The 57500-nt window shown below is 76.1% G+C and carries 57 protein-coding genes, 3 pseudogenes and 1 riboswitch (2 of these 61 cut by a window edge); of the genes and pseudogenes, 50 read left to right on the top strand and 10 right to left on the bottom strand.

What is annotated here, in order from left to right; translation table 11 throughout:
• From ACYQBY_RS02455 to ACYQBY_RS02440, 4 genes are all read left to right on the top strand, one after another.
• Positions 1–252 carry the end of a hypothetical protein gene (locus tag ACYQBY_RS02455; protein ID WP_459642206.1) on the top strand. The gene continues 651 nt to the left of window position 1, outside the view, so 252 of the gene's 903 nt are visible here — the last part of the coding sequence; the start codon falls outside the window, past its left edge; the stop codon is at positions 250–252.
• On the top strand, positions 249–863 hold the full coding sequence (locus tag ACYQBY_RS02450) for a hypothetical protein (RefSeq protein WP_459642205.1): 615 nt from the start codon (positions 249–251) through the stop codon (positions 861–863). The genes ACYQBY_RS02455 and ACYQBY_RS02450 overlap by 4 nt, the downstream gene beginning before the upstream one ends.
• Positions 860–2308, top strand: a complete 1449-nt coding sequence (locus ACYQBY_RS02445) for a hypothetical protein (RefSeq protein ID WP_459642204.1) — start codon at positions 860–862, stop codon at positions 2306–2308. The genes ACYQBY_RS02450 and ACYQBY_RS02445 overlap by 4 nt, the downstream gene beginning before the upstream one ends.
• A 69-nt stretch (positions 2309–2377) precedes the next feature.
• Complete coding sequence (locus ACYQBY_RS02440; RefSeq protein ID WP_459642203.1) at positions 2378–2920, top strand: pyridoxamine 5'-phosphate oxidase family protein; 543 nt, start codon at positions 2378–2380, stop codon at positions 2918–2920.
• Positions 2921–2961: 41 nt separating this feature from the next.
• Here the strand turns inward: ACYQBY_RS02440 and ACYQBY_RS02435 are convergent, their stop codons facing one another.
• Together ACYQBY_RS02435 and ACYQBY_RS02430 are read right to left on the bottom strand one after the other, a co-directional pair.
• Positions 2962–3609, bottom strand: a complete 648-nt coding sequence (locus ACYQBY_RS02435; RefSeq protein WP_459642202.1) for a 3-oxoacid CoA-transferase subunit B — start codon at positions 3607–3609, stop codon at positions 2962–2964.
• Complete coding sequence (locus ACYQBY_RS02430; RefSeq protein WP_459642201.1) at positions 3609–4379, bottom strand: CoA transferase subunit A; 771 nt, start codon at positions 4377–4379, stop codon at positions 3609–3611. Before ACYQBY_RS02430 ends, ACYQBY_RS02435 begins: the two co-directional genes overlap by 1 nt.
• Before the next feature lie 153 nt (positions 4380–4532).
• Between ACYQBY_RS02430 and ACYQBY_RS02425 the strand changes: the two genes are divergently transcribed.
• The 3 genes from ACYQBY_RS02425 (at position 4533) to aroB (ending at position 7584) form a co-directional block, all read left to right on the top strand.
• The gene (locus ACYQBY_RS02425; RefSeq protein WP_459642200.1) at positions 4533–5024 is read left to right on the top strand and encodes a shikimate kinase; all 492 of its coding nucleotides are present in this window, start codon (positions 4533–4535) and stop codon (positions 5022–5024) included.
• 174 nt (positions 5025–5198) lie between these two features.
• Positions 5199–6404, top strand: a complete 1206-nt coding sequence (locus ACYQBY_RS02420; RefSeq protein WP_459642199.1) for a carboxylate-amine ligase — start codon at positions 5199–5201, stop codon at positions 6402–6404.
• A gap of 22 nt (positions 6405–6426) precedes the next feature.
• Positions 6427–7584, top strand: a complete 1158-nt coding sequence (aroB, locus tag ACYQBY_RS02415) for a 3-dehydroquinate synthase (protein WP_459642198.1) — start codon at positions 6427–6429, stop codon at positions 7582–7584.
• A gap of 7 nt (positions 7585–7591) precedes the next feature.
• On the opposite strand, the gene ACYQBY_RS02410 is transcribed toward aroB, so the two are convergent.
• On the bottom strand, positions 7592–8002 hold the full coding sequence (locus ACYQBY_RS02410) for a hypothetical protein (protein WP_459642197.1): 411 nt from the start codon (positions 8000–8002) through the stop codon (positions 7592–7594).
• A 363-nt stretch (positions 8003–8365) separates the two neighbouring features.
• Between ACYQBY_RS02410 and efp the strand changes: the two genes are divergently transcribed.
• Positions 8366–8926 carry an elongation factor P gene (gene efp / locus ACYQBY_RS02405; protein ID WP_459642196.1) on the top strand — a complete coding sequence of 187 codons (561 nt, stop codon included), beginning with the start codon at positions 8366–8368 and terminating at the stop codon, positions 8924–8926.
• A 4-nt stretch (positions 8927–8930) separates the two neighbouring features.
• The gene (gene nusB, locus ACYQBY_RS02400) at positions 8931–9344 is read left to right on the top strand and encodes a transcription antitermination factor NusB (RefSeq protein WP_459642195.1); all 414 of its coding nucleotides are present in this window, start codon (positions 8931–8933) and stop codon (positions 9342–9344) included.
• An 83-nt stretch (positions 9345–9427) separates the two neighbouring features.
• Here the strand turns inward: nusB and bldD are convergent.
• Positions 9428–9924, bottom strand: a pseudogene (gene bldD / locus ACYQBY_RS02395) (transcriptional regulator BldD).
• 214 nt (positions 9925–10138) lie between these two features.
• Here bldD and pyrR point away from each other — a divergent pair.
• The 31 genes and pseudogenes from pyrR to ACYQBY_RS02240 form a co-directional block, all read left to right on the top strand.
• Positions 10139–10666: pseudogene (gene pyrR, locus ACYQBY_RS02390) on the top strand (bifunctional pyr operon transcriptional regulator/uracil phosphoribosyltransferase PyrR); the annotation flags it as partial.
• A gap of 91 nt (positions 10667–10757) precedes the next feature.
• Entirely contained in the window at positions 10758–11735 is a 978-nt protein-coding gene (locus ACYQBY_RS02385; RefSeq protein WP_459642194.1) for an aspartate carbamoyltransferase catalytic subunit, read from the top strand.
• The gene (locus tag ACYQBY_RS02380) at positions 11732–13069 is read left to right on the top strand and encodes a dihydroorotase (RefSeq protein WP_459642193.1); all 1338 of its coding nucleotides are present in this window, start codon (positions 11732–11734) and stop codon (positions 13067–13069) included. Before ACYQBY_RS02385 ends, ACYQBY_RS02380 begins: the two co-directional genes overlap by 4 nt.
• Positions 13066–13557 (top strand): PH-like domain-containing protein, encoded by a 492-nt coding sequence (locus ACYQBY_RS02375; RefSeq protein ID WP_459642192.1) that lies wholly within the window; start codon positions 13066–13068, stop codon positions 13555–13557. Before ACYQBY_RS02380 ends, ACYQBY_RS02375 begins: the two co-directional genes overlap by 4 nt.
• Positions 13554–14831 carry a glutamine-hydrolyzing carbamoyl-phosphate synthase small subunit gene (carA, locus tag ACYQBY_RS02370; protein ID WP_459642191.1) on the top strand — a complete coding sequence of 426 codons (1278 nt, stop codon included), beginning with the start codon at positions 13554–13556 and terminating at the stop codon, positions 14829–14831. Before ACYQBY_RS02375 ends, carA begins: the two co-directional genes overlap by 4 nt.
• A complete protein-coding gene (gene carB / locus ACYQBY_RS02365; RefSeq protein WP_459642190.1) occupies positions 14831–18142 on the top strand; it encodes a carbamoyl-phosphate synthase large subunit in 3312 nt (1103 codons plus the stop codon). Before carA ends, carB begins: the two co-directional genes overlap by 1 nt.
• Positions 18139–19008: an orotidine-5'-phosphate decarboxylase gene (gene pyrF / locus ACYQBY_RS02360; protein ID WP_459642189.1), complete on the top strand. Its 870-nt coding sequence runs from the start codon at positions 18139–18141 to the stop codon at positions 19006–19008. Before carB ends, pyrF begins: the two co-directional genes overlap by 4 nt.
• A gap of 173 nt (positions 19009–19181) precedes the next feature.
• Positions 19182–20879, top strand: a complete 1698-nt coding sequence (locus ACYQBY_RS02355) for an ABC transporter substrate-binding protein (RefSeq protein ID WP_459642188.1) — start codon at positions 19182–19184, stop codon at positions 20877–20879.
• A gap of 46 nt (positions 20880–20925) precedes the next feature.
• A complete protein-coding gene (locus ACYQBY_RS02350; RefSeq protein ID WP_459642187.1) occupies positions 20926–21930 on the top strand; it encodes an ABC transporter permease in 1005 nt (334 codons plus the stop codon).
• Positions 21927–22844 (top strand): ABC transporter permease, encoded by a 918-nt coding sequence (locus ACYQBY_RS02345; RefSeq protein ID WP_459642186.1) that lies wholly within the window; start codon positions 21927–21929, stop codon positions 22842–22844. Before ACYQBY_RS02350 ends, ACYQBY_RS02345 begins: the two co-directional genes overlap by 4 nt.
• Positions 22841–23962 carry an ABC transporter ATP-binding protein gene (locus ACYQBY_RS02340; protein WP_459642185.1) on the top strand — a complete coding sequence of 374 codons (1122 nt, stop codon included), beginning with the start codon at positions 22841–22843 and terminating at the stop codon, positions 23960–23962. The genes ACYQBY_RS02345 and ACYQBY_RS02340 overlap by 4 nt, the downstream gene beginning before the upstream one ends.
• The gene (locus ACYQBY_RS02335) at positions 23959–25035 is read left to right on the top strand and encodes an ABC transporter ATP-binding protein (protein WP_459642184.1); all 1077 of its coding nucleotides are present in this window, start codon (positions 23959–23961) and stop codon (positions 25033–25035) included. Before ACYQBY_RS02340 ends, ACYQBY_RS02335 begins: the two co-directional genes overlap by 4 nt.
• A 164-nt stretch (positions 25036–25199) precedes the next feature.
• Entirely contained in the window at positions 25200–25529 is a 330-nt protein-coding gene (gene mihF, locus ACYQBY_RS02330; protein ID WP_459642183.1) for an integration host factor, actinobacterial type, read from the top strand.
• Between the two features lie 38 nt (positions 25530–25567).
• A complete protein-coding gene (gene gmk / locus ACYQBY_RS02325; protein ID WP_459642450.1) occupies positions 25568–26122 on the top strand; it encodes a guanylate kinase in 555 nt (184 codons plus the stop codon).
• A 62-nt stretch (positions 26123–26184) separates the two neighbouring features.
• The gene (gene rpoZ, locus ACYQBY_RS02320) at positions 26185–26448 is read left to right on the top strand and encodes a DNA-directed RNA polymerase subunit omega (RefSeq protein ID WP_459642182.1); all 264 of its coding nucleotides are present in this window, start codon (positions 26185–26187) and stop codon (positions 26446–26448) included.
• Positions 26445–27701, top strand: coding sequence for a bifunctional phosphopantothenoylcysteine decarboxylase/phosphopantothenate--cysteine ligase CoaBC (gene coaBC, locus ACYQBY_RS02315; RefSeq protein ID WP_459642181.1), 1257 nt, complete (start codon positions 26445–26447; stop codon positions 27699–27701). Before rpoZ ends, coaBC begins: the two co-directional genes overlap by 4 nt.
• Entirely contained in the window at positions 27698–28912 is a 1215-nt protein-coding gene (gene metK, locus ACYQBY_RS02310; protein ID WP_459642180.1) for a methionine adenosyltransferase, read from the top strand. Before coaBC ends, metK begins: the two co-directional genes overlap by 4 nt.
• A 57-nt stretch (positions 28913–28969) precedes the next feature.
• Complete coding sequence (locus tag ACYQBY_RS02305; protein ID WP_459642179.1) at positions 28970–31033, top strand: primosomal protein N'; 2064 nt, start codon at positions 28970–28972, stop codon at positions 31031–31033.
• Positions 31034–31100: 67 nt separating this feature from the next.
• The gene (def, locus tag ACYQBY_RS02300) at positions 31101–31646 is read left to right on the top strand and encodes a peptide deformylase (protein ID WP_459642178.1); all 546 of its coding nucleotides are present in this window, start codon (positions 31101–31103) and stop codon (positions 31644–31646) included.
• Positions 31647–31649: 3 nt separating this feature from the next.
• Positions 31650–32579, top strand: coding sequence for a methionyl-tRNA formyltransferase (gene fmt / locus ACYQBY_RS02295; protein ID WP_459642177.1), 930 nt, complete (start codon positions 31650–31652; stop codon positions 32577–32579).
• A gap of 45 nt (positions 32580–32624) precedes the next feature.
• On the top strand, positions 32625–34250 hold the full coding sequence (locus ACYQBY_RS02290; protein WP_459642176.1) for an RsmB/NOP family class I SAM-dependent RNA methyltransferase: 1626 nt from the start codon (positions 32625–32627) through the stop codon (positions 34248–34250).
• Positions 34251–34337: 87 nt separating this feature from the next.
• Positions 34338–34997 carry a ribulose-phosphate 3-epimerase gene (gene rpe, locus ACYQBY_RS02285; protein ID WP_459642175.1) on the top strand — a complete coding sequence of 220 codons (660 nt, stop codon included), beginning with the start codon at positions 34338–34340 and terminating at the stop codon, positions 34995–34997.
• Positions 34998–35144: 147 nt separating this feature from the next.
• Positions 35145–35274: riboswitch (FMN riboswitch) on the top strand.
• Positions 35275–35408: 134 nt separating this feature from the next.
• Complete coding sequence (locus ACYQBY_RS02280; protein ID WP_459642174.1) at positions 35409–36023, top strand: riboflavin synthase; 615 nt, start codon at positions 35409–35411, stop codon at positions 36021–36023.
• Entirely contained in the window at positions 36020–36712 is a 693-nt protein-coding gene (gene pnuC / locus ACYQBY_RS02275; RefSeq protein ID WP_459642173.1) for a nicotinamide riboside transporter PnuC, read from the top strand. The genes ACYQBY_RS02280 and pnuC overlap by 4 nt, the downstream gene beginning before the upstream one ends.
• Positions 36709–37329: pseudogene (ribB, locus tag ACYQBY_RS02270) on the top strand (3,4-dihydroxy-2-butanone-4-phosphate synthase); the annotation flags it as partial. The gene pnuC and the pseudogene ribB, both read left to right, overlap by 4 nt.
• Before the next feature lie 23 nt (positions 37330–37352).
• Positions 37353–37835, top strand: a complete 483-nt coding sequence (gene ribH, locus ACYQBY_RS02265; RefSeq protein WP_459642172.1) for a 6,7-dimethyl-8-ribityllumazine synthase — start codon at positions 37353–37355, stop codon at positions 37833–37835.
• Positions 37836–38051: 216 nt separating this feature from the next.
• Positions 38052–40679, top strand: coding sequence for a bifunctional FO biosynthesis protein CofGH (locus ACYQBY_RS02260; RefSeq protein WP_459642449.1), 2628 nt, complete (start codon positions 38052–38054; stop codon positions 40677–40679).
• Between the two features lie 63 nt (positions 40680–40742).
• Complete coding sequence (locus ACYQBY_RS02255) at positions 40743–41261, top strand: RDD family protein (RefSeq protein ID WP_459642171.1); 519 nt, start codon at positions 40743–40745, stop codon at positions 41259–41261.
• A 49-nt stretch (positions 41262–41310) separates the two neighbouring features.
• Positions 41311–41574, top strand: a complete 264-nt coding sequence (locus ACYQBY_RS02250; protein ID WP_104432436.1) for a phosphoribosyl-ATP diphosphatase — start codon at positions 41311–41313, stop codon at positions 41572–41574.
• A gap of 77 nt (positions 41575–41651) precedes the next feature.
• Positions 41652–42497 (top strand): ATP phosphoribosyltransferase, encoded by an 846-nt coding sequence (hisG, locus tag ACYQBY_RS02245; RefSeq protein ID WP_459642448.1) that lies wholly within the window; start codon positions 41652–41654, stop codon positions 42495–42497.
• Complete coding sequence (locus ACYQBY_RS02240) at positions 42494–42982, top strand: PH domain-containing protein (RefSeq protein WP_459642170.1); 489 nt, start codon at positions 42494–42496, stop codon at positions 42980–42982. The genes hisG and ACYQBY_RS02240 overlap by 4 nt, the downstream gene beginning before the upstream one ends.
• A 39-nt stretch (positions 42983–43021) precedes the next feature.
• On the opposite strand, the gene ACYQBY_RS02235 is transcribed toward ACYQBY_RS02240, so the two are convergent.
• From ACYQBY_RS02235 to ACYQBY_RS02215, 5 genes are all read right to left on the bottom strand, one after another.
• Positions 43022–43792: a 3-hydroxybutyrate dehydrogenase gene (locus tag ACYQBY_RS02235; protein ID WP_459642447.1), complete on the bottom strand. Its 771-nt coding sequence runs from the start codon at positions 43790–43792 to the stop codon at positions 43022–43024.
• A 65-nt stretch (positions 43793–43857) separates the two neighbouring features.
• Positions 43858–44685, bottom strand: coding sequence for an alpha/beta fold hydrolase (locus ACYQBY_RS02230; protein ID WP_459642169.1), 828 nt, complete (start codon positions 44683–44685; stop codon positions 43858–43860).
• Between the two features lie 101 nt (positions 44686–44786).
• On the bottom strand, positions 44787–45266 hold the full coding sequence (locus ACYQBY_RS02225) for a hypothetical protein (protein ID WP_459642168.1): 480 nt from the start codon (positions 45264–45266) through the stop codon (positions 44787–44789).
• The gene (locus ACYQBY_RS02220; RefSeq protein WP_459642167.1) at positions 45263–45871 is read right to left on the bottom strand and encodes a nucleoside/nucleotide kinase family protein; all 609 of its coding nucleotides are present in this window, start codon (positions 45869–45871) and stop codon (positions 45263–45265) included. The genes ACYQBY_RS02225 and ACYQBY_RS02220 overlap by 4 nt, the downstream gene beginning before the upstream one ends.
• Position 45872: 1 nt before the next feature.
• Positions 45873–47156 (bottom strand): GNAT family N-acetyltransferase, encoded by a 1284-nt coding sequence (locus ACYQBY_RS02215; RefSeq protein ID WP_459642166.1) that lies wholly within the window; start codon positions 47154–47156, stop codon positions 45873–45875.
• Between the two features lie 64 nt (positions 47157–47220).
• On the opposite strand from ACYQBY_RS02215, the gene hisF reads away from it, so the two are divergent.
• Positions 47221–47994, top strand: a complete 774-nt coding sequence (gene hisF, locus ACYQBY_RS02210) for an imidazole glycerol phosphate synthase subunit HisF (protein ID WP_459642165.1) — start codon at positions 47221–47223, stop codon at positions 47992–47994.
• A gap of 36 nt (positions 47995–48030) precedes the next feature.
• Here hisF and ACYQBY_RS02205 read toward each other — a convergent pair whose 3' ends face one another.
• Positions 48031–48681 (bottom strand): TIGR03085 family metal-binding protein, encoded by a 651-nt coding sequence (locus tag ACYQBY_RS02205; protein WP_459642164.1) that lies wholly within the window; start codon positions 48679–48681, stop codon positions 48031–48033.
• Positions 48682–48809: 128 nt separating this feature from the next.
• Here ACYQBY_RS02205 and hisI point away from each other — a divergent pair, with 128 nt between their 5' ends.
• The 9 genes from hisI to gltB form a co-directional block, all read left to right on the top strand.
• Positions 48810–49163 (top strand): phosphoribosyl-AMP cyclohydrolase, encoded by a 354-nt coding sequence (gene hisI / locus ACYQBY_RS02200; RefSeq protein ID WP_459642446.1) that lies wholly within the window; start codon positions 48810–48812, stop codon positions 49161–49163.
• Positions 49160–49735: a Trp biosynthesis-associated membrane protein gene (locus ACYQBY_RS02195; protein ID WP_459642163.1), complete on the top strand. Its 576-nt coding sequence runs from the start codon at positions 49160–49162 to the stop codon at positions 49733–49735. Before hisI ends, ACYQBY_RS02195 begins: the two co-directional genes overlap by 4 nt.
• A gap of 131 nt (positions 49736–49866) precedes the next feature.
• Positions 49867–50193 (top strand): HGxxPAAW family protein, encoded by a 327-nt coding sequence (locus ACYQBY_RS02190; RefSeq protein ID WP_459642162.1) that lies wholly within the window; start codon positions 49867–49869, stop codon positions 50191–50193.
• 96 nt (positions 50194–50289) lie between these two features.
• Positions 50290–51114, top strand: coding sequence for an indole-3-glycerol phosphate synthase TrpC (gene trpC / locus ACYQBY_RS02185; protein WP_459642161.1), 825 nt, complete (start codon positions 50290–50292; stop codon positions 51112–51114).
• On the top strand, positions 51111–52412 hold the full coding sequence (gene trpB, locus ACYQBY_RS02180; RefSeq protein WP_459642160.1) for a tryptophan synthase subunit beta: 1302 nt from the start codon (positions 51111–51113) through the stop codon (positions 52410–52412). The genes trpC and trpB overlap by 4 nt, the downstream gene beginning before the upstream one ends.
• Positions 52406–53260, top strand: a complete 855-nt coding sequence (trpA, locus tag ACYQBY_RS02175; RefSeq protein ID WP_459642159.1) for a tryptophan synthase subunit alpha — start codon at positions 52406–52408, stop codon at positions 53258–53260. Before trpB ends, trpA begins: the two co-directional genes overlap by 7 nt.
• Before the next feature lie 109 nt (positions 53261–53369).
• Positions 53370–54194 (top strand): DsbA family protein, encoded by an 825-nt coding sequence (locus ACYQBY_RS02170; RefSeq protein ID WP_459642158.1) that lies wholly within the window; start codon positions 53370–53372, stop codon positions 54192–54194.
• Positions 54191–55174: a prolipoprotein diacylglyceryl transferase gene (gene lgt / locus ACYQBY_RS02165; RefSeq protein ID WP_459642157.1), complete on the top strand. Its 984-nt coding sequence runs from the start codon at positions 54191–54193 to the stop codon at positions 55172–55174. Before ACYQBY_RS02170 ends, lgt begins: the two co-directional genes overlap by 4 nt.
• 157 nt (positions 55175–55331) lie before the next feature.
• A protein-coding gene (gene gltB / locus ACYQBY_RS02160) for a glutamate synthase large subunit (RefSeq protein WP_459642156.1) crosses the window boundary here: on the top strand, positions 55332–57500 show its beginning. 2388 nt of this gene lie beyond the right edge of the window; the window shows 2169 of its 4557 coding nt (coding positions 1–2169); the start codon lies at positions 55332–55334; the stop codon falls past the right edge of the window.

Genomic DNA, 57500 nt, shown 5'->3' with positions numbered 1-57500 from the left:
GTGACCCCGTCGTGGGCGAACAGGGACGACGGCGCCGGTGTCGCGCCGTCCCCGGCGTTCCGCAGCACCACCGCCTCCGGGGACGTGACGACCCTCGGCTACGAGAGCGGCCAGACCGCCAGGCCCGCGGTGACGTTCCAGGTCCCGGCGCCCGGCGCCACCACGACGTACACGGTGACGGTGACGATGACCTCCACCGCGGACCCCACCGTGCGGCGCACCGCCACCACGCCCGTGACGGTGGCGCCGTGAGCCCCCGGGGCCGCGCGACCGCGGACGTGACCGGCGACGAGGGCATCACCCTCGTCGAGCTCCAGGTCTCCGCCGTCATCGCGATCCTCGTCGGCGTCCTCGGCCTCACCGTGATGACCGGCACGATGCGCGCGGGGGAGCAGCTCACCAGCAGCACCCAGCGCTTCGACGCCGGCATCGTCGCCACCGAGCGGCTCAGCGGGGACCTGCGCGACGCCCGCGTCCTCCTCGACACCGCGGGCGCGCCGCTCACCGCGGCCTCCACCGGGGTCGTCGACGAGAACGCGACCCCGGCGGCGGCCGCCGCCGTCGCCCCGGCCACCTCGGTGCGGCTGTGGCTCGACGGCAACGCCGACTACGTGCAGCAGCCCGCCGAGCGCATCGCCTGGGCCGTGACCGGCGGGCAGCTCTGCCGCCTGCCGGAGGGCGGCACGCAGTCCTGCGTCGCCGTCGCCGGGCACACCGCCGAGGTCTCCTTCACCTTCCTGCGCAGCACCACCACCGGCGCCGTCCACCAGGTCCGCGCCGCCCTCACCTGGATCCCCGCGGCAGGCGCGAGGCGCGACGCCGACACCCGCCTGCTGACCGTCGACCTGGAGAACGCCCGATGACGAACAACGGCACCACCGCCCGCACCCCGCGCGGCGACGAGGGCTCCTCCCTGCTGCTGGTCGTCGCCGTGTTCGGCATCGCCGCGATGCTGCTGCCGCTGTTCATCCTCATGGCGGTGCAGGACATCAAGGACGCCAAGGCGCACCTCGACCGCGACTCCGGCGAGCGCGCCGCCCGCGCCGGCGTGCAGGCCGCCCTCGCGGTGGTCGGCACCCCGGCCGCCGGCACCACCAGCGACCCCGCGTTCTCCGCGGCCCTCACCGCCCCGGCGCCGTTCAGCGCGCGCCAGGGCTGGGACGGGAACAAGGCCGCGCAGCGCGACTGGGCGCGCTCGGCGCTGCTCGCGCTGCCCGCCACCAGGGACGTCGACACCCCCGCCGGGACCTACCGGGTGCTGCGCCCGGCCGACAGCCGCACCGTGTACGCCCTCGGCTGGCCGGTGGGCGCCCAGCCCGAGCAGGGCCGCGTCGTCATCGCCGAGTACGCCTTCCCGCTGTACGACCCGGAAAACGCGATGCTGACCGCCGGGAACCTCAAACTGGGCGGCAACTTCGGGGTGTGTGCCGTGGACCAGACGGACTCGTCCACGTGCTCCTTGGCCCCGGTGCACCCGGCCGATGTCCACACGAACGGTGTGCAGATGCTCGGGCCGCACAGCGTCTGCATCCAGGGCACGCTGAGCGCGGTGGGGACGGCCGGGATGGGCACCGACGCTTGCCCCTCCAAGCCGACGCTGGAGCCGGTCAAGCAGTACGCCGCGCCGCAGATCGCGCCCGAGGTGAACCCGCGCGAGTACTACCGGCGCTACAGCCAGGCGCCGGGTGTCCTCTGGTACGACCTGTGCCCTGACGGCAAGGCACACAAGCCGGTCTCGGACACCCCGTGCGCCGGACCAATCGAGCCCACCCCGACGGCGTGGTCGTGGCAGGCGCCCGGCGGTGGCGGTGGCGGTGGTGGTGGCGGTGGCGGTGCCGGCCCAGCCCCGACCTGGAGTCAGGGTGACCCGGGAGCCCTCGAGGCCGTCTACTACGTGTACAACGCCCAGGTCGACATCCACCACGGACCCGGCAAGGGGCAGAAGCGGCAGACCGTCCTCAGCGAGGCGGCGAACCCCTCCTCCTGCTCCGGAGTCCTCGGTGACATCAAGGTTCAGCTCGCGCAACTGCGCGCCTACCTTCCTGACACGGTGCTGGTGTCCGGCCGCGGCATCGACCTGAGCGGCGCCACGACCTGGGGGGGCGCGGTCGCGGCACGCGATGACATTCAGATGTCTGCGGCCTCAGGCGCGGGGGCGACCATCCACGGCTACGTCCTGACGCAGAACGTCTGCACGGCGGACAACGCCGTGGCGAACGGCGACATCTACTTCGAGTGGTCCCAGGGCCTGTTCTTCGCGAACTCCCGCCCCATGGTCACCCTGGAGACGGTCCTCACCGCCGCCTGACCCCCCCGCGGGACCCCGGTGCGCGGGAAACCCAGACGGGTCGGCACCGCACGTCGGTAGGCTCCGGCCATGGGAAAGGTCTTCGAGGCGATCGACGGGACGCTGCGGCGCTGGATCGAGGCGCAGCCGGTGTGGTTCGTCGCCACCGCCCCGCTGGCTGCCGACGGGCACGTCAACGTCTCACCCCGGGGCGCGGACTCCCTCTCCGTCCTGGGCCCGCACCGCGTGGGCTGGGTGGACCTCACGGGCAGCGGGGTGGAGACGATCGCGCACCTGCGCGAGAACGGCCGCATCTGCCTGATGTTCTGCTCGTTCGACCAGCGCCCCCGCATCGTTCGCCTGCACGGGCGGGGGCAGGTCCACCTGCCCGGCAGCGCGGCCTTCGAGGAGGTGGCGGCCCTGCACCCGCCGCACCCGAGCACCCGCGCGGTCATCACGGTCGACGTCGAGCGCGTCAGCGACTCGTGCGGGTGGGGCGTGCCCGTGATGGACGTCGTCACCGACGAGCGCGACCTGATGCGCCAGTTCGCCGAGAAGAAGGGCGAGGGCGGGATGGACGCCTACCGGGCGCAGCAGAACACGAGCAGCCTGGACGGCCTGCCGGGCCTGTGAGGCCGGACCGCGGCACCGGCGCCGCCGGCCGCCCCCGCTCCTCAGCGCGCGTCCACCAGTTCCGCGCCCGTGGCCCGCTGCACGTCCTCCAGCGACACCCCGGGCGCGAGCTCGCGCAGGAGGAACCGCCCGCCGGCCGGGTCGGGCTCGGCGTCCACCACGGCGAGGTCGGTGATGACGCGCTGCACGACGCCCTGGCCGGTGAGGGGCAGCGTGCAGGCGGGCAGCAGCTTCGGCTCGCCCTTCTTCGTGACGTGCTCCATGACGACCACGACGCGCCGGGCGCCGTGGACGAGGTCCATCGCCCCGCCCATGCCCTTGACCATCGAGCCGGGCACCATCCAGTTCGCGAGGTCGCCGTTCGCGGAGACCTGCAGCGCCCCGAGGATCGCCACGTCGACGTGGCCGCCGCGGATCATCGCGAAACTGGTGGCGGAGTCGAAGTACGCCGCGCCGGGCACGACGGTGACGGTCTCCTTGCCGGCGTTGACGAGGTCGGGGTCCACCTCCTCCTCGGTGGGGTACGGGCCGACGCCGAGGATCCCGTTCTCCGAGTGCAGCACCACGTCCACCCCGGGCGGCAGGAACCCGGGCACGAGGGTGGGCAGGCCGATGCCGAGGTTGACGTAGTTCCCGTCCTCGATCTCGGCGGCGGCGCGCGCGGCGACCTGCTGGCGGCTCCAGCCCATCAGGACTCCTCCTCCGGGGTGCGGACGGTGCGCCGCTCGATGTCCTTGGCGGCGGCCTGCTCGGGGGTGAGGGCCACGACCTGCTGCACGAACACGCCCGGCAGGTGCACGGCGTCGGGGTCGAGCTCGCCGACCTCGACGACGCGCTCGGCCTCCAGGACCGTGACGCGCCCGGCGGTGGCGGCGGGGACGTTGAAGTTGCGCGCCGCGGCGTGGAAGACGGCGTTGCCGGCGCGGTCGGCGACGGCTGCCCGCACGAGGGCGTAGTCGCAGGTGAGGGCCTCCTCCAGCACCATGCGGCGCCCGCCGAGCTCGCGGACCTCCTTGGCGGGGGAGGCCGCCGCGACCGTGCCGTCGGGGGCGTAGCGCCAGGGCAGGCCGCCGTCGGCGACGAGGGTGCCGACCCCGGTGGGGGTGAAGAACGCCCCGATCCCGGCCCCGCCCGCGCGCAGTTTCTCCGCCAGGGTGCCCTGCGGGGTGAGCTCCACGTGCAGCTCCCCGGCGAGGTACTGGCGGGCGAACTCCTTGTTCTCCCCGACGTAGGAGGCCACGATCCGCCGGATCCGGCGGGCCTCCAGCAGCAGGCCGAGGCCGTGCCCGTCGGTGCCGCAGTTGTTGGACACCACCGTCAGGTCGTCCGCGCCCTGCTCCAGCAGCGCGGAGATGAGGACGCTGGGGATGCCGCAGAGCCCGAACCCCCCGACCGCGACGCTGGAGCCGGAACCGATGCCCGCCACCGCTTCCGCGGCCGAGCCCACCACCTTGTCCATCGAACCTCCCCCACGAGGGCGCCGCGCGTCGCCGCGCGGCCCGGTCGCGCCCATCATGGCCCGCACCGGCCCCGGGCACCATCACCGCCCGTTACGATTCCTGGCCGTACCGCCCGGCGACCGCGCGGGCACGTCCGCGCAGGGGGTCCGCTGGTGATCGTGCTCGTCGGGTTCATGGGCGCGGGCAAGACCACCGTGGGGCGGGCGCTGGCCGCCGCCCTCGGCGTGCCGTTCACCGACACCGACCACGTCGTGGAGGAACGGGCCGGCCGGGCGATCCGCGACATCTTCGCCGCCGAGGGCGAGGAGGCGTTCCGCGACCTGGAGCAGCAGGCCGTCGCCGACGTCCTCGCCGGCCCCGAGGCGGTGGTCGCCCTCGGCGGGGGTGCGTGCGGGCGCCCCGCCACCCGCGCGGTGCTCGCCGGGCACACCGTGGTGCACCTGAGGGTGGGGCTGGCGGAGGCGCTGCGCCGCCTGCAGGGCGACCCGCTGCGCCCGGTGCTGCAGCGCCCCGGCCTGCCGGAGCTGCACGCGCAGCGCACCGCCGTCCACGACGCGCTGGCCACCGTGGCGCTCGACGTGGACGACCTGGCCCCCCGCGAGGTGGTGCGGCGGGTGCTCGCCGCGGTGGCGCCGCGGCGCTGAGCGGCGGCGCTGATCCGGGGCGCCGGTCCGCGGGGGCGTGAACGGCGGGCGTCGCGCGGGCCAAGCCTCGGCGGCGCGAGGCTTGGGCGCGGAACGCGGGGGGTACACAGGGGCAGGGCCGGGCACCGGCCCCTGCGCGAGGCTGCGCAGCGCCCGTCCCGCCTGGAGCCCCGCGTGCACGCACCGCCGCCCCGATCGCGCGACACGGCCGGCCGGCCCGCGGCGCGGCGCTCCCCGCTGCCGCTGGCCGCCGTGGGTGCGGGCGACGGCGCCGTGGGCGCGACCGTGGGGGTGGAGGAGGAGTACCACGTCGTCGACGCCACCACCTTCACCCTGCTGGACAGCGACCGGCTGAACTCCGCCGCCGTGCACGGGCTGCTGGGGGATCGGGTGGAGGCGGAGATCGCCACCACCCAGCTGGAGGTCGCGACCCCCGTGTGCCGCTCGCTGGCCGACGTGCGCCGGGAGCTGGCCACCGCCCGCTCGGTGGCCGTGGGCGCCGCCGCCACGGCCGGTGCGACGGTGCTGGCCGTCGCGACGCACCCCTTCGCCTCCTGGCAGGAGCAGCGCCTCACCTCCCGGCCCCGCTACCTGGCGCTGCTGGAGCGCTGGGGGGTGCTGGCGCTGCAGCAGGTGTTCTGCGGCTGCCACGTCCACGTCGGCGTCCCCGACCTGGACACGGCGGTGGCCGTGATGGACCGGGTCACGCCCTACCTGCACGTCGTGCTCGCCCTGACCGGCTCCTCCCCGTTCCACGAGGGCGTCGACACCGGCTACGACAGCTTCCGCAGCCAGGCGTGGGGCCGCTGGCCCATCGCCGGCTACCCCGAGCCCTTCGGCGACGCCGCCACGTACCGGCGGGTCGTGGAGGGCCTCACGGCGGCCGGCGCCGTAGAGGACTCCTCGTACCTGTACTGGGACGTGCGCCCCTCGCTGCGCTACCCGACGCTGGAGTACCGCATCGGCGACGTGTGCACGAGCCTGGACGACGCCGTCCTGCACGCCGCGCTCGTGCGCTCCCTCACCCGCGTCCTGGCCGCCCGCGCCGCCGCCGGCGACCCCGCGCCCGTGGTGCGCCCGGAGCTGCTGCGCGCCGCCCGCTGGCGCGCGGCCCGCTCCGGGGTGTCGGGGGAGCTGTTCGACCCCCTCACCCACGAGGTCGTCGGCGCCCGCGAGGCCGTGGCGCGCCTGCTGGGGGAGCTGCGCGCGGACCTGACGGCGCACGGGGAGTGGGACGAGGTCCACGCCCTCACCACGCAGGTCCTGGCCCGCGGCACCTCCGCGACCCGCCAGCGCATGCTGCTGCACCGCACCGGGGACCCGCGGGAGGTGGCGCGCATGCTCGCCGTGGAGGGGCTGGCGTTCCGCGGCGCCGCCTGAGCCGGGCCGTAGGCTCGCGGGCGTGACGACCCCGACCCCTCCCGGCCCGACCGCCGGCCCCTCCGCAGGCGCCACCACGATCACCGTGCGCGGGGAGCGCCCCTACGACGTCCTCATCGGCCGCAACCTGCTGGGGGAGCTGCCCCGCCTGCTCGGCGAGGGCGTGCGCAAGGTCCTCGTGGTGCACCCCGCGGCGCTGCGCGCCAGCGGCGAGGCCGTGCGCGACGACCTGGCCGCCTCCGGGTTCACGCCCGTGCTGGCCGAGGTGCCCGACGGGGAGGAGGCCAAGCGCGCCGAGGTCGCGGCGTTCTGCTGGAGCGTGCTGGGCCGCTCCGACTTCACCCGCACCGACGCCGTGGTCGCCGTCGGCGGGGGCACCGTCACCGACCTCGGCGGGTTCGTCGCCGCGACGTGGCTGCGGGGGGTGAAGGTCGTGCAGGTGCCGACGACGCTGCTGGCCATGGTCGACGCCGCCGTCGGCGGCAAGACGGGCATCAACACCTCCGAGGGCAAGAACCTCGTGGGCGCCTTCCACCCCCCCGCCGGGGTGCTGTGCGACCTCGCCGCCCTGGACTCCCTGCCGGGCAACGACCTGCGGGCCGGGATGGCCGAGGTCGTCAAGTGCGGTTTCATCGCCGACACGCGCATCCTGGAGCTCGTCGAGGCCGGCGTCGACGCGGCCCTGGACACCTCCGGGCCGGTGCTGCGGGAGCTGGTCGAGCGTGCCGTGCAGGTCAAGGCCGACGTCGTGGGGGAGGACCTGCGCGAGGCGGGCCTGCGGGAGATCCTCAACTACGGCCACACCCTCGGGCACGCCGTGGAGCTCGTGGAGCGCTTCGAGTGGCGCCACGGCGCGGCGATCAGCGTCGGCATGGTGTTCGTGGCGGAGCTGGCGCGGCTGGCCGGGCGCCTTAGCGAGGCGGAGGTGGACCGCCACCGCTCCGTGCTGGGCTCCCTGGGCCTGCCCCTGACGTACCGCGGTGACCGCTGGCCGCAGCTGCTCGCCGCGATGCAGCGGGACAAGAAGACCCGCGGGGACCTGCTGCGCTTCGTGGTGCTCGACGCGATCGGGCGCCCCTCCCGGCTGGAGGGCCCGGACCCGGCGCTGCTGCAGGCGGCCTACTCCGAGATCAGCCGGGAGGGCGGCGGGCCGGCGGCCCGGGAGGTCCTCATCGGCTGAGCGCGGCTCAGGCGCAGGGCTCGGCGCTGACGGCGCCGCTCTCGTCGAGGAAGAGCACCTGCGCCGAGCCGGGCCGGCGCGCCACGAGGCAGAAGGTCTGCTGCTCGGCGCGCAGCACCGCGAGCTCGGCGGGCGCCACCCCGCCGCCCAGCTCCGCCGCGCGGGCGGTGTACGCACCGTGCAGGGTGTGGAAGGCGCTCTGCGCCGCGCCGGCCGACTCCAGCCGGGAGCGCAGCACCGGGTCGGCGTCGTCGTGCGTGCCCAGCAGCGCCGGCACGACGAGGGCGCCGATCCCCAGCAGCAGCACCAGGGCGGGGGCGCAGACGGCCGCCAGCAGCAGCGTCACCGCGCGGCGTGACAGCGCGGCGCGGCCTGCTCCCGGCTTCCCGGTGGCTGCCTCGAACGGCGACGGGTTCACGTGCCCTCCCTCCCCGGCTCCTCGTGCCGGGAACTCTTCCCGACACCTACCGCATCGACCCGGCCCGCCCCCCCGGTGAGGCGGCGCCACCCGTCCGGCGGCTCGCCGTCGTCCGTCCGGCCCAACGGGAGGGCCCGCGGGCCCTCCCGTTGGGCCGGACGGGGCCGCCCCGGGTCCGCTCCGTAGCCGCCCACCCGCCCGCCGGCGCTGTGTCGGCGCAGGTCAGCGCGGTGCCCGGCCGCTGGGCGGGAGCGGCGGCGAGGGCGGTGGATAGACTGCTCCCGGCCCGCCGCGTGCCGGGCCCGGGGACCTGCGGGGCAGGCCCGGCAGCGAACCGACCGAGCGGACGGACTGAGAGACGACGTGGCTTCGACCAACGACCTGAAGAACGGCCTGGTGCTCAACCTCGACAAGCAGCTGTGGGCCGTCGTGGAGTTCCAGCACGTCAAGCCGGGCAAGGGTGGCGCCTTCGTCCGCACCAAGCTCAAGAACGTCCTGTCCGGCAAGGTGGTCGACCGGACCTTCAACGCCGGCGTGAAGGTCGAGACCGCCACCGTCGACAAGCGCGACATGCAGTACCTGTACAAGGACGGCGACGACTTCGTCTTCATGGACTCCGACACCTACGACCAGATCACGGTGCCGGCGGCCACGGTGGGCGACGCGGCGAACTTCATGCTGGAGAGCCAGCAGGTCATCGTCGCCACCCACGAGGGCACACCCCTGTACGTGGAGCTGCCGACGTCCGTGGTGCTGGAGATCACCTACACCGAGCCGGGCCTGCAGGGCGACCGCTCCACCGGCGGCACCAAGCCCGCGACGGTCGAGACCGGTTACGAGATCCAGGTGCCGCTCTTCCTGGAGCAGGGCACGAAGGTCAAGGTCGACACCCGGTCCGGGGACTACCTCGGCCGCGTGAGCTGACCGGGTGGCCGCACGCGCCAAGGCCCGCCGCCGGGCCCTCGACGTCCTCTTCGAGGCCGAGCAGCGCCAGGTGGACCCCGCGACGGTCCTCGCCGAGCGCACCGCCCGGGCCGAGCAGCCCCTCAACGAGTACACGGGCACGCTGGTGACGGGGGTGCGCAGCGAGCGCGGCCGCATCGACGAGCTGCTCTCGACGTACGCGCAGGGCTGGACGCTCGAGCGGATGCCCGCCGTGGACCGCAACGTCCTGCGGCTGGGCACCTGGGAGATCCTGTTCAACCCCGACGTGCCGGACGCCGTGGCCATCAGCGAGGCCGTGGGCCTGGCCCGGGAGCTGTCCACCGACCAGTCCCCGGCGTTCGTCAACGGGCTGCTGGGCCGGCTGGCGGAGCTGAAACCCACCATCGCCGACGCCTGAGACCGCCCGCGCGCAGCACCGGCGCCCACACGCACGCAAGGCCCGGCCCCCTCGCGGGGACCGGGCCTTGGTGGTGGAACGGGTCAGGCGTGGGATTCCACCGCGCGGCGCGCGTCGGCGTTGAGGACCCCCAGGCGATGAACTCGTCGCACAGGGCGGTCGGCGGGACGTCGTAGATGACGGCCAGCGTGCGCAGGTCGTCGGCGCGGATGCTCAGCACCCGGCCGTTGTAGTCGCCGCGCTGGGACTGGATGGTCTGGGCGTAGCGCGCCAGCGGCCCGGCCTTCTCGGCCGGCACCTCCTGCAGGCGCTCCAGGTCCAGGACCAGGCGGGGAGGGGGTTCAGCGGTGCCCTGCGGGGCGCCCTCGGGGAGCAGTGCGGAGACCGGAACCCCGTAGAAGTCTGCGAGCTCTGCGAGCCGCTGGACGGTGACCGCCCTGTCGCCCCGCTCGTACGAGCCGACGACGACCGCCTTCCACCGCCCCTCAGACTTCTCTTCGACGCCGTGCAGGGACAGTCCCTGTTGGGTCCGGATGGCGCGAAGGCGCGATCCGAGTGCGCGGGAGTAGTCCGATGCCATGCCGAGAATCGTCACGGAGCGTGACCTGCCTCGTCAAGCTGACCTGCCGATTCACCGCCGATCAGCTTGCCGGACCACCCTGTTGGGTGCGTTTTCGCTGCGGAGAGTGACCAGTTGATCTCGAAACGATGTGCCGGGGTCGCTCGTGTAGCCTCACCGGTGAACGACGTCCTTTAAGGAACCGTCCCGTGAGGCGGAGAAGGAGGTCGCGGACGTGACGTCTGCTGCCCGCAGCACCCCAGGACCCTCCCCGTCCGGCGCCGCCGAGGCCCCGCCGGGCGCGCGGACCCTGCTGGAGACCCCCGACATCCACCGCGCGCTGACCCGCATCGCCCACGAGCTGCTCGAGGCGAACAAGGGCGCCGCGGACCTCGTGCTGCTGGGCATCCCCACCCGCGGGGTGCCCCTCGCCCAGCGCCTCGCGCGCCGCATCGCCGACGCCGACGGCACCGAGGTCCCCACCGGCTCCCTCGACGTCACGATGTACCGCGACGACCTGCGCCGGCACCCCACCCGCACGCTGCTGCCCACCGAGCTGCCCCCCGGCGGCCTCGACGACCGGGTGGTCGTCCTCGTCGACGACGTCCTGTACTCCGGGCGCACCATCCGCGCCGCCCTCGACGCCGTCTCCGACCTCGGCCGCCCCCGGGTCGTGCGCCTCGCGGTGCTCGTGGACCGCGGCCACCGCGAGCTGCCCATCCGCGCCGACCACGTCGGCAAGAACCTGCCCACCTCCTCCGCGGAGCGGGTGCACGTGCTGCTCGCCGAGACCGACGGCCGCGACGCGGTGCTGCTCTCCAGCGGCGNGGGGCGCGCGCGGGGGAGGGGCGCGCGTGAGCCGGCACCTGCTCTCCGCCGCCGACCTCGACCGCGACGGCGCCGTGCACGTCCTCGACGTGGCCGAGGAGATGGCCGCCACCCAGCGCCGGGAGATCAAGAAGCTGCCCACGCTGCGCGGGCGGACCGTGGTGAACCTCTTCTTCGAGGACTCCACCCGCACCCGGATCTCCTTCGAGGCCGCCGCCAAGCGGCTGTCCGCCGACGTCATCAACTTCTCCGCCAAGGGTTCCAGCGTCTCCAAGGGCGAGAGCCTGAAGGACACCGCGCTGACCCTGGAGGCCATGGGCGCCGACGCCGTCGTGGTGCGCCACCCCGCCTCCGGCGCCCCGCACCGCCTCGCCCACGCCGGCTGGACCCGCGGCAGCGTCGTCAACGCCGGCGACGGCACCCACGAGCACCCCACCCAGGCGCTGCTGGACGCCTTCACGATCCGCCGGCACCTGCGCGGCGGCGGGGAGCACCTCGCGGCCGCCGGTCACGACCTCGACGGCGTGCGCGTCACCGTCGTCGGTGACGTCCTGCACTCGCGGGTCGCCCGCTCCAACGTGCTGCTGCTGAACACCCTCGGCGCCGAGGTCACCCTCGTCGCCCCGCCCACCCTGGTGCCCGTGGGGGTGGGCGGCTGGCCGTGCACGGTGTCCCACGACCTCGACGCCGCGCTGGCCGCCGGACCCGACGCGGTGATGATGCTGCGGGTCCAGCGGGAGCGGATGAGCACCGCCGGCGGGGGTTTCTTCCCCTCCGCGCGCGAGTACGCCCGTCGCTACGGCCTGGGCGGGGCACGCCTGGGCCTGCTGCCGGAGCACACGATCGTGATGCACCCCGGACCCATGAACCGCGGCCTGGAGATCTCCGCCGACGCCGCCGACAGCCCCCGCTCCACCATCGTGGAGCAGGTCGGCAACGGCGTGGCGGTGCGGATGGCCGTGCTGTACCTGCTGCTGGCCGGCGACCTCGGAGGACGCGCATGAGCACCACCCACGGCCCCGTCCTCGTGCGGGGCGCCGCCCTCCTCGGTGGCCCCGCCACCGACCTGCTCCTCGCCGGCGGGCGCATCGCCGAGGTGGGGCAGGACCTCTCCGCCTCCCCGGCCGCCCGCGGCGCCGAGGTCGTCGAGGCGGCCGGCCTCGTCGCCCTGCCCGGCCTCGTCGACCTGCACACCCACCTGCGCGAGCCGGGGCGCGAGGACGCCGAGACGGTGGAGTCCGGCACCCGCGCCGCCGCCCGCGGCGGGTTCACGGCCGTGCACGCCATGGCCAACACCGACCCCGTCGCGGACACCGCCGGGGTCGTGGAGCAGGTGCGCCGCCTCGGTGAGGAGGCCGGCTGGGTGGACGTGCACCCGGTGGGCGCCGTCACCATCGGCCTCGCCGGGCAGCAGCTCGCCGAGCTCGGCGCGATGGCCGACTCCGCCGCCCGCGTGCGGGTCTTCTCCGACGACGGCAAGTGCGTCTGGGACGCGGTCCTCATGCGCCGGGCGCTGGAGTACGTGCGCGCCTTCGACGGCGTCATCGCCCAGCACGCCCAGGAGCCGCGCCTCACCGAGGGCGCCCAGATGAACGAGGGCGAGGTCTCCGCGGTCCTCGGCCTGGCCGGCTGGCCCAGCGTCGCGGAGGAGGCGATCATCGCCCGCGACGTGCTCCTGGCCTCCCACGTCGGCTCCCGCCTGCACGTCTGCCACGTCTCCACGAGGGGCTCGGTGGAGATCGTCCGCTGGGCCAAGGAGCGCGGCTTCCCCGTCACCGCCGAGGTCACCCCGCACCACCTGCTGCTCACCGACGAGCTGGTCCGCGACTACGACCCCGTCTACAAGGTGAACCCGCCCCTGCGCACGCAGGCCGACGTGGAGGCCCTGCGCGAGGGCCTGGCCGACGGCACCATCGACGTCGTGGCCACCGACCACGCCCCGCACCCCGCGGAGGACAAGGACTGCGAGTGGGCCGCCGCCGCCATGGGCATGACCGGCCTGGAGACCGCCCTGTCCGTGGTGCAGCACACGATGGTGGAGACCGGCCTGCTGGACTGGGCCGGCGTCGCCGAGCGCACGTCCCACGCCCCGGCCCGCATCGGCCGCCTCGGCGCCCAGGGCCGCCCGCTCGCCGCGGGGGAGCCGGCGAACCTGGTGCTCGTGGACCCGGCGGCGCGCTGGACGGTCGATCCGGCGGCCATGGCCACGGCCGGGCGCAACTCCCCCTTCCGCGGGATGGAGCTGCCCGGCGCGGTCGTGGCCACGTTCCTGCGGGGCCGCCCCACCGTGCTCGGCGGGGCCCTGGTGGAGCGCACCGGGGAGCGGGTGCCGAGGTGAAGTGGCTGGCCCTGGCGCTGCTGCTGCTGGTGCTGCTCGTGCTGTGGCGGCAGATGTTCGCCGGCTGGCGCGCCCGCGTGCGGCGGCAGGCCGACGTGCCCGCCCCGGCCCTGCCGCCGCGCCCGGCGCCCGGCACCGGTGCCGTGGAGGGCGTCTACGTCTCCACCGTGGAGGCGGACAACTCCCTGGAGCGCATCGCGGCGCACGGGCTCGGCACGAGGAGCCCGGTGCTGGTGGAGGTGGCCGAGGACGGCGTGGCGCTGTTCCGGCAGGGTGCGCGCGCGGTCCTCGTGCCGCGCGCGGACCTGCTCGACGTGGGCCGCGGCGCGGGCATGGCCGGCAAGTGGGTCGGCGGGCGGGGCCTGGTCGTCCTGCGCTGGAGGCTGGGCGAGCGGGTCGTGGACACGGGCATCCGCCCGAGGCGGGCGGACGAAGGGGACCGGCTGGTGCAGCAGGTCCAGCAGATCCTGGCGAAGGGGGAGCAGTGACGGCGACGACGGCAGCGAGCGCGGCGGCGACGAGGGCGGACGGGCCGGCGGTCCTCGTCCTGGAGGACGGCCGGGCGTTCCGCGGCGAGGCGTACGGCGCCCTCGGCCACACCGTGGGGGAGGCGGTGTTCTCCACCGGGATGACCGGCTACCAGGAGACCCTCACCGACCCCAGCTACCACCGGCAGGTCGTCGTGATGACCGCGCCGCACGTCGGCAACACCGGGGTCAACGACGAGGACACCGAGTCCCGGCGCATCTGGGTCGCCGGGTACGTGGTGCGCGACCCCGCCCGCGTCCCGTCGAACTGGCGCTCCCGGCGCACCCTGGAGGACGAGCTGGCCGCGCAGGGCGTCGTCGGCATCTCCGGTGTGGACACCCGCGCCCTGACCCGCCACCTGCGCGAGCGCGGCGCCATGCGCGTCGGGGTGTTCTCCGGCCCGCAGGCGCAGCGGCCCGTCGCGGAGCTGCTGGAGCTCGTGCTCGCAGCCCCGGCGATGACGGGCGCGGACCTCGCCGGGGAGGTCACCGCCACCGAGGCGTACACGGTGCCGGCGCAGGGCGGGCGGCGGTTCACCGTCGCCGCCGTGGACCTCGGCATCAAGGCGATGACTCCGCAGCGGATGGCCGAGCGCGGCATCGAGGTGCGGGTGCTGCCCGCCACCGCGAGCCTGCAGGACGTGCTGACCGCCGGGGAGGGCGGCGCCGCCCCCGACGGGGTGTTCTTCTCCAACGGCCCCGGCGACCCGTCGGCCGCCACGCACGAGATCGAGGTCCTGCGCGGTGTGCTGGAGCGGCGCATCCCGTTCTTCGGCATCTGCTACGGCAACCAGCTGCTCGGGCGCGCCCTCGGGTTCGGCACGTACAAGCTGAAGTACGGGCACCGCGGCATCAACCAGCCCGTCATGGACCTGGCCACCCGCAAGGTGGAGGTCACCGCCCACAACCACGGCTTCGCCGTCGACGCCCCCCTCGACGGGCCCAGCGACACCCCCTTCGGGCGGGCCGTGGTCAGCCACGTCGGCCTCAACGACGACGTCGTGGAGGGCCTGCGCTGCCTCGACGTGCCCGCGTTCTCCGTGCAGTACCACCCCGAGGCCGCCGCCGGCCCGCACGACGCCGGTTACCTCTTCGACCGGTTCGTCGACCTCATGACGACCGGCGACCCCACCGTCACGACCGGCGCCGCGAGCGCCGGCGACGCCCCGGGCACCGGCTCCGGTGCCGGCACGGGCCCCGACTCCGCGACGACCAACACCCCGAAGGGCGCCTGATGCCTCGCCGCACCGACATCTCCTCCGTCCTCGTCATCGGCTCCGGCCCCATCGTCATCGGGCAGGCCGCGGAGTTCGACTACTCCGGGACCCAGGCGTGCCGGGTGCTGAGGTCCGAGGGGCTGCGCGTCGTCCTCGTGAACTCCAACCCCGCGACGATCATGACGGACCCGGAGATGGCCGACGCCACCTACGTCGAGCCCATCACCCCCGAGGTCGTCGAGGCGATCATCGCCAAGGAGAAGCCCGACGCGGTCCTGGCGACCCTCGGCGGGCAGACCGCACTGAACTGCGCGATCGCGCTGCACGAGCAGGGGGTGCTGGAGCGCCACGGCGTGGAGCTCATCGGCGCCGACGTCGCCGCGATCCAGCTCGGGGAGAACCGGGAGCTGTTCAAGGGCGTCGTGGAGCGCTGCGGCGCCGAGAGCGCCCGCAGCCACCTGTGCCACACGATGGAGGAGGTCCTCGCGGGCGCCGAGGACCTCGGCTACCCCGTCGTCGTGCGGCCCAGCTTCACCATGGGCGGCCTCGGCTCCGGCTTCGCCTACGACGAGCAGGACCTGCGCCGCATCGCCGGGCAGGGCCTGCACCACAGCCCCACCACCGAGGTCCTCCTGGAGGAGTCCATCCTCGGCTGGAAGGAGTACGAGCTGGAGCTGATGCGCGACCGCGCCGACAACGTCGTGGTCGTCTGCTCCATCGAGAACTTCGACCCGATGGGCGTGCACACCGGCGACTCCATCACCGTCGCCCCGGCCATGACCCTCACCGACCGCGAGTACCAGCGGATGCGCGACATCGGCATCGCCGTCATCCGCGAGGTCGGCGTCGACACCGGCGGCTGCAACATCCAGTTCGCGGTGAACCCCGAGGACGGGCGCATCATCGTCATCGAGATGAACCCGCGCGTCTCGCGCTCCTCGGCGCTGGCGTCCAAGGCCACCGGCTTCCCCATCGCCAAGATCGCCGCGAAGCTCGCCGTGGGGTACACCCTCGACGAGATCCCCAACGACATCACCCGCGTCACCCCCGCCAGCTTCGAGCCGACCCTCGACTACGTCGTGGTGAAGGTGCCGCGGTTCGCGTTCGAGAAGTTCCCCGCCGCCGACCCCACCCTGACGACGACGATGAAGAGCGTCGGCGAGGCGATGGCCCTGGGCCGCAACTTCACCGAGGCCCTGCAGAAGGCGCTGCGCAGCACCGAGCGCCGCGGCGCGTCCTTCACCTGGGTGGGGGAGCCGGGGGACCTCGCGGAGCTGCTGGAGACGGTGCGCCGCCCCACCGACACCCGCCTGCCGCTGGTGGTGCAGGCCATCCGCGCCGGCGCCACCCCCGAGCAGCTCTTCGAGTCCACGAAGATCGACCCGTGGTTCCTCGACCAGCTCTTCCTGCTGCACGAGGTCGCCGGGGAGCTGCGCGACGCCGAGGCCCTCACCCCGGAGCTGCTGCGCCGCGCCAAGCGCCACGGCTTCTCCGACGTGCAGATCGGGGAGATCCGGCACATGCCCGAGGACGTCGTGCGCGGTGTCCGGCACGCCCTGGGGGTGCGGCCCGTCTACAAGACCGTCGACACGTGCGCCGCGGAGTTCGCCGCCGCCACCCCCTACCACTACTCCAGCTACGACGAGGAGGACGAGACCGTCCCGCGCGAGAAGCCGGCGGTCGTCATCCTCGGCTCCGGCCCCAACCGGATCGGGCAGGGCGTGGAGTTCGACTACTCCTGCGTCCACGCCTCCTTCGCACTGGCGGAGGCCGGCTACGAGACCGTCATGGTGAACTGCAACCCCGAGACGGTCTCCACCGACTACGACACCTCCGACCGGTTGTACTTCGAGCCCCTCACGCTGGAGGACGTCCTGGAGGTCGTGCACGCCGAGCAGCGCTGCGGCCCGGTCGTCGGGGTCGTCGTGCAGCTCGGCGGGCAGACCCCGCTCGGGCTGGCGGCCCGGCTCAAGGCCGCGGGCGTGCCCGTCATCGGCACCTCCCCGGAGGCCATCCACCTCGCCGAGGAGCGCGGCGCGTTCGGCCGCGTCCTGGCCGAGGCGGGGCTGCCGGCCCCCAAGCACGGCACCGCCGTCTCCTTCCCCGAGGCCGAGGCGATCGCCGCGGACATCGGCTACCCCGTGCTGGTGCGCCCCTCCTACGTCCTCGGCGGGCGCGGCATGCAGATCGTGTACGACCAGCCGGCGCTGCGCGAGTACATGGCCACCGCCACGGAGGTCTCCGCCGACCGCCCGGTGCTCGTGGACAAGTTCCTCGACGACGCCATCGAGATCGACGTCGACGCCCTCTACGACGGCGAGGAGATGTACCTCGGCGGGATCATGGAGCACATCGAGGAGGCCGGCATCCACTCCGGCGACTCCGCGTGCGTGCTGCCCCCCGCCACGCTCGGGCGCAGCGAGCTGGAGCGGGTCCGCGTCTCCACCGAGGCCATCGCCCGCGGGGTGGGGGTGCGCGGCCTGCTCAACGTGCAGTTCGCCCTCGCCGCGGACATCCTCTACGTCCTGGAGGCCAACCCCCGCGCCAGCCGCACCGTGCCGTTCGTGTCCAAGGCCACCGGTGTCCAGCTGGCCAAGGCCGCCGCGCGCGTCATGACGGGGACGAGCATCGCGCAGCTGCGCGCGGAGGGCGTGCTGCCCCGCACCGGCGACGGCGGCTCGCTCCCGCCGTCGGCGCCGACGTCCGTGAAGGAGGCGGTGCTGCCCTTCGCGCGGTTCCGCACCGCCGAGGGCCAGGTCGTGGACAGCCTGCTCGGGCCGGAGATGCGCTCCACCGGCGAGGTCATGGGCATCGACGTGGACTTCCCCACCGCCTTCGGCAAGTCCCAGACCGCCGCCTACGGGGGCCTGCCCACCGCGGGCACCGCGTTCGTCTCCGTCGCCGACCGCGACAAGCGCGCGATGGTGCTGCCGGTCAAGCGCCTCGCGGACCTCGGCTTCCGCATCCTCGCCACCGAGGGCACCGCGGACACCCTGCGCCGCAACGGCATCGCCAGCACCGTGGTCCGCAAGCACTCCGCGGGCGCGGGACAGGGCGGGGAGCCGACGATCGTGCAGCAGATCACCGCCGGGGAGGTCGACTTCGTCGTCAACACCCCCTCGGGCAACCAGGCCCGCGCCGACGGCTACGAGATCCGCGCCGCCAGCACCGCCGTGGGCAAGGCGATGATCACCACGGTGCAGCAGCTCTCCGCCGCCGTGCAGGCCATCGAGGCCGCCATCGCCGCCCAGCGCGACGGGCGCGGGGTGTCGGTGGCCTCCCTGCAGGAGCACGCCGCCGCCCTGGACGCCGCCTGGCACGGCCGGTGAGCGGGCAGGGCGCACCCGCGGCGGGCGGGCGTTTCGGCGCCCGCCTCGCCGCGGCCGCCGCCGCGCACGGGCCCGTGTGCGTCGGGATCGACCCCCACGCCGCGCTGCTGTCGGCGTGGGGCCTGGACGACACCGTCGCGGGGCTGGAGCGCTTCTCCCGCACGGTCGTGGAGGCCCTGGCGGGGCGGGTCGCGGCCCTCAAGCCCCAGGCCGCGTTCTTCGAGCGGCACGGCTCGCGGGGCCTGGCGGTCCTGGAGGCGGTTCTCGCCGAGGCGCGCGCGGCGGGCACCCTGACCATCGTGGACGCCAAGCGCGGCGACATCGGCTCCACCATGGCCGCCTACGCCGACGCCTTCTGCGGGAACTCGCCCCTGGCGGGGGACGCGGTCACCGTCTCGCCCTACCTCGGGGCGGGCTCGCTGCGCCCGGTGCTCGACGTGGCCGCCGCCCACGGGCGCGGGGTGTTCGTGCTCGCGCTGACGTCCAACCCCGAGGGCGCCGAGGTGCAGCACGCCCGCGGCGCGGACGGGCGCGCGGTGGCCCGGGTCGTGGCCGAGGCCGCCGCCACCGAGAACACCGGCGCCGAGCCGCTGGGCGACGTGGGCCTCGTCGTGGGCGCCACCACCGGCGGCGCCGTGCGCGAGCTCGGCATCGACCTCGCCGCCGTCAACGGGCCGCTGCTCGCGCCGGGCGTGGGCGCACAGGGCGCCACCGCCGCGGACCTCGCCGCCGTGTTCGGCGAGGCCCGCCGCGCCGTGCTCGCCTCCACCAGCCGCGAGGTCCTGCGCGCCGGGCCGGACGTGGGCGCGCTGCGCGAGGCCGCCGGGCGCACCGCCGCGCAGTGCCGCGCCGCGCTGGGCGGCTGAGAAACCGCTCCACACCCGCGACGGGGCACGACACGCCGCATGTCGGGACGGGAACTTTCACGTCACTTCTGGGTTACGCCATAGGATCCCCGGCGGTGGAGCGCGATGCAGCGCTTATCGTCCGGTCGGCCGCGTGCCCACGTGTCCGTCCCCGATCGACAACGAGGTTGCCCATGTCCCCGTCCGGCCCCACCGTGCGCAGGGTCGCCGCAGCCCTCGCGGTCGCCGCCCTGACCGCCACGACCGCAGCCTGCGCCGAGAGCGAGCGCGACCAGCCCGAGGAGGCCGGCGCCTCCGGCGCCGGCGGCAGCGGCGGCGGCACGTTCGTCTTCGCCGCCTCCTCCGACCCCAGCAGCCTCGACCCCTCCTTCGCCAGCGACGGCGAGACCTTCCGCGTCGCCCGGCAGATCTTCGAGGGCCTCGTGGGCACCGAGCCCGGCACCCCCGACCCCGCCCCGCTGCTCGCGGAGTCCTGGACCGCCGCCCCCGACGGGCTGTCCTACACCTTCGAGCTGAAGAAGGGCGTGACGTTCCACGACGGCACCGCCTTCGACGCCGAGGCCGTCTGCGCGAACTTCGAGCGCTGGTTCAACCGCACCGGCATCCAGCAGTCCGAGAACCTCTCGTACTACTACCGCTCCCTCTTCCGCGGCTTCAAGGAGAACTCCGACCCCGCCCTCGGGCAGCCGCTGTACAAGGCGTGCACCGCCGAGGACGCCGACACCGCGCGCGTCGAGCTGAACTCCCCGTACACCGGCTTCATCGCCGCCATGTCGCTGCCGGCGTTCTCCATGCAGAGCCCCACCGCCATCGAGAAGCACCAGGGCAACGACGTGGGCGGCACCGACGAGGACCCCCGCTTCTCCGAGTACGCCTCCGCCCACCCCACCGGCACCGGCCCCTTCGTCTTCGACGGCTGGGAGCGCGGCCAGCAGGTCACCCTCAAGCCCTACGCCGACTACTGGGGCGAGAAGGCGAAGCTCGACCGCGTCGTCATCCGCACCATCGCCGAGGGCACCGCCCGCCGCCAGGCCCTGCAGAACGGCGACATCGACGGCTACGACCTCGTCGCCCCCGCCGACGTCGCCGCCCTGGAGTCCGCCGGCCTGCAGGTCCTGCAGCGCGACCCGTTCAACATCCTCTACCTCGGCATGAACCAGGCGAACCCCGTGCTGGCCGACCCCAGGGTGCGCCAGGCCATCGCCCACGCCATCGACAAGGACGCCCTCGTCAAGGGCACCCTGCCGGAGGGCACCGAGCCCGCCACCCAGTTCGTCCCCGACAGCGTCCCCGGCTACAGCGACTCCGTGCCGCAGTACCCCTACGACCCGGCGAAGGCGAAGGCGCTGCTCGCCGAGGCCGGCACCCCCACCCTGGAGATCCCCTTCCAGTACCCCACGGGCGTCTCCCGCCCCTACATGCCCAACCCCGAGGACACCTTCAAGAACATCTCCGCCCAGCTCGCCGAGGTCGGCATCACCGTGAAGGCCGAGGGCCTGAAGTGGACCCCGGACTACCTCGACCGCATCCAGGGCGGCTCCGACCACGGCCTGCACCTGCTGGGGTGGACCGGCGACTACAGCGACCCGGACAACTTCCTCGGCGTCTTCTTCGGCGCGAAGTCCAGCGAGTGGGGCTTCGAGGACCCCGCGCTGTTCTCGGCGCTGGCCGCGGCCCGCGCCCTGCCCTCCGCCGACCAGCAGGCCCCCGCCTACGAGCAGATCAACAACCAGGTCATGACGCTGCTGCCCGGCATCCCGCTGGCCAGCCCCGTGCCCTCCCTCGCCTTCGCCGCCGAGGTGAAGGGCTACCAGCCCAGCCCCGTCCAGGACGAGGTCTGGAACACCGTCACCGTGGAGGACGCGAGCTGATGCGCCGCGGCGGTGCCGGCCGGGCACGGAGCGGGGGAGCGGGCAGGTGCTGAGCCTCGTCGTGCGCCGGCTCGGCCTCCTCGTCCCCTCCCTCCTCGGGCTCAGCGTGCTGCTGTTCGCATGGCTGCGCGCCCTGCCCGGCGACCCCGCGCGCGCCATGCTCGGGGAGCGCGCCACCGCGGCCGGCATCGCCGAGGTCAACCGTCTCTACGGCTTCGACCAGCCGCTGCTGCAGCAGTACCTCACCTACGTGCGGCGGATGGTCACGGGGGACTTCGGGAACTCCACCCGCACCGGGCAGCCGGTGCTGGCGACGTTCCTGGAGCGGTTCCCCGCCACGGTCGAGCTGGCCGTCGCGGCGCTGCTCCTCGCGGTGCTCCTGGGCCTGCCCCTGGGGTACCTCGCGGCGCGGCGCAGCGGCGGCTGGCTCGACCAGCTCGTCGTCGGCACCTCCCTGCTCGGCGTGGTGGTGCCGGTGTTCTTCCTCGCCTTCCTGCTCAAGTGGCTGTTCGCGCTGGAGCTGGGCTGGCTGCCCACCGCCGGGCGGCAGGACCCCCGCATCGACGCCACCCACGTCACGAACCTCTACGTCCTGGACGGGCTGCTCACCCGGGAGTGGGACGCCTCCTGGGACGCGCTGGTGCACCTGGTCCTGCCCGCCGTGGCGCTCGGCGCGATCCCGCTGGCCATCGTCGTGCGCATCACCCGCGCCTCCGTGCTGGACGTGCTCTCCGAGGACCACGTCCGCACCGCCGAGGCCAAGGGCCTGCTGCGCTGGACCGTCAGCCGCCGGCACGTCCTGCGCAACGCGATGCTGCCCGTCTCCACCACCCTGGGCCTGCAGGCCGGGGCGCTGCTCGCGGGGGCGGTGCTCACCGAGACGGTGTTCGCGTTCAACGGCATCGGGGAGTACCTGTTCCAGGCCGTCAACCAGCTCGACTACCCCGTCCTGCAGGGGTTCATCCTCGCCATCGCCGTCATCTACGCCCTCGTGAACCTCCTCGTGGACGTCAGCTACGGCCTCCTCGACCCCAGGGTGCGCCTGTCGTGACCGCCACCACCGCCATCGCCGCCGAGGCGGAGAAGAACCCCGGCACCGTCGAGGGCGCCGGGCGCGCCGCCGCCGTCGCCGGGCGGCTGCGCCGCGACCCCGCCGCGTGGGTGGGCGCGGCCATCGTCACCGCCTTCGTGGTGGTCGCGCTCGCCGCCCCCCTCATCGCCCCCTACTCCCCGGCGGGCTCGCAGTGGATCCGGGAGATCACCCCCGCCGACGTGCCCGGCCCCTCGGAGGAGCACCTGCTCGGGCTGGACTCCTTCGGCTCGGACCTGTTCACCCAGCTCGTGTACGGCGCCCGGCAGTCCCTCGTCATCGGGGTCGTCTCCACGCTCCTCGGCCTGCTCGTCGGCGCCGCGCTCGGCGTGCTCTCCGGCGGGATCGGCGGCTGGGTGGACACCGCCGTCATGCGCGTCGTCGACATCATGCTGTCGGTGCCGGCGCTGCTGCTGGCGGTCAGCGTCGCCGCCGTCGTGGGCCGCAGCGCCACCTCCATCATGGTCGCGATCGCCGCGGCCCAGGTGCCCGTCTTCGCCCGGCTGCTGCGCGCCTCGCTGCTGTCCCAGCGGGGCCAGGACTACGTCCTCGCGCTGCGCTCCCTGGGCCTGCGCGAGCGGCGCATCGTCGTGGGCCACATGCTCCCGAACTCCCTGGGGCCCCTGCTCGTGCAGGCCACCCTCGTCCTGGCGACGGCCGTCATCGAGGTCGCCGCGCTGTCCTTCCTCGGGCTCGGCGACCCCGACCCGGCCGTCGCGGAATGGGGACGCATGCTCGTCAAGGCCCAGGAACGCCTCGAGGCCGACCCGCAGCTCGCGCTGTGGCCGGGTGCCTGCATCGCGGTCACCGCACTGGGTTTCACCCTGCTCGGGGAGTCCCTCCGCCAGGCCCTCGACCCGCGGTCGCGCCGGTGAGCGCCGCCGCGCAGGCCCGCCGCGACGACGCCGTCCCCGTCCCGCCCGGGGAGGCGCTGCTGTCGGTGCGGGACCTGCGGGTGCAGTTCGTGCGCCGGGGCGCCGCCCCGGTCACCGCCGTCGACGGCGTCTCCTTCGACGTCGGGGCGGGGGAGGTCCTCGGCCTCGTCGGGGAGTCCGGGTGCGGCAAGTCCGTGACCTCCCTCGCCGTGATGGGCCTGCTGCCGGAGCGGACCTCCCGCGTCAGCGGGGAGGTCCGCTTCGCCGGGCGCGACCTGCTCACGATGCCCGCCCAGCGGCTGCGGGACCTGCGCGGCCGCGAGCTCGGCATGGTGTTCCAGGACCCCATGACCTCCCTCAACCCGGTCGTGACCCTGGGCACGCAGGTCACGGAGGTCCTGCGCCGCCACGAGGGGATGGGCCGGCGCGAGGCGAGGGAGCGGGCCGCGGACCTGCTGCGCGGCGTCGGCATCCCCGACCCCGTGCGCAGGCTGGGGGAGTACCCCCACCAGCTCTCCGGCGGGATGCGCCAGCGCGCGCTCATCGCGATCGCCCTGGCCTGCCGGCCGCGGCTGCTCATCGCCGACGAGCCCACCACCGCCCTCGACGTCACCATCCAGGCGCAGGTGCTGGACCTGCTCCAGCAGCTCGTGAGGGAGTCCGGCACGGCCATGGTCCTCATCACCCACGACCTCGGCGTCGTCGCCGGCCTGTGCGACCGCGTCGACGTCCTCTACGCCGGACGGGTGGTGGAGTCCGCGGGGCGCCACGACCTCTTCGCCGCGCCCCGCCACCGCTACACCCAGGGCCTGCTGCGCTCGGTGCCGCGCACCGACGCCTCCGGCAGGGTGCCGCTGACACCGGTGCCCGGCTCCGTGCGCGACCAGCTGCCCTGGAGCACCGGCTGCGCGTTCCTGCCCCGCTGCCACCGCGGCGACGAGGGCTGCCGCACCGGGCGCCTGGAGCTGGAGCCGCGCGCGCCCCGCGACGCCGCGGCCACCCCCGCGCACCGGGCCCGCTGCGTGCACCCGGCCGGCCTCGACGACCTGCCCGGCGACGGGACCGGCCCGCGCTCCGGCGGCACCTCCGGCGCCACCGCGGCCCAGGTGCGCCCGTGAGCGCCCGCCCGGCCGCGGCCGCCGGCCCCGGCGCCACCCCGGCGCCACCGGAGGAGCCGCTGCTGCGGGTGCGCGGCCTGCAGGTGCACTACCCGATCCGCCGCGGCGCGCTGCTGCAGCGCACCGTCGGGCACGTGCGGGCCGTGGACGGGGTGGACCTCGACGTGCCGCGCGGCACCACGTACGGCCTCGTCGGCGAATCGGGGTGCGGCAAGTCCACCCTGGGGCGGGCCGTGCTGCGGCTGACGGAACCCACCGCCGGCAGCGTCACCGTCGACGGCACCGATGTGCGCGCCCTGCGCCCCGCCGAGCTGCGCCGGGCCCGCGTGCGGATGCAGATGGTGTTCCAGGACCCCCTCGCCAGCCTGGACCCCCGCCAGAGCGTGGAGGCCGCCCTCTCCGAGCCGCAGAAGGTGCACGGCGTCCCCGGCGGGCCCACCGCCTGGCGGCGGCGCACCGCGGAGCTGCTGGAGCGCGTCGGGCTGCCCGCGGCGGCCGCGGCGAAGTACCCGCACGAGTTCTCCGGAGGGCAGCGCCAGCGCATCGGCATCGCCCGCGCCCTCGTCCTCGGGCCCTCCCTGGTGGTGGCGGACGAGCCGGTCTCCGCGCTCGACGTCTCCGTGCAGGCGCAGGTCATCACGTTGCTGGAGGAGCTGCAGGCCGACCTGGGCCTGACCTACCTCGTCATCGCCCACGACCTGGCGGTCGTGCGGCACATGAGCCGCACCGTGGGTGTGATGTACCTCGGCGCCCTCGTGGAGGAGGCCCCGACCGAGGAGCTGTACGGCCGGCCCCTGCACCCCTACACCCGGGCGCTGCTCTCCGCCGCGCCCGTGCCCGACCCGCTCGTGGAGGAGCGCCGCGAGCGGATCCTGCTGCGCGGTGACCTGCCCAGCCCCGCCGACCCGCCGCCGGGCTGCCGGTTCCAGACCCGCTGCCCGTGGCGGCAGCCCACCCGCTGCGCCGACGAGGTGCCGCCGCTGCGGGAGCCCGCCCCCGGTCACCGGGTCGCCTGCCACTGGGCGGAGGAGATCGAGGCGGGCTCGCTGGAGCCGTCCGCCACCGGCCGGTGACCCACCGGGAAAGGCCCGCGGCACGCCGGACCCAGCGTTGCCGCAGGTCAGGCCAGTCGCTAGGTTTCGGGCACGAGACAACGTCCCGCTCGACCGCGGCGGACGGCGGTGCGGCTGACCCGTCCCGCCCCGGCACCACCGCCGCAGAAGGACCTAGGTGACCCGTGGCCCTGCCGCCCCTGACCGCCGAACAGCGCGCCGCCGCCCTGGAGAAGGCCGCCGCCGCGCGTCGCGAGCGGGCCCAGGTGAAGAACCGCCTGAAGAACGCCGACGGCTCCCTCGACGAGGTCATCGCCAAGGGCCAGGAGGACGAGGTCGTCGGCAAGATGAAGGTCTCGGCGCTGCTGGAGTCCCTGCCGAACGTCGGCAAGGTCCGCGCGAAGCAGATCATGGCCGAGATCGGGATCTCCGAGTCCCGGCGCGTGCGCGGCCTCGGTGCCCACCAGATCGCGGCGCTGGTGCAGCGCTTCGGCTCCGGTGGGGGCTCGTCCTGACCGCCGCGCACCCAGCACCCGACGGGCGCGAGCACCGCCTGACGGTCCTCGCCGGCCCCACGGCCGTCGGCAAGGGCACCGTCTCCGCCGACCTGCGCACCCGCTACCCCGGCATCTGGATCTCGGTGTCGGCCACCACCCGCACCCGCCGGCCCGGCGAGGTGGACGGTGTGCACTACCACTTCGTCGACGACGCCGAGTTCGACCGGCTGGTGGCCTCCGGGGAGCTGCTGGAGTGGGCGCAGGTCCACGGCCGGCACCGCTACGGCACCCCGCGCGGTCCCGTCGAACAGGTCCTGGCCTCCGGCCGGCCCGCGCTGCTGGAGATCGACCTGGCCGGTGCCCGGCAGGTGCGCCGCGCCATGCCCGAGGCCGGGTTCGTCTTCCTCGCCCCGCCCAGCTGGGAGGAGCTGGTCCGCCGCCTCGTCGGGCGCGGCACCGAGGACGAGGCCGAGCGCGAACGGCGCCTGGCCACCGCCCGCGCCGAGCTCGCCGCCGAGCCGGAGTTCGACGTCACCATCGTCAACGACGACGTCCGGCGGGCCACCGACGAGCTTGTATCGTGGATGGGTCTGCCCGTCCGCACCGCCTGACCTCCCGCCCGACCTCCCGCCGCAGCCGCGCGGGAGCGCACCCGATCCGAGGAGCCCCACCCGTGGCCGGAACCGTCGCCTCGCCCGAGGGCATCACCAACCCGCCCATCGACGAGCTGCTCGCCAAGGCGGACTCCAAGTACGCCCTCGTCATCTTCGCGGCCAAGCGCGCCCGCCAGGTGAACGCGTACTACTCCCAGCTCGGCGAGGGCCTGCTGGAGTACGTCGGCCCCCTGGTGGAGACCCACGTCCAGGAGAAGCCCCTGTCCGTCGCCCTGCGCGAGATCAACGAGGGCCTGCTGACCGCGGAGCCCACCGAGCAGTGAGCGCACGCCCCCGCGTCGTCCTCGGCGTCGCGGGCGGCATCGCCGCCTACAAGGCCGTCCTGCTGCTGCGGGAGCTCGCCGAGAGCGGCCACGACGTGCGCGTCGTGCCGACCGAGGCCGCGCTGCGCTTCGTCGGGCGCCCCACGTGGGAGGCGCTGTCCGGGCACCCGGTGAGCACGGACGTCTGGGACGGCGCGGCGGACGTCCCGCACGTGCGGACCGGCCGGGAGGCCGACCTCGTCGTCGTCGCCCCCGCCACCGCCGACCTGCTGGCGCGCGCGGCGCACGGCCTGGCCGACGACCTCCTCACCAACGTGCTGCTCACCGCCACCTGCCCGGTGCTGCTAGCCCCCGCGATGCACACCGAGATGTGGCTGCACCCGGCCACGCAGGCCAACGTCGCGCTGCTGCGCTCCCGCGGCGTCGTGGTGCTCGACCCCGCCTCCGGCCGCCTCACCGGCGCCGACTCCGGCCCCGGCCGCCTGCCCGAGCCCGCCGACCTCGCCGCCGCCTGCCGCCGCGTCCTCGGCGCCGGGCCCCGCCCGCGCGACCTCGCGGGGCGGCGCGTGGTGGTCAGCGCCGGAGGCACCCGCGAGCCGCTGGACCCGGTGCGCTGGCTGGGCAACCGCTCCTCCGGGCGCCAGGGCGCCGCGATCGCCGCCGCCGCCGCCGCGCGCGGTGCCGACGTGACCCTCGTGGCCGCCGCCGTCGAGGTGCCGCTGCCCGCCGTGGCCCGCGTCGTGCGGGTGGGCACCGCGGCGCAGCTGCGCGAGGCCGTCCTCGACGCCGCGCGCGGCGCCGACCTCGTCGTCATGGCCGCGGCCGTGGCGGACTTCGCCCCGCTGCACCGCGGCCGGCACAAGATCAAGAAGTCGGACGACGGCTCGGACGCGCCGGTGCTGGAGCTGACGCGCACCCCCGACGTCCTCGCCGAGCTGGTCCGCACCCGCACCGGCGCCTCCCCGGTCCTGGTGGGCTTCGCCGCCGAGACCGGCGACGAGCACGGCGACGTCCTCGCGCACGGCCGCCGCAAGCTGGCCCGCAAGGGCTGCGACCTGCTCGTCGTCAACGAGGTGGGCGAGGAGCGCGGCTTCGGCACCCCCACCAACGCCGTGGTCCTGCTCGGCGCCGACGGCAGCGAGCGGGCCGTCGCCGAGACCGGCAAGGAGGTCGTGGCCGAGGCGGTCCTCGACGCGGCCGTCCCTATGCTGACCACGATCCCGCCCCCCGACGCCGAACTGGAGTCCGAGTGACCAGCACCAGCCCCACCTCCGAGAGACTCTTCACCTCGGAGTCGGTGACCGAGGGCCACCCGGACAAGATCTGCGACCAGATCAGCGACGGCATCCTCGACGAGCTGCTGCGCCAGGACCCCCGCAGCCGCGTCGCGGTGGAGACCATGGTCACCACCGGCCTGGTGCACATCGCCGGCGAGGTCACCACCGAGGCGTGGGCCGACATCCCCCGCATCGTGCGCCAGACCCTCCTCGGCATCGGGTACGACTCCTCCGCCAAGGGCTTCGACGGGCGCACCTGCGGCGTGGAGGTCTCCATCGGCTCGCAGTCGCCCGACATCGCCCAGGGCGTGGACGAGGCGTGGGAGAACCGCCAGGCCGGGGCCGGGCAGGACCCGCTGGACCTGCAGGGCGCGGGCGACCAGGGCCTGATGTTCGGTTACGCCTGCGACGACACCCCCGAGCTGATGCCCCTGCCGATCTGGGTGGCGCACCGGCTCTCCCAGCGGCTCTCCGAGGTGCGCAAGAAGGGCGAGATCCCCTACCTGCGCCCCGACGGCAAGACGCAGGTCACCATCGGCTACGACGGCGACCGCCCCGTGCGCCTGGACACGGTCGTGCTGTCCACCCAGCACGAGCCGGACGTGGACCTCGTCACGAAGCTGACCCCCGACGTGCGCCAGCTCGTCGTCGAGCCGGTCCTTGAGGGGCTGTCCATCGACACCTCCGACATCCGCCTGCTGGTCAACCCCACCGGCCGCTTCGAGATCGGCGGGCCCATGGGCGACGCCGGCCTCACCGGGCGCAAGATCATCGTCGACACGTACGGCGGCATGGCACGGCACGGCGGCGGGGCGTTCTCCGGCAAGGACCCCTCCAAGGTGGACCGCTCCGCCGCCTACGCCATGCGCTGGGTCGCCAAGAACGTCGTCGCCGCCGGCCTGGCCCGCCGCTGCGAGGTGCAGGTCGCCTACGCCATCGGCAAGGCGCACCCCGTCGGGCTGTACGTGGAGACCTTCGGCACCGAGACGGTGCCCGTGGCCGCCGTGGGCCGCGCCGTGCGCGAGGTGTTCGACCTGCGCCCCGCCGCGATCGTGCGGGACCTGGACCTGCTGCGCCCCATCTACGCGCAGACCTCGGCCTACGGGCACTTCGGCCGTTCCCTGCCGGACTTCACCTGGGAGCGCACCGACCGCGTCGACGCCCTCCGCGAGGCCGCCCGCGTCTGATCCGCCCCCGCCGCCGGCGCCCCCCGGGGCGTCGGCGGCGGCTGGTTGACTGCCGTGGTGCCCGACGCGCAGGAGAGCGAGCAGGCCGCGCCCCCGGCGCGGCCCACCCGCCCGCGCCCCCGCGTGCGCGGCGCGGCTCGGCCGGCGGCCCTGGCCGGGACCGACCCCGTGGCCCGCGTGGTCGTGAGCGTGGCCCCCGCCCACCTGGACCGGCCCTTCGACTACGCGGTGCCCGCCGCGATGGAGGGCACCGCCGTCCCCGGCGCCCTGGTGCGGGTGCCGTTCGCCGGCGCCGACGTCGAGGGCTACGTCCTCGAGCGCGCCGCCGCCAGCGACTTCCCCGGCCGGCTCGCGCCCCTGCGCCGGGTCGTCACCGGCCTGCCCGTCCTCACCCCGCAGGTGCTGCGGCTGGCCCGCGCCCTCGCCGAGCGCTACGCCGGGACCCTCGCCGACGTGCTGCGCCTGGCGGTCCCCGGCCGGCACGCCGGCGCGGAGGCCGGTGTGCTCGCCGAGCCGCCCGGCACCCCGCCCGCCCGCGTGGAGGCCCCGCCGGAGGTGGGGGACTGGGCCGCCCACCAGGCCGGGGCAGCCTTCCTGCAGCACCTGCGCGCCGGCCGCTCCCCGCGGGCCGTGGCCTCCCTCGTGCCCGGCACCGACTGGCCCGACGCCCTCGCGCTGGCGGCCGCCGCCTGCCTGGGCTCCGGGCGCGGGGTGCTCCTCGTGGTGCCCGACCACCGCGACCTCGACCGGCTCGACGCCGCGCTCGGCCGCCGGCTGCCGCCGGGCGCGCACGTGCGGCTGGAGGCCGAGGCCGGGCCCGCCGCCCGCTACCGCGCCTTCTGCCGGGCCCTCACCGGCCGCGCGCACGTCGTGGCCGGCACCCGCGCCGCGGCGCTCGCCCCCGTCGAGCGCCTCGGCCTCGTCGTGGTCTGGGACGACGGCGACGACCTGCACTCCGAGCAGCACAGCCCCTACCCCCACGTGCGGGAGGTCGCCGTGCTGCGCGCCGAGCAGGACGGCGCCGCGGCCCTGCTGGCCGGGTTCTCCCGCACCCCCGAGGCGCAGCTGCTGCTGGAGCGCGGCTGGGCGCGGGAGGTCAGCGCCCCGCACGCCACCGTCCGCGAGCGCGCCCCCCGCGTCGCGGTCGCCGGCGCGGGCGGTCCCGGACCGCAGGACCCCCTCGCCGCCTCCGCCCGCCTGCCCAGCGACTCCTGGCGGGCCATGCGCGCCGCCCTGCGGGAGGGCCCCGTCCTGCTGCAGGTCCCGCGCGCGGGGTACGTGCCCTCGCTGGCGTGCGGCACCTGCCGCGCCCCCGCCCGCTGCCTGCACTGCGCCGGCCCCCTCGCCGTGCCCGCCGCGGACGAGCCGGCGGCCTGCCGCTGGTGCGGGCGGCCCGCCGCGGCGTGGGCCTGCCCGCGCTGCGAGGGCACCCGCTGGCGGGCCGTCGTCACCGGCGCCCGCCGCACCGCCGAGGAGCTGGGCCGCGCCTTCCCCGGTGTTCCCGTGCGCACCTCCGGCGGCACGCAGGTGCTGGACCGGGTCGGGCCCGAGCCGGCGCTGGTGGTCTCCACCCCCGGCGCCGAGCCCGTCGCCGAGGGCGGCTACGCCGCCGCGCTGCTCCTCGACGGCTGGGCGCTGCTGCAGCGCCCGGACCTGCGCGCCGGGGAGGAGGCCCTGCACCGGTGGATGAACGCCGCCGCCCTCGTGCGCGGCGCCGACCGCGGCGGGGTGGTCTCCCTCGTCGCCGACCCGCAGGCACCCGCCGCCCAGGCCCTCGTGCGCTGGGACCCCGCCGGCCACGCCGCCCGCGAGCTCGCCGAGCGGGCCGAGCTGTCCCTGCCCCCCGCCGCGCGGCTGGCCGGCCTGCTCGGGGAGGACGCCGACGTGCGCGAGGCCCTCGGCGCGCTGACCCTGCGGCCCGGCTGGCGGGTGCTGGGCCCCGTGCCGGTGTCCGTGCCCGGCCGCTCCCCGGGCGCCCCGCCGCTGGTGCGCGCCGTGGTGGAGGCACCCCTCGCCGAGGGCGGGGCGCTGGCCGCGGAGGTCAAGGCGCTGCTGACCGGGCGCAGCGCCCGCAAGCAGGGCACCGTGCGCGCCCGCATCGACCCCGTCGACATCGGCTGAGCCGCCGGGGCCGTCCGCCGCGGCGACTACGATCGGGGGGAACCCCCGCACCGACCCGAGGAGAGACGTGGCGATCCAGCCGATCCGGCTGTTCGGGGACCCCGTGCTGCGCCAGCGCGCCGCCGAGGTCACCGACTTCGACAAGGAGCTGCGGCGGCTCGTCAAGGACCTCGAGGACACCATGATGGACGCCCCCGGCGCGGGCCTGGCGGCACCGCAGATCGGGGTGTCCCTGCGCGTGTTCACGTACTTCGTCGACGGCGAGCTCGGGCACCTCGTCAACCCGCAGCTCGACCTGTCCGAGGAGTGCCAGGACGGGGAGGAGGGGTGCCTGTCCTTCCCCGGCATCCTGGCCGACACCCGCCGCTCCCTGCACGTGGTCGCGAGGGGTCAGGACGTGCACGGCGAACCCCTCGTCATCGAGGGCTCCGAGCTCCTCGCCCGCGCGATCCAGCACGAGACCGACCACCTCGACGGCGTCCTCTTCATCGACCGTCTCGACGCGGCGCAGCGCAGGCTGGCGATGAAGGCCGTGCGGGAGGCCGAGTGGATGGGGCAGGGCACCCCGCGGGTCGAGTTCAGCCCGCACGCCACCTTCGGCAAGGCGCTGTAACCGGTGCGGCTCGTCTTCGCCGGCACCCCCGACGTGGCGGTCCCGGCCCTCGAGGCCCTGCTCGCCTCCGCGCACGAGGTGGTGGCGGTGGTCTCCCGGCCCGACGCCCCCGCCGGTCGCGGGCGGCGGCAGTCCGTCTCGCCCGTCGCCGCCCTCGCCCGCGAGGCCGGCCTGCCGCTGCTGCAGCCCCGCCGGCCCGCCGAGCCGGAGTTCCTCGCCGCGCTGCGGGAGCTGGAGCCCGACTGCTGCCCGGTGGTCGCCTACGGCGCGCTCGTGCCGCGCGCCGCCCTGGACGTGCCCCGGCAGGGCTGGGTGAACCTGCACTTCTCCCTGCTGCCGGCCTGGCGCGGCGCCGCGCCCGTGCAGCGCGCGGTGATGGCGGGGGACGCGGTCACCGGTGCCTGCACGTTCCTGCTGGAGGAGGGCCTGGACACCGGCCCGGTCCTGGGGAGCCTGAGCGAGCAGGTCGGTGCCCGCGACACCTCGGGGGACCTGCTGGGCCGCCTCGCCGTGCGCGGCGCGGACCTGCTGGTGAGCACCCTCGACGCGCTGGAGGCGGGGACGGCGCGGGCCGTCCCGCAGCCGGCGGAGGGCGTGAGCCTGGCGCCCAAGCTCGGCGTGGAGGAGGCCCGCGTGGACTTCTCCGCCCCCGCGGACGCCGTGGACCGGCTGGTGCGCGGCTGCACACCGGCGCCCGGGGCGTGGACGACGCTGCGCGGTCAGCGGGTCAAGCTGGGCCCCGTGCTGCCCGCGGCCGTCCCCGGCGTGGTGCTCGCCCCGGGTGAGGTGCACGTGGAGCGGGACCGGGTGCTCGTGGGCACGGGCACCGGCCCCGTCGAGCTGGGCGAGGTGCAGCCCGCGGGCAAGCGGCCGATGCCCGCGGCGGCGTGGGCGCGCGGGGTGCGCCCCGGGCCCGGGGAGCGGCTGGGATGACGACGGGGACGACGACGGGGACGACGGACGGCTGGGGGACGCGGCGTGGCTGAGGGCGGCGAGCGGCGGCCCGGTGGTCAGGGCGGCGGTCAGCGCGGCGGTGGGCGCTCCGGCGGGCCCGGGGGCGGCGCGCGCCGTCCCTCCGGGGGCTCCCGCGGCGGCGAGCGGCAGGGCGGCGGCCAGGGCGGCGGCGGTCGGGGGAGCGCTGGGCGCGAGGGGGAGGCGACACCCCGCCGGGGCGTTCAACAGGACCGCTTCACCAGCGTCGACCCCGCCCGGCGTGCGGCCTTCGACGTGCTGCGCGCGGTGGAGGCCGAGGACGCCTACGCCAACCTCGTGCTGCCGCAGGTGCTGCGCCAGCGGCGCATCTCCGGGCGCGACGCCGCCTTCGCCACCGAGCTGGCGTACGGGGTGCTGCGCGGGCGCGGCACCTACGACGCCGTGCTCCAGGCCTGCCTGGACCGCCCGCTCGCCGGGCTCGACCCGCCTGTGCTGGACGTGCTGCGCCTCGGGGCGCACCAGCTGCTGGCCATGCGCGTCCCCGACCACGCCGCCGTCGCCACCAGCGTCGCGCTGACCCGCGTGGCGGTGGGCGCGGGCGCCTCCGGCCTCGTCAACGCGGTGCTGCGCAGGCTCGGCGGGCAGGACCTGACCGCGTGGCTGGAGGAGGTCGCCCCCGCCGGGGGCACCGCGCCCGACACCGCGCTGGCGGTGCGGCACTCCCACCCCGAGTGGGTGGTGCGCTCCCTGCGGGAGGCGCTGCGCGCCCACGGGCAGGACCCCGCACAGCTGCCGGCGCTGCTGGAGGCCGACAACGCCGCCCCGGCCGTGGCGCTCACCGCGCTCCCGGGGCTGTGCGAGGCGGCCGAGCTGGTCGCCGCCGGGGCGCGGCCGGGCCGCTGGTCGCCCACCGCCGCCGTCCTGGGCGGCGGGGACCCGGGGGCGCTGCCCGCGGTGCGCGACGGGCGCGCCCGCGTGCAGGACGAGGGCAGCCAGCTCGCCGCGCTGCTCCTGGCCGCCGCCGAGGTCGAGGGCCGCGACGAGCGCTGGCTGGACCTGTGCGCCGGCCCGGGCGGCAAGGCGGCGGTGCTGGCGGCGCTGGCCGCCGGCCGGGGCGCGCACCTGGTGGCCGTGGAGGTCGCCGAGCACCGCGCCCGCCTCGTGGAGTCCTCCCTGCAGGCGGTCGTGCGCCGCGCCGCGCAGACGGGCGGGCAGGCACCGCGGGTGCGGGTCGCCGACGGCCGCGAGGTCGGCGGGGAGGAGCCGGGGGAGTACGACCGGGTCCTCGTCGACGCGCCGTGCACCGGCCTGGGCGCGCTGCGCCGCAGGCCCGAGTCGCGCTGGCGGCGCACCCCCGCGGACCTGGGCGCCCTCGGGCCCCTGCAGCGGGCCCTGCTGTCCTCGGCGGTGGCCGCGGTGCGCCCCGGCGGGGTGGTGGCGTACGTGACGTGCTCGCCGGTCCTGGCCGAGACGCGGCTGGTCGTCGACGACGTGGTGCGGGCGGCGGCGAAGGGGGGCAGCGGCGTGGAGCGGCTGGACACGGCCGCGCTGCTGGCCCCGCTCACCGGCGGCGCGGTGCCGGGCGCGGCGGCGGGCACGGCGGTGCAGCTGTGGCCGCACCTGCACGGCACCGACGCGATGCACGTGCAGCTCCTGCGCCGCACCTCCTGACGCCGCACCTCCTGACGCCGCACCCCGGCGCCCCGCGGAACCTCCGCCGGTCCGGGGGGTGCCGCGGTCCTCGGTAGGGTGCGCGCCGTGGGCATCCAGATCAACCCGAGCATCCTCTCCGCCGACTTCGCGAACCTGGAGGCGGAGCTGGGGCGCATCGCCGGCGCCGACTGGGCCCACGTCGACGTCATGGACGGGCACTTCGTCCCCAACCTCACGCTGGGCCTGCCGATCGTCGAGGCGCTGCTGAAGGTGTCCCCGGTGCCGCTGGACTGCCACCTCATGATCGAGGACCCCGACCGGTGGGCCCCCGCGTACGCCGAGGCCGGCGCGCAGGGCGTGACCTTCCACGCCGAGGCCGCGGCTGCGCCCGTGCGCCTGGCGCGGGAGCTGCGGCGGCACGGGGCGCGCGCGGGGGTGGCGCTGAAGCCCGCCACACCGGTGGAGCCGTTCGTGGACCTGCTGGCCGAGGTGGACATGCTGCTCGTCATGACCGTGGAGCCCGGGTTCGGGGGGCAGTCCTTCCTCGACGTGACCCTGCCCAAGATCCGGCGGGCGCGGGCGGCGATCGCCTCCTCCGGGCTGGACGTGTGGCTGCAGGTGGACGGCGGGGTCTCCGCGGCCACGATCGAGCGCGCCGCCGAGGCCGGGGCGGACGTGTTCGTGGCCGGCTCGGCCGTGTACGGCGCCGAGGACGCCGCGGCGGCCGTGGAGGAGCTGCGCGAGAAGGCCCGCGCCGCCTGCTGAGACCGCCCCCGGCCCCGCTCCCGGCCGCGCCACCGGCCCTGCCGGGGGCCCGCCCGCGGGTGGGCCGGGAATAGACCGGCCGCGTGGAACACTGATCCGGTGCGGGAACCACCCGCAGAGAAGAACCCACACAGCAGTACCCACGACATGCGTGCTCCGGGGTCGGTGCAATTCCGAACCGGCGGTGACAGTCCGCGACCCACCTCCGCGAGGAGGTGGTTGACCCGGTGGAACTCCGGGACCGACGGTGAAAGTCCGGATGGGAGGCGGCACGCGGCCTCGGGGGCTCCCGGCGTCGTGCGCCGGTCGCTGCCCGCTGCCCGTCGAGGGGCCCGTCCGCGATGCGGCGACCCCTCCGTCTCCTGCCCCTGCCCGCTGCCGCCGTCGCGGGGGGAGAGGAGGAGGGCGGACATGTTCACCGGGATCGTCGAGGAGGTCGGCGAGGTCCTCGCCGTCGAGCGGGGCGCGGACTCCGCGCGGCTGACCGTGCGGGGCCCCGTGGTCACCGCCGACGCCGTGCACGGGGCCTCCATCGCCGTCGACGGCGTCTGCCTCACCGTCGTGGAACAGCCCGACGCCACCTCCTTCACCGTCGACGTCATGGCCGAGACCCTGCACCGCAGCGCCCTGCGGGACGCCGCGGCCGGGCGGGCCGTGAACCTCGAGCGCCCCGTCCCCGTCGGCGGCCGCTTCGGCGGGCACGTCGTGCAGGGCCACGTCGACGGCACCGGCAGCGTGCTGGAGCGGGTCCCGGGGGAGCGCTGGGAGCTCGTGCGCGTGGCGCTGCCGGCGGAGCTGGCCCGCTACGTCGTGGAGAAGGGCTCCATCACCGTCGACGGGGTGTCCCTGACGGTCGTGGAGGTGGACGACGCCGTGCCCTCCTTCACCGTCTCCCTCATCCCCGCGACCCTGGAGGGCACCACGCTGGGGCGGCGCCGGGTCGGGGACCTGGTGAACCTCGAGGTGGACGTGCTGGCCAAGTACGTCGAGCGGCTCGTGGGCGCCCGGACGCAGGTGGCCCCGTGAACGCGCTGGAGTGGCTGCTGAGCGCCCAGATCGCCGTGGGCGGCGGTCACCTGCGGGTCTCGGAGGTCGTCGGCAACGTGTTCGGCCTGGCCTCCGCCCTGGGCGGGATGAGCCGGCGGGTGTGGGCGTGGCCGGTCGGCATCGTGGGCAACCTGCTGCTGCTGGCCGTCTTCCTCGGCGGGGTGTTCACCACCACGCAGGACACGTACCTGCTGGGGCAGGCCGCCCGCCAGGTGATGTTCGCCGTGGTGGCCGTGTACGGGTGGCGGGCCTGGCGGCGCAACCGTGCCGCCGGCGCGCGCGAGGCGGTCCGGCCCCGCTGGGCGTCCTGGCGCGAGCGCGCCGGGATGCTCGTCGTCGCGGTGGGTCTCACGGCGGTCCTGACCCCGGTGTTCCGGGCGCTGGGCTCCTGGGAGCCGGTCTGGTCGGACGCCTGGACGTTCACCGGCTCGCTCATCGCCACCTACGGCATGGCCCGCGGCTGGGTGGACTTCTGGCTGGTGTGGGTGGCCGTCGACGTCGTCGGGGTGCCGCTGCTGCTGCGCGCCGGCTTCTACCCCTCCGCCGTCATGTACGCGTTCTACGGCGTCTTCTGCGTCGTGGGCTTCGCGCTGTGGTGGCGTGCCGAGCGGCGCCAGAGCCGCGCCGTGCCCGGCCCGGGCGACCCGCTCGTCGAGGCCGTCGGATGAGCGCCCCGCCCGCCACGCCGACCGGGGCCCTCGCCGCGGCGCTGGAGTCGCTGCGCGCGGGCCGGCCCGTGCTCGTCGCCGACGCCGGGGACCGCGAGGACGAGGGCGACGTCGTCCTCGCGGCGGAGCTGGCGACCCCGGAGTGGGTGGGCTGGACCGTCCGGCACACCTCGGGGATGCTCTGCGCGCCGATGACGGCGGAGCGCGCGGCGGCCCTGGCGCTGCCGCCGATGGTGGAGCGCAACGAGGACTCCCTGCGCACGGACTACACGGTCAGCGTGGACGCCGCCGCGGGCATCTCCACGGGCATCTCCGCCGCCGACCGCGCCCGCACCCTGCGGGTGCTGGCCGACCCCGCGGCCACGCCCGGGGACCTGGTGCGGCCCGGCCACGTGTTCCCGCTGCGGGCCCGCCCGGGCGGGGTGCTGGAGCGGCCGGGCCACACGGAGGCGTCCGTGGAGCTGTGCCGCATGGCGGGGCTGCAGCCCGTGGCGGTCATCGCGGAGCTCGTCAACGACGACGGCTCGATGGCGCGGCGCGAGCAGGTGCTGGCGCTGGGTAGGCGTTTCGCGCTGCCGTTCGTCACGATCGAGGAACTGGCCGGGTACCTCGCGGCCACCGAGCACGGAGGAGGAGCCCGATGAGCGGAGACGGCAGCCCGGAGGTCGCGGTCGACGGCAGCGGTCTGAGCGTCGCGGTGGTCGCGGCGCGCTGGCACGAGGAGATCGTCACCGGCCTGCTGGAGGGCGCGCAGCGGGGCCTCGGGGACTGCGGGGTCACCGACGTCACCGTCGTCCGCGTCCCCGGGTCCTTCGAGCTGCCCGTCGCCGCCTCGCGCCTGGCGCAGCAGGGCCGCTTCGACGCCGTCGTCGCCCTCGGCGTGGTGATCCGCGGCGGCACCCCGCACTTCGACTACGTGTGCGAGGCCGCCACGATGGGCCTGACGGACGTGGCCGTGCGCACCGGGGTGCCGATCGGCTTCGGGGTCCTGACGGTGGACAACGAGTCGCAGGGCCTGCACCGGGCGGGGCTGCGCGGCTCGCGGGAGGACAAGGGCCGCGAGGCGGTGCTGGCCGCGCTGGAGACGGCGGTCGCGCTGCGCGAGGTCGCGCCGCGCGGCTGAGCCCCGGCCGTGCCCCTGCTGTGCCCCGGCGGGGAACCGGTGGGGGAGCCGGTGGGGACCGGCGGGGGCGGAGGTAGCGTCGCGCAGGTGAGCAGCTCCGTCCCCGGCGGTCCCCGCCCCCTCCCCGACCCCGTCGTGCGTCCCCCGTCGCCCGGCGCCGTCGTGCCGCCGCTGTCCGCCGGCCCCGCCGGGCGGCCTGCGTCTGCCGGCCCCGCCGTGCCCCCCACCCCCGCGCAGCTGCGCCGGGCCCTGGCCCGCGCCCGCGACGGCAAGGCGCTGGACGCCGCCGAGGCGGAGGTGCTGCTGCACGCCCGCGGCGAGGACCTCGCGGCGCTGTGCGCGGTGGCCACCACGGTGCGCGACGCGGCGATGCTGGCGGCCGGGCGCCCCGGGGTCGTCACCTACAGCCGCAAGGTGTTCGTCCCCCTGACGCGGCTGTGCCGGGACCGCTGCCACTACTGCACCTTCGCCACCGTCCCGGGCCGGCTGCCCGCGCCGTTCCTGTCCCCGGACGAGGTGCTGGACATCGCCCGCGCCGGGGCCGCGCAGGGCTGCAAGGAGGCGCTGTTCACCCTCGGGGACCGCCCGGAGGAGCGCTGGAGCGCGGCGCGGGAGTGGCTGGACGCCCACGGCTACGACGACACCCTGTCCTACGTGCGCGCCATGGCGGTGCGGGTGCTGGAGGAGACGGGGCTGCTGCCGCACCTGAACCCCGGGGTGATGAGCTGGGCGGAGCTGCAGCGGCTGAAGCCGGTGGCCCCCTCGATGGGGATGATGCTGGAGACCACCTCGCGGCGGCTGTTCGAGGAGCCGGGGCAGCCGCACTTCGGCTCCCCGGACAAGGACCCCGCGGTGCGGCTGCGTGTCCTGGAGGACGCCGGGCGCGTCGGGGTGCCCTTCACCACGGGGATCCTCGTCGGCATCGGCGAGAGCCCCGCCGAGCGGGTGGACTCCCTGCTGGCGATCCGGCGCGTGGCGCGGGAGTACCGGGGGATCCAGGAGGTCATCGTCCAGAACTTCCGCGCCAAGGACGACACGGCCATGCGCCGCGCCGGGGACCTCGGCCACGAGGAGTACCTCGCCACGATCGCCGTGGCCCGGCTGCTGCTGGGCCCGTCGGTGAGCGTGCAGGCCCCGCCGAACCTGTCCGACCCCGCGCAGCTGCGCGCGCTGCTCGCGGCGGGGGTGGACGACTGGGGCGGGGTGTCGCCGGTGACCCCCGACCACGTCAACCCCGAGCGGCCCTGGCCGCACCTGGACGACCTGGCCCGCTGGACCGGCGAGACCGGGCTGGAGCTGGCGGAGCGGCTCACGGCGCACCCGAGGTTCGTGCTGGGCTCCCTGCGGCGCGACGAGCCGTGGATCGACCCGCGCCTGCACCCGCACGTCGCGGCGCTGGCGGACGTGGGGGCGCACGGCGGCACCGGGCTGGCGGCACCGGGGGCCACCGCCACCGGGCTGCCCTGGCAGGAGCGCGACGGCGGCGGGCTGGGCGCCGGCTGGGGCCGCACCGGCCTGCACGCCGAGGTGGACACCACCGGCCGCACCGGGGACCGGCGCGGCGACTTCGACGAGGTCTACGGCGACTGGGACGCGGTCGCGGAGAAGGTGGGCGCCGACCGGGCCACCGGCACCCGCGCCGCGGGTGTCGGGGCGCCCGAGCGCCTCGACGCGGACGTGGCCGCCGCGCTGCGCCGCGCCGCGGACGACCCCGCGGGCCTGAGCGATGCGCAGTACCTCGCGCTGCTGCTGGCGGACGGGGCGGAGCTGGAGGCCCTCACCGCCCTGGCCGACGCCGTGCGCCGCGACACGGTGGGCGAGGCCGTGACGTACGTGGTGAACCGGAACATCAACTTCACCAACGTCTGCTACGTCGGCTGCCGCTTCTGCGCCTTCGCCCAGCGCCGCAGCGACGCCGACGCCTACACCCTGTCCCTGGAGCAGATCGGCGAGCGCGTCCGCGAGGCCGCGCAGCTGGGCGCCACCGAGGTCTGCCTGCAGGGGGGCATCTCCCCGGACCTGGGCCCCGGCGCGTACGCCGACATCGTCCGGACCGTGAAGGCGGCGGTGCCGGGGATGCACGTGCACGCCTTCTCCCCGATGGAGGTCGCCACCGCCTCGGCCAAGGCCGGGCGCTCCGTGCGCGACTGGCTCGCGGAGGTCCGGGAGGCCGGCCTCGGCTCGATCCCCGGCACGGCCGCGGAGATCCTCGACGACGACGTCCGCTGGGTCCTCACCAAGGGCAAGCTGCCCACCGCCGCGTGGATCGAGGTGGTGGAGACGGCGCACTCCCTCGGCATCCCGTCGAGCTCGACGATGATGTACGGCCACGTCGACCACCCGCGGCACTGGGTGGCGCACCTGCGGACCCTGGCCGCGGTGCAGGACCGCACTGGCGGGTTCACCGAGTTCGTGCCGCTGCCGTTCGTGCACACCAACGCCCCCGTCTACCTCGCGGGCGTCGCGCGCCCCGGGCCGACGCTGCGCGACAACCGCGCCGTGCACGCGGTGGCCCGGCTGCTGCTGCACGGGCGCATCGACCACGTGCAGACCTCGTGGGTGAAGCTCGGCGTGGAGGGCACCCGCGCGATGCTCACCGGGGGCGCGGACGACCTCGGCGGCACCCTGATGGAGGAGACGATCAGCCGGATGGCCGGCTCGGAGCACGGCTCGGCCAAGACGGTGGCGGAGCTCGCGGAGATCACCGCCGGGATCGGCCGGCCACTGCGGCAGCGCACCACCACGTACGGGGCGGTGGCGGGGGCCGCGCAGGAGCGGGAGCAGCCCCCCGGGGCGGTGCCCGCGCAGCGCCCGGCGACGGTGGTGCCCTCGCGAGGCGACTAGCATCGACAGCGGAGCGTCCACTTCTCGTGACCAGCAGTCACCGTCGGCGCGGGGGAGCACCCCATGACACTGCCGCCGCAACCGCCCGCCGGCGGCGCGGACGACCCGGCCGCGACGCGGGACCACATCCCCGCGCCGATGGACCGCCGGGCACGGGCCCGCGCCCTGGACAGCGCGCTGGTCGCGGTGCCCGTCCTCGCCGTGGTGGGCCTGCTGCTGCTGTGGGGCAGGGCCTCCCGGGACGAGCTGACCGGGCAGGAGGGCGTGGTGCCCACGATCCTGCTGATGCTCTTCGCCCTCTTCGTGGCCCCCGTGCTCGCCGTGGCCTTCGAGGTCGCCACGACCGCCGTGGGCGGCTCACCGGGCAAGCGGTGGCAGGGGCTGGCCGTGGTGCTCGCCGGCACCGACGAGCCACCCGGCTGGGCCCCGGCGCTCACCCGCTGCCTCGTCCTGCTGGCCGGCGTCCTCCTGCCCGTGGCGGGCTGGGTGCTGCTCGCCCTCTCCCCGCGCCTGGACGCGAGCGGTGAGGGGCGCGGCTGGCACGACCTGGCCGCGGGCACCCAGGTCGTCGACACCCGCTGAGGGACGCGGCGGCACGCCCACGGGACGCCACCGCCTAGACTCGCCCCCTGTGAAGTCCTTCGACGACCTGTTCGCCGAGCTCAGCGACAAGGCCCGCACCCGTCCCGCCGGATCCGGCACGGTCGTGCAGCTCGACGCCGGGGTGCACGCCATCGGCAAGAAGGTCGTCGAGGAGGCGGCGGAGGTGTGGATGGCCGCCGAGCACGAGGGGCCCGAGCGCACCGCCGAGGAGATCTCCCAGCTCCTCTACCACCTGCAGGTCCTCATGATCGCGCGCGGGCTCACGCTCGACGACGTGTACGCCCACCTGTGAGCGCCGCCGTGAGCACCGCGCAGACCCCCGCCCCGACCGCGGACACCCCCGCCGCGCAGACCCCTGGAGAGCGCCCCGTGCTGCGCATCGCCGTCCCCAACAAGGGCTCGCTGTCGGAGGCCGCCAGCGCCATGCTGCGCGAGGCCGGGTACAAGCAGCGCCGCGAGGCCAAGGAGCTCATCCTCGACGACCCGGCCAACGGCGCGCAGTTCGTCTTCCTGCGCCCGCGCGACATCGCGCTGTACGTCGGGTCGGGCACCCTCGACGCGGGCATCACCGGCCGGGACCTGCTGCTGGACTCGCGCGCCCCGGCCTCGGAGATCCTCCAGCTCGGCTTCGCCCGCTCCACGTTCCGCTTCGCGGCGCGCCCCGGCACCGCGAGCGGCGTCGCGGACCTGCAGGGGCGCCGCATCGCCACCAGCTACTCCGGTCTGCTCGCCAAGCACCTCGCCGAGCACGGCGTCTCCGCCGACGTCGTGCACCTCGACGGCGCCGTGGAGACCGCGATCGCCCTGGGCATCGCCGACGCCGTCGCCGACGTCGTGGAGACCGGCACCACCCTGCGCGCCGCGGGCCTGGAGGTCTTCGGCGAGCCCGTCATGGAGTCCGAGGCCGTCCTCGTGCGCCGCGCCGGCGCGGAACCCTCCGCCGCCGTGGACGTCCTGGTGCGCCGCCTGCAGGGCGTCCTGGTGGCCCGCCAGTACGTCATCGTCGACTACGACTGCCCCCGCCACCTCGTGGAGCAGGCCTTCACCGTCACCCCCGGCCTGGAGTCGCCGACGGTCTCCCCGCTGGCCGACCCCTCGTGGGTCGCGGTGCGCGCCATGGTCCGCGCCGACGCCACCAACCGCGTCATGGACGAGCTCTACGAGCTGGGTGCCCGGGCGATCCTCGTCACGAGCATCCACGCCTGCCGCCTGTGAGCGGCGGGCCCGGCCCCGGGGAGCGGCTGACGCGCGAGCAGGCCCTCGCCCGCCTCAGCACCCCGTTCCGCCCCCGTCGTGCCCGGCGCCTCGGCATCCCCTTCGCCGCCGCCCTCTTCGCCGTCCTGGCCGTCGTGGGGGTGGCCATGCTGACCACCGGCTTCCCCGGCTGGACCGTGCTGGACACCGTGCTGTGCGTGGGTTTCGGGGCGCTGCTGGCCGCCGGTGTGCTGCGCATCGTGGGGGTGCGGGCCGTCCCCGCCGACGACGCCCTCGTGGTGCGCAACGTCTTCCTCACCACCCGGGTGCCGTGGGCCTCGATCGTGGCGGTGCGCTTCGGCGGGGGCGACCCCTGGCTGACCCTGGACACCGGCAGCGGGGAGAACCTGGCCGTCATGGCGGTGCAGCGCGCCGACGGCACCTGGGGCACCGAGCAGGCCGGGCGGCTGGCGACCCTCGTGGAGCTGCACACCCGCACCTCCTGAGCGGCCCGGCGCGGGGTCCGGCCGGGGCGGCGGGTGGGATCAGCGGGCGGTCCAGCCCCCGTCCAGGACGTAGGCCGAGCCGTTCACGAACGAGGCCGCCGGGCTGCACAGGAACGCGACGACCTCGGCGACCTCCGAGGGCTCGATGAGGCGCTTGACCGCCGGCTGCGTCAGCATGATCTTGGAGATGACCTCGTCCTCCGCGATGCCGTGGGCGCGGGCCTGGTCGGCGATCTGCCCCTCCACCAGCGGGGTGCGCACGTACGCCGGGCACACGGTGTTCGAGGTGACCCCGTGCGGCCCGCCCTCCAGCGCGACCACCTTGGAGAGGCCCTCCAGGCCGTGCTTGGCCGCCACGTACGCCGACTTGTGCGGGGAGGCCCGCAGGCCGTGCACCGAGGACACGTTCACCACCCGGCCCCAGCCGCGGTCGTACATGTGCGGCAGCGCCGCCCGCACCAGCCGGAACGGCGCCTCCAGCATCACCCGCAGCATCAGCGCGAACCGCTCCGGCGGGAAGTCCTCCAGCGGCGCGACGTGCTGCAGGCCGGCGTTGTTGACGACCACGTCGACGCCGGCGGCCACGGCGCCCGGCCCGTCGCACAGCCGTGCCACGGCGGCCGCATCGGCCAGGTCGGCCACGACGGCCCGCCCGCCGAGCTCGGCGGCGACCTCCTCCGCCGCCTCCCGGTGCAGGTCCAGCACGAGCACCTCGGCGCCCGCGGCGGCCAGGCGGCGGGCGCAGGCGGCGCCGATGCCGCTGCCCGCCCCGGTCACCAGCGCCCGGCGCCCCGACAGGTCCAGGTCCACGGCCCCCGCGCCCCGGCCGCCCACGCCCTGCCCGCTCGTTCCCTGACCGCTCACGTCCTGACCGCTCACGGCCGGGCCCCTGCGACCGCCGGGAGGTGTCCCGCCTCCGCCTCCGCGACCCACTCGCGCAGCAGGTGCACGGTCCGCTCCGGCTGGTCCGTCCAGAAGATGTGGCTCGCGCCCTCCAGCAGCTCCAGGCGGGCACCGGGCAGCGCCCCGGCGAGCAGGTGCACGTTGTCCACCGCCACCAGCCGGTCTTCGGTGCCGTGCACCAGCAGCACGGGGACCCGCAGCCCGGGCAGGCGGGAGAGGGTGCCGCGGTAGCCCATCGTCCCCGTCAGCTGCCCGAGGTAGCCCTCCGGCCGGGTGGGCACCGCGCGGCGCACCGCCAGGTCGTCGTCGATGCGGGCGCGGGGGGTGGTGGCGGCGTACACGAACGGCACGGACGCCTCCGCGGCCTCCTCCGGGGTCATGCCGGCGCGCCCGGCCAGCAGCCCCACGGCCTCGGCAGAGAACACCGCGTCGCCCCCGCCGGGATGGGTGCAGCCCAGCACGAGGGAGCGCACGAGCTCCGGGCGCGACAGCGCCAGCTCCTGCACGACCAGCCCCCCCATGGACACGCCCACGACGTGCGCGGACTCTTCCCCGGCCGCGGCCAGGACCGCCGCGACGTCGGCGGCGAGGAGCTCCACCGGGTACGGGCCGGGTGGGGTGCCGGTGCGGCCGGCCCCGCGGTTGTCGAGGACGATGACGCGGTGGTGGCGCGCCAGCTCCGGCAGCACGAGGTGCCACATGTCGCTGGGGTAGCCCAGGCCCTGCACCAGCAGCAGCGGTGGCCCCGAGCCCCGCTCGTCCCACCACACCTGCGCGCCGTCCGTGTTCACCCTGGGCATGTGCGCCTCCCGTGCTCCCCGCGGTCACAGTGCAGCCGGGGGAACCCTAGGGCCCGCACCCGCACCGGCGGCAGGGGGCACCGCCCGTCGACGGCGCCGGCTCAGCGCCGGTGCCCGGGAGCGCGGGCCCGCCCGCAGCGGTAGCAGCCGGCGGGGATCTCGTCGGTGGAGGGCAGCGAGCGGGCGTCGCACGGCCACACCGCCTCGTCGACGTCGTGCCGGACGCCGAGGACGCGCCCACCGCAGCTGCCGTGGCAGTCGAAGCTGCCCTCGAAGTGCACGAGCAGCGGTCCGGCGCACTCCGCCGGGCCGGGGCCCAGGTCCCGCCGGTCGCGGCTGAGCAGGGCCAGCGTGCCGGCCTCCGCCTCCCTGCCTGGCGGGACGTGCGCCGTCCCGGGGCGGAGCAGCTCCGAGGTGGGACTCCGGGCGCACCCCCCGGAGCACGCCCTGCTGCCGAGGGAGCCGGCCCACGTCCGGTAGGCCGCCGCGCCGCGCTCGACCGCGTAGCCGTCGGCGTCCAGCACCTCCACCGGCGGCTCGTCCGGAGGCACCCCGTCGTCGGGCTCCCCACCCGCGCTCATGCACCGAGCGTACGACCGTCGTCACCACCGGGCGCTGCCCGCAGGTGCCCGGAAGCGGTGTCCAGCCGCGCGTCCGCGCGCTCCCGGGTGCGCTCGGCGGCGAACAGCGCCTCCTCCTGCCGCTGCCAGCGCCGCCAGTGCGGGGCGTACGCCTCGCCGTCGCGCTCGATCCCGCGGGCGTGGCGCAGCCGGAGCGGTGCCTCCACCCACACCAGCAGCGACAGGTGCGGCGCGCAGGCCCGCGAGCCGCAGCCGACGCCCTCCACGAGCACCACCCCGCCCGCCGGCACGGCGTGCTCCTCGGCCCACGCGCCGGCGACCCAGTCCCAGCGGCGGTACGCGCCCGCCACCCCGGCCGAGAGGGGCTCCAGGACCTGCCCGACCAGCAGCGGCACCGCCTCGGCCAGGCCGTCCCAGCCGGGGTAGAGGTCGTCCATGTGCACGGTCGCCGCACCCGGCAGCAGCGCGCCCAGCTGCGCCGCCAGCGTGGTCTTGCCCGAGCCGGAGGGCCCGTCGACGGCCACGACGCGGGTCCCGCCGGCCGGTGCGGGCGCCGCGAGGACCCGCGCGGCCAGGTCCGCCACGAGCGCTCCCGGGTCGCCCACGTCAGAACCAGGTGGCGCACCAGGGCGCCTCGGCGGTGCGGAACAGCGCCGTCGCGCGCCGCACCGCCGCCTCGTCGCGGGCCCGCAGCCGCCCGGTGCGGGCCAGCAGCGCCGCCGGGACGCCGCCCAGCAGCAGCGAGCCCAGCGCGTCCACCCCCAGCTCCACGTCCGGCTCGGCGGCGGAGGGCAGCACCTGCGCGTCCGCGCCGTCCGACTCCAGCAGCAGCGTCCCCGCCGCCGGGCCGGCCGGGTCGTGCACCCGCAGCACCAGCCGCCCGGGCGCCTCGTACCCGCGGGCCGCCAGCGCAGCGACCGGGTCCAGGACCCGCACCCAGAGGAAGTCGTCCTGCGAGGCGCGCTGCGCCGCCCGCGGGTCGCGCAGCAGCCACGGCAGCGTCTCGTCCACGGGCCGGTCGTCCGCGCGGACCCGGCGCACCAGGTCCACCGACGTCACCAGCTCCCACAGGGCGCGGTGCGCCGCGGGGGTCGTCGCCGTCAGGTCGTGCACGTGCAGGGTGGCGGTGGACACCCGCCCCGCGTGCGAGCCGCTCACCGTCCAGCGGCAGTACCCGTCGGGGGTGCCGTCCGGGCCGCGGCGCAGCACCGTGCGGTGCGTGCCGTCCCACGTCTCCGGGCCGGGCAGCACGCCCGTGCCGAGGTCCCACCACCGCTCGTCGCGCAGCAGCCCGCCCGCGCGGGCGCGCCGGGCGCGCTCGTGCACGGCCTGCAGCTGCGCCCGCGCCCCGCGCGCCTCCACCTGCTCCAGGGAGCCGCCGTCGGCGGGCGCCTCCTCGCGGAAGCGCACCCGGGCGGGGTCCACCTCCCACGAGGAGCCCTCGGTGGCGGCGCCGAAGCCGAAGCGGCCGTAGATGGGCGCCTCGCTGGCGATGAGCACGCTGAGCACCTCACCGCGCTCGCGCGCCGCCGCCAGGTCCGCGCGCAGCAGCGCGGTGAGCACCCCGCGGCGGCGGTGGGTGGGCAGCACCGCCACGGCCGAGACGGCGTTGGCGGGGACCACGCGCGCCCCCGGCAGGGTCAGCTCGGTGTCGAAGGAGCGCAGGCTGCCCACCCAGCGCCCGTCGAGGGAACCCGCGCGCAGCCGGTGGCCGAGCACCCGCCGGCTGCGGTGCTCCAGCTCCCCGGGGGTGGGCAGCGGCTGGAAGAAACCGGTGGCGGGCATCACGGAGAAGCGGGCCAGCGCCTCCAGGTCCCCGGGGTCGACGTCCACGACCTCCACGCCCGCCGGGTGCCCGTCCCGAGGTGCCGTTGCGCTGCTGTCCGTCACGGGCCGACGCTAGCGGCGCGGTGGCCGGCCGCGCCGCGCATTTCCTGGCCCTACGCTTCGGCCCGTGAGCGTTGCCGTGCGTGTGATCCCCTGCCTGGACGTCGATGCGGGGAGGGTCGTCAAGGGCGTCAACTTCGCCGACCTCCGCGATGCGGGCGACCCCGTAGAGCTGGCCCGCCGCTACGACGCCGAGGGCGCCGACGAGCTGACCTTCCTCGACGTGACCGCCTCCTCCGACGCGCGGGAGACGACGTACGAGATCGTCTCGCGCACCGCCGAGCAGGTCTTCATCCCCCTCACCGTCGGCGGCGGGGTGCGCTCCGTCGCCGACGTGGGGAGGCTGCTGCGCGCCGGGGCGGACAAGGTGGGGGTGAACACCGCGGCCATCGCCCGCCCCGGGCTGATCGCCGAGATCGCCGACCGCTACGGCAGCCAGGTCCTCGTGCTGTCCGTCGACGCCCGGCGCGTGCCGGCCGGGGGGCAGCCCACCGACTCCGGCTTCGAGGTGACCACGCACGGCGGGCGGCGCGGCACCGGCATCGACGCCGTCGCCTGGGCCGCCCGCGCGGCGGAGCTGGGCGCGGGGGAGGTCCTGCTGAACTCCATGGACGCCGACGGCACCAAGGCCGGCTACGACCTGGAGCTGCTGCACCTGGTGCGCGCGGCGGTGGGCGTCCCGCTCATCGCCAGCGGCGGCGCCGGGGCGGTGGAGCACTTCGAGCCGGCCGTGGCGGCGGGCGCCGACGCCGTGCTCGCCGCGAGCGTCTTCCACTTCCAGCAGCTCACGATCGGGCAGGTCAAGGACGCCGTGCGCGCGGGCGGCCACCCCGTCCGCTGAGGCGGGCGCCCGGGCCCCGTCCGCCGGGGCGGGCGCTCAGGCCGGTGCCCGGAAGCGGCGCAGCGCCTCGGGGCTGCCGTCGACGTCCACGAGCGCCTTGGCGCCGCGGCCCATCGCGTGCAGCAGCAGCTCACCGGGCTGCCCGGCGATGCTCACCGCCAGCGGGCCCCGCCGCACCACCGCGCGGCGCCCGCCCGGCACGACGAGCACCACGCCCACCCCGGCGCGGCGGTAGGCGAGCCGGGCGGCGAGGCGCACGCTGCGCCACAGCGCGTCCTCCATGTCCGTGGGCAGCCGGCGCGGCGCCCACGCCGGCTGGGCGCGGCGGACGTCCTCGTGGTGGACGAAGAACTCCACCCCGTTGACGAGCCGGCCCAGCGCGGGCAGGGAGGCGGGGTTCCAGCGGGGCGGGCCGCTGCGGACGCGCTCGAGCAGCTCCCCGAACGGCAGGGCGGCCAGCTCGCCGGTGACCCGGCGGGTGAGGCCGCGCAGCGGCGGCAGCGCGAGACCGGCGAGCGCCCCGGGGTGGGCGTCGCGCAGCACGAGGTGCACGAGCAGGTCGCGCACCGTCCAGCCGGCGCAGAGCGTCGGCGCGTCCTCTCCGGCCGCGAGCGCCGAGTCGCACAGCGCGGAGCGCTCGCCGGCGGCGTAGCTGGTGTCTGCGGGCAGCAGGGTCGACACGTCCACGGGATGATCGTGGCACGGCCCGCGCCGGTGCGGCACGGCAGCGGTGACATCATCGGGCGGTGGCGAACGCAGCGAGCAGCACCCCCGGCGACGGCACCGCCCCGCGGGCCCCCGCGGCGCCCGGCCCCCTGCCCGACGGGCTCGCCGCGCAGCTGAAGCGGGACGCCGCCGGGCTCATCTGCGCGGTGGTGCAGCAGCACGACACCGGCGAGGTGCTGATGGTGGCGTGGATGGACGACGAGGCGCTGCACGCGACGCTGACGACGGGCCGCGCGACGTACTTCAGCCGCAGCCGGCAGAGCCTGTGGCGCAAGGGGGACACCTCCGGGCACGTGCAGTGGGTGCGCTCGGCGGCCCTGGACTGCGACGGCGACGCGCTGCTGCTGCGGGTGGAGCAGGTCGGCGCCGCCTGCCACACCGGCAGCCGGACCTGCTTCACCGACCGCCCGCTGCCGGTGGTCGCCGGCGGGCCGGGGCGGTGAGCGCGCCCGCGCGGCGCCGGGGGCCGGTGCTGCTCGCCGCGGCGGCCGGTGCGCTGCTGTCGCTGGCGGCCTCGGCGCCGGTGTGGGTGCGCGCGGGCGTGGCGGGCCCGGCGGGGGAGATCGCGGTGGAGGCCACGGGCCGGCAGGCCGCGCCGGGTGTGGCGGCCTGCGCGCTGGGGGCGCTGGCGGCGGTCGTGGCCTGCTCCCTGGGGCACCGCGTGGCGCGGCCGGTGGCGGCGTGCGTGCTGGTCGTGGCGGGGCTGGGCGCGACGGCGGCGGCGGTCGCGGCGGCGCTGGACCCGGCCGGGGCGGTGGGCCCCCTGGTGCGCGAGGCCTCGGGGGTGGCGGGTGCGCCCCGCACTGGCCCGGCGCAGGTGTCGCCCTGGCCGTGGGTGGGGGCGCTCGGCGGGGCCCTGACGGCGGCCGGCGGCGCGGCGGCCCTGGCCCGGGGCCGCTCCTGGGAGGTGTCCGGGCGCCACGAGCGGCCGGGGGCGGGGCGGGGCGCTGCCGCGGCGGGGGACCCGGCGGCGACGTGGGACTCCCTCACCCGGGGAGAGGACCCGACGCGCTGAGCGGCGCTGCGTCCCACCCGGCGGCGCAGGCGGCGACGGCGGTACGGTGGATCGGGCCGGGCGGGGCGGTCCGCCGCGGCGGCAGGTCGATCGCGGCCCCCGCTCGGGGGCCGGTGGCGAGGAGGAGAGACGTGGAGCAGCACGCGGGCACGGACGGGCGGCCGGTCGACCCGGCGCAGTCGTCGAGGAACGCGCAGCCCGACGGGCCGGCCGAGGTCGTCGACGAGCACGGGCACGGCAACACCCCCGCGGCGTGGGCGGCCGTGGGCATCTGCATCGTGGGCTCGCTCATCGCCTCCCTCGCCGTCGTCTTCACGAGCCTGACGTGGGGGATCATCGGCGGCGTCCTCGCCGCCGTGGTGGCCCCGGTGGTGGGCAAGGTGCTCTCGGCCAAGGGGCACGGCGTCGAGAGCGAGAGCGGCCGCCCCGCCGGGGTCGGGCGGGCCGGCACGCACTGACGTCGCGGGACCCCGGTGCCGTCCGGTGGGGCCGCGGGGGCGACGGCGGCACCCGTGCGGCCGGGGCGGGACCGGGACGGGTCTAGCATCAGGGCCGTGACGGTGCTCGACGACATCCTGGCCGGGGTTCGCGAAGACCTGCGTGCGCGTCAGGCGGTGACCGACCTGGACACCCTGCGGGAGCGGGCGCACCGTCAGGTCCCCGCGCGGGACGCGCGGCTGCTGCTGCGCCCGCGCGAGGCGGACGCGCGCGGTGTGAAGGTGATCGCGGAGGTGAAGCGCGCCAGCCCCAGCAAGGGGGAGCTGGCCGGCATCCCGGACCCCGCGGAGCTCGCCCGGCAGTACGAGGCCGGTGGCGCCAGCGTCATCAGCGTCCTCACCGAGCAGCGGCGCTTCGGCGGCAGCCTGGACGACCTGCGGGCGGTGCGCTGCGCGGTGGACGTCCCCGTGCTGCGCAAGGACTTCGTGGTCGGCTCCTACCAGCTGTGGGAGGCGCGGGCGTGGGGCGCCGACGTGGTGCTGCTCATCGTGGCCGCGCTGGAGCAGGAGGCGCTGGTCTCCCTGGTCGAGCGCACGCAGTCCCTCGGCATGACGGCGCTGGTGGAGGTCCACGACGCGGAGGAGGTCTCCCGCGCCCTGGACGCCGGTGCCGGTGTCATCGGGGTCAACGCGCGCAACCTCAAGACGCTGGAGGTGGACCGCCTCCTGTTCCACCGCCTCGCCCCGCTCATCCCGGACACCGTGGTGCGGGTGGCGGAGTCGGGGGTCCGCGGCCCGCACGACGTCGTGGACTACGCCCGCGCCGGCGCCGACGCGGTGCTCGTGGGGGAGTCGCTGGTGACGGGTGAGGACCCGCGCCGCGCCGTGGCGGACCTGGTGGCGGCGGGTTCGCACCCGGCCGTGCAGGCGGTGCGCCCGTGAGCCCCGCGGCACCGGTGCCCGGCGCCCGCGTCGGCGGCCTCGCCGGTGAGCGCGGCCCGTACTTCGGGGACTTCGGCGGGCGCTTCGTGCCCGAGGCGCTCGTGGCGGCCCTGGACGAGATCGACGTCGCGCACCGCGAGGCGATGGCCGACCCCGCCTTCCTCGCGGAGCTGGACGCCCTGCACCGCACCTACTCCGGGCGCCCGAGCCTGCTGACGGAGGCACCGCGCTTCGCCGAGCACGCCGGGGGCGCGCGGGTCCTGCTCAAGCGCGAGGACCTCAACCACACCGGCTCGCACAAGATCAACAACGTGCTGGGCCAGGCCCTGCTGACGCGTCGGATGGGCAAGTCCCGGGTCATCGCCGAGACGGGCGCGGGCCAGCACGGGGTGGCCACCGCCACGGCCGCGGCCCTGCTGGGGCTGCAGTGCACCGTCTACATGGGCGAGGCGGACACCCGCCGCCAGGCGCTCAACGTCGCCCGCATGCGCCTGCTGGGCGCGGAGGTCGTGCCGGTGGCCATCGGCAGCCGCACCCTCAAGGACGCCGTCAACGAGGCCTTCCGGGACTGGGTCGCCTCGGTGGACACGACGCACTACCTCTTCGGCACGGTCGCCGGCCCGCACCCGTTCCCCGTGCTGGTGCGCGACTACCAGCGCATCGTGGGGCTGGAGGCGCGCAGCCAGGTCCTGGACCTGGTCGGCCGCCTGCCCGACGTGGTCTGCGCGTGCGTGGGCGGGGGGTCCAACGCGATCGGCATCTTCCACGCCTTCCTGGAGGACGCGGACGTGCGCCTCGTCGGCCTGGAGGCCGGTGGTGACGGCGTGGGCACCTCGCGGCACGCCTCGTCCATCACCGGCGGGGTGAGCGGGGTCTTCCAGGGCTCGCGCTCCTTCGTGCTGCAGGACGAGGACGGGCAGACCCTGGACAGCCACTCCATCTCCGCGGGCCTGGACTACCCGGGCGTGGGCCCCGAGCACGCCTGGCTCGCCGCCAGCGGCCGGGCGCTGTACCGGCCGGTGACGGACGCGGAGGCGATGGACGCCTTCAAGCTGCTGTGCCGCACGGAGGGGATCATCCCGGCGATCGAGAGCTCGCACGCCCTGGCGGGAGCGCTGGAGCTGGGCCGCGAGCTGGGACCGGACGGGGTGGTGCTGGTGAGCCTGTCCGGGCGCGGCGACAAGGACGTGGACACCGCGGCGCGCTGGTTCGGCCTGGTCAGCGACGCGGACCTGGTGGCCTCGGAGGCGGCGCGCGTGGCGGAGACGCCTGCGCAGACGGAGGGATCGGGATGGTGAGCGCCCAGGACCAGGCGGCGCAGGACCGGGTGCAGGCGCCCGCGCACGGCCGGGCCACGTCCGCGGCCGCGGTGGACGCCGCCCGCGCCGAGGGCCGCGCCGCGCTCGTGGCGTACCTGCCGGTCGGCTTCCCCGACGTCGAGGGCAGCATCGAGGCCGCGAGGGCGCTGGTGGACTCCGGCGCCGACGTCGTGGAGCTGGGCCTGCCCTACTCCGACCCGACCATGGACGGCGCGGTCATCCAGCGCGCCGTGGACGCGGCCCTGGCCGCGCGCACCCGCCCCGCGGACGTGCTGCGGGCCGTGGAGGCGGTGGCCTCGACGGGCGCCGCGGTGCTCGTCATGACGTACTGGCCGCCGGTGGACCGCTACGGCGTGGACCGCTTCGCGGCGGACCTGGCGGGCGCGGGCGCGGCGGGCCTCATCACCCCGGACCTCATCCCCGACGAGGCCGCGGCCTGGGTGGCGGCCTCCGACGCGCACGAGCTGGAGCGGGTGTTCCTCGTGGCGCCCTCCTCCACCGAGGCGCGCCTGCGCAGGACGTCCGCGGCGTGCCGCGGCTTCGTCTACGCGGCCTCGCTGATGGGCGTCACCGGGACGCGCACCACGGTGGGCGCCGGCGCGCGCGGGCTGGTGGAGCGCACCCGGCAGGCGGGCGCGGAGCGCGTCTGCGTCGGGCTGGGCGTCTCCACGCGCGAGCAGGCCGCGGAGGTCGCCGGGTACGCCGACGGCGTCATCGTCGGCTCCGCCTTCGTCCGCCGCCTGCTGGACGCCGACGACCGCGCCTCCGGGGTGCGCGCCGCGGCCGCCCTGGCCGCCGAGCTGGCGGCCGGGGTCCGCGAACGCTGAGCAGCGCGGACACCCGCCGGCCCCGCACCCCGGGCCGGCGCACACCCGAGGGACCACCGGGGTGCGCGGCGCGCCGCGGAACCCCGCACACGAGCAGCCGAGGAGTGGCGTGAGCAGCGACGAGCAGGGCGGCGCCCGCCCTCCGCGGGTGCGCAGGGAGGCCGAGCGGGAACAGCGCCGGCAGCAGGCGGCGGAGCGGCGCGCCCGCGAGGAGGCCGGGGCCCGGCGCCGCCGGGTGCTCGTCGTGACCGCCGTGGTGGCCGCGGTGCTGGCCCTGGCCGCCGTCGTCGCCGCGGTCCTGGCCTCGGGCCGCGACGACACCGCCGGTACCGGTGCGACACCCGCGGGCGCCAGCAGCGCCGCGGGCGGCTTCGTGCTGCCCGGCACCCCGGACGAGCAGGCCCCGACCGTCGACGTGTGGCTCGACTTCCAGTGCCCGTTCTGCCGGCGGCTGGAGGAGAGCTCGGGGGAGGAGCTGACCCGCCTGGCCGCCGACGGCGAGGCGCGCGTCGTCGTGCACACGCTGAGCTTCCTGGACTCCCGCCTCGGCAACGACTCCTCCTCCCGGGCCGCGCAGGGCGCGGCCGCGGCGGCCGACCAGGGCCGCTTCGCGGAGTACCTGCGGGAGGTCTTCGAGCGCCAGCCGGAGCGGGAGGGCACCGGCTACACCGACGCCGACCTGGAGGCCGCCGCGCGCGAGGCCGGGGTGGGCGACGTGCAGCGCTGGAGCGCCACCGTGCGCGAGGGCCGCTACGAGGACTTCGTCGAGCGGGTGCAGGAGGCCATGCCGGCCTCGGTCCAGGGCACCCCGTTCGTCACGATCAGCCCCGCCGGGACGCGGGACGCGGAGGAGGTCGACGTGCAGCGCCTGCTGACGGACCAGGGCCCGGCCCACCTGCGCGAGCAGGTCGACGCGGCCCGGAGCGGCTCGTGAGCGCGCTCGGCGCCGCGGTCGCCGCCCTGCCCGCCGCCCTGCCCAGCCCCGCGCAGTCGGTGTGGTACCTGGGCCCGGTGCCGGTGCGGGCCTACGCGCTGTGCATCATCGCCGGGATCGTCGCCGGGGTGCTGATCGCCGAGCGCCGCTGGCGGGCCAGGGGCGGGCGCCCGGACCTCGTCGCGGACCTGGCCGTGTGGGCGGTGCCCTTCGGCATCGTCGGCGCCCGCATCTACCACGTCATCACCTCCCCGGAGGCCTACTTCGGCCCGGGCGGGGACCCGGTGCGGGCCCTGTACGTGTGGGAGGGCGGCCTCGGCATCTGGGGAGCCGTCGCCCTGGGGGCGCTGGGCGCCTGGATCGGGGCGCGCCGGGCGGGCTACCGCCTGGCGCCCGTGGCCGACGCCATGGCGCCGGGCCTGCTGGTGGCCCAGGCGCTGGGCCGGCTCGGCAACTGGTTCAACAACGAGCTGTACGGCCGGCCCACCGACCTGCCGTGGGCGCTGCGCGTGCACTCCTGGGACGACGCCGCGGGCCGCGCGGTCACCGGGGCCGACGGGCGCCCTGTGATCCTCGGCACCTTCCACCCCACGTTCCTGTACGAGGCGCTGTGGTGCCTGGCCGCCGCGGCGGTGCTGATCGTGCTGCAGCGCAGGTGGTCCCTCGGCAACGGCCAGGTCTTCACCCTGTACGTCGTGCTGTACACCGCGGGGCGGCTGTGGATCGAGGCGCTGCGCATCGACGAGGCGAACCTCATACTCGGCGTGCGTGTGAACGTCTGGGTGAGCGCTATCGTGCTCCTCGTCGCGCTCGCCGTGTTCGTGCGCTCCCGCCGCCGCAACCCGGGTGGTCGGGAGCACCTGCTGCGCGATCCCGCCCCCGCCACGACGGGGGACGGGCCTCCCGACGCCCCGGGCACCCCGGAGGCGCCGAACGATCCGGGACGGACACCCACGGACGGCGGTACCCCACCGCGGTGAGTCCGGCGTGTCCGCGCACTCCATTACAGTGAAGTGAACGCAGGCCAGCGCCGTCCTGCACCCTGATCGACCACCCGGCAGCCGGCCGGGTGGCCGTCGCCCCGACCCCCCCTGTCCACCGAGGTCGCGGACCTCTCCCAAGGACGGTGCACCCCGCATGGCTCCCTCCGCACGGCCCTTCTCGACGCAGCCCGGTGCCACCGGCCTGTACGACCCGCGTTCCGAGCACGACGCGTGCGGTGTCGCCTTCGTGGCGACCATGCGCGGGGAGGCCGGGCACGACATCGTCGAGCACGCCCTCACGGCCCTGCGCAACCTCGACCACCGCGGTGCGGTGGGCGCCGAGACGGACACCGGCGACGGCGCCGGGATCCTCACGCAGGTGCCCGACGCGTTCCTGCGCGAGGTCGTGCGCGAGCAGCTCGGCGTCGACCTGCCCGCCGCCGGGCGCTACGCCGTGGGCACCGCCTTCCTGCCGCAGGAGGAGGACGCCCGCGCCTCCGCCGTGGAGGGCATCGAGGCCATCGCCGCCGAGGAGGGCTGCACGGTCCTCGCCTGGCGCGACGTGCCCGTCACCCCGGACCTCGTGGGGACCTCCGCGCGCGCCTGCATGCCCGTCTTCCGCCAGGTGTTCCTCGCCGGGCCGCAGGGGGAGTGCGGGCTGGTGCTGGACCGGCGCGCCTACGCCGTGCGCAAGCGCGCCGAGCGGGACCTGGGCGTGTACTTCCCCTCGCTGTCCAGCCGCACGCTCGTCTACAAGGGCATGCTGACCACCGGCCAGCTGGAGCCCTTCTACCCGGACCTGTCCGACCGCCGGTACACCACCGAGCTGGCGCTCGTGCACTCGCGCTTCTCCACGAACACCTTCCCCTCGTGGCCGCTGGCGCACCCGTTCCGGCTCATCGCGCACAACGGCGAGATCAACACCGTGCGCGGCAACCGCAACTGGATGGCCGCGCGGGAGAGCCAGCTGGAGACGGACCTGATCCCCGGCGGCGTGCAGCGGCTCTCGCCGATCTGCGCCACCGAGGGCTCGGACTCCGCCTCCTTCGACGAGGTGCTGGAGCTGGTGCACCTCTCGGGCCGCTCGCTGCCGCACGCGGTGCTCATGATGATCCCGGAGGCGTGGGAGAACCACACCGAGATGGACCCGGCCCGCCGGGCCTTCTACGAGTTCCACTCCATGTTCCAGGAGCCCTGGGACGGCCCCGCCAGCGTGACGTTCACCGACGGCACGCTCATCGGCGCCGTCCTGGACCGCAACGGGCTGCGCCCCTCCCGGTACTGGATCACCGACGAGGGCCTCGTCGTGCTCGCCAGCGAGGTCGGCGTCCTCGACCTCGACCCCGCCTCCGTCGTCACCCGCGGGCGCCTGCAGCCGGGCCGGATGTTCCTCGTGGACACCGCCGCCGGCCGCGTCGTGGACGACGAGGAGATCAAGTCCGAGCTCGCCGCGCAGCACCCGTACCAGCAGTGGCTGGACGACAACGTCGTGCGCCTGCAGGACCTGCCCCCGCGCGAGCACGTGGTGCACACCCACGCCTCGGTGGCCCGCCGGCAGCAGACGTTCGGCTACACCGAGGAGGAGCTGCGCCTGCTCCTCGCGCCGATGGCGCGCGCCGGTGCGGAGCCGATCGGCTCGATGGGCTCCGACACCCCCATCGCGGTGCTCTCCTCGCGCCCGCGGCTGCTGTTCGACTACTTCACCCAGCTCTTCGCGCAGGTGACCAACCCGCCGCTGGACGCCATCCGCGAGGAGCTCGTCACCTCGCTCGTCACGACGACCGGCCCGCAGAAGAACATCCTCGCGGCCTCGCCCGAGCACGCCCAGCAGCTGGTGCTGCCCTTCCCGGTGATCGACAACGACGAGCTCGCCAAGATCGTCCACATCGACCGGGACCGCAAGAACCCCGGCCGCACCACGCACATCGTCAGGAGCCTGTACCGCGTGGGCGGCGGCGGCGCGGAGCTGGCCCGCCGGATCGAGGAGATCCGCGCCGAGGTCAGCCAGGCGATCGCCGACGGCGCGGTGTTCGTGGTGCTCTCCGACCGCGACTCCACCGCCGAGCTGGCGCCGATCCCGTCGCTGCTGATCACCTCCGCGGTGCACCACCACCTCGTGCGCCAGCGCACCCGCACCCGGGTGGGCCTGGTCGTCGAGGCGGGGGACGTGCGCGAGGTGCACCACGTCGCGCTGCTCATCGGGTACGGCGCCGCGGCGGTCAACCCGTACCTGGCCATGGAGACCGTCGAGGACATGGTCCGCAACGGTGTCCTCACCGGCGTGGAGCCCGAGAGCGCGGTCCGCAACCTCATCAAGGCCCTC

The sequence above is a fragment of the Kineococcus anabasis genome (assembly GCF_054590795.1).
The sequence above is the reverse complement of the archived record's forward strand: the minus strand, read 5'-3'. Positions and strand labels throughout refer to the sequence as shown.

Coding starts and splice junctions, on each gene's coding strand:
- ACYQBY_RS02225 (WP_459642168.1), bottom strand. CDS start 45,266: ATGAGCGCGGGTGGGGAGCCCGACGACGGGGTGCCTCCGGACGAGCCG.
- ACYQBY_RS02440 (WP_459642203.1), top strand. CDS start 2,378: ATGGGAAAGGTCTTCGAGGCGATCGACGGGACGCTGCGGCGCTGGATC.
- ACYQBY_RS02355 (WP_459642188.1), top strand. CDS start 19,182: ATGTCCCCGTCCGGCCCCACCGTGCGCAGGGTCGCCGCAGCCCTCGCG.
- ribH (WP_459642172.1), top strand. CDS start 37,353: ATGAGCGGAGACGGCAGCCCGGAGGTCGCGGTCGACGGCAGCGGTCTG.
- ACYQBY_RS02380 (WP_459642193.1), top strand. CDS start 11,732: ATGAGCACCACCCACGGCCCCGTCCTCGTGCGGGGCGCCGCCCTCCTC.
- ACYQBY_RS02430 (WP_459642201.1), bottom strand. CDS start 4,379: ATGGACAAGGTGGTGGGCTCGGCCGCGGAAGCGGTGGCGGGCATCGGT.
- ACYQBY_RS02230 (WP_459642169.1), bottom strand. CDS start 44,685: ATGCCCAGGGTGAACACGGACGGCGCGCAGGTGTGGTGGGACGAGCGG.
- trpA (WP_459642159.1), top strand. CDS start 52,406: ATGGTGAGCGCCCAGGACCAGGCGGCGCAGGACCGGGTGCAGGCGCCC.
- ACYQBY_RS02445 (WP_459642204.1), top strand. CDS start 860: ATGACGAACAACGGCACCACCGCCCGCACCCCGCGCGGCGACGAGGGC.
- ACYQBY_RS02255 (WP_459642171.1), top strand. CDS start 40,743: ATGACACTGCCGCCGCAACCGCCCGCCGGCGGCGCGGACGACCCGGCC.
- ACYQBY_RS02435 (WP_459642202.1), bottom strand. CDS start 3,609: ATGGGCTGGAGCCGCCAGCAGGTCGCCGCGCGCGCCGCCGCCGAGATC.
- carB (WP_459642190.1), top strand. CDS start 14,831: ATGCCTCGCCGCACCGACATCTCCTCCGTCCTCGTCATCGGCTCCGGC.
- ACYQBY_RS02280 (WP_459642174.1), top strand. CDS start 35,409: ATGTTCACCGGGATCGTCGAGGAGGTCGGCGAGGTCCTCGCCGTCGAG.